Raw genomic sequence first — 57,671 nt, 5'->3', positions numbered from 1 at the left:
GCTCGCGGCGGTCAGCGCCTCCCTCGCGGCCGCGATGCTCGTTCAGCGCCTCTCGGGTGTTGCCGCCGCGCCCGCAGGGGCCAGCCACTGGCAGCTCGCCGGGGCGGCAGCCTATCTTGTGCTCATCGGGTTGCTCTCGCACGCCATCGCTACGATCGCGCGCAGGCTCACCCCGGCGCTCGTCAGCGCGCTCGTCGTCGTGTTCATCGTGCCGCCGCTCCTCGCCGTCTCCGAACACGCCCGCTGGCTCCCGACACGCGCAGGCGGTCTGCTCTACACCGCTGGCAGCGACGGCGCGCTCACGGCAGGCACCGGGGCGCTCGTGCTCGCCGGGTGGATCATTGCGGCCGGTGCCGCGGCGTTCCTCGCGCTGCGGGCGCGGGACGCGTGACGGCGCGCTCGGGCGATCGTCAGCGCCCGCGCTCGCCCAGCCTGGCGGCGAGTGCGGGCGGCGCAAACCGAGCGACCGCGACAATCGCTTTGTACTTGCGTGACGGGATCGACACCGCTGAGCCCCGATCCACATCGCGGAGCGACTCCGCTACCACTTTTGCCGCATCGAGCCACATCCACCCTGGGATCCCTTCCTCGCCAGGCGGCAACCCTAGCCGCTCATGGAAGTTCGTGTGCGTGTACCCGGGGCAGACCGCGGTGACCGAGACACCCTGCATTGCGTAGCGGCCGTTCGCCCAGCGGGAGAACGTCACGAGCCACTGCTTCACGGCCGAGTAGGTGGAGCGCGGAATGAACGCGGCGACCGACGCGATGTTCACGATCCGGCCGCTGCCGCGCGCGAGCATCGTCCGCAGGGCAGCGTGCATGAGCCGCATCGGCACCTCGTTGTGCAGCCGCTGGAGCCGCACCTCCGCTTCGATGTCGTTCTCTTCGAACTCGAGTGGGAGCCCGAAGCCAGCGTTGTTGATGAGCGTGCCAACCGGGCGCTCCGAGCTACGCAACCGGCCGACCACCCGGTCGAGCCCTGCAGCGTCGAGCAGGTCCGCCGGCAACACTTCCACCGGGACGCCGTGCTGCTCGCGCAACTGAGCTGCGAGCGATTCGAGCGATTGCTCATCGCGGGCAACCAGCACGAGGGCGTCACCCCGCGCCGCAACCTGTCGAGCGTACTCGGCGCCGAGCCCCGAGCTGGCGCCGGTAATGAGCGTCGTCGGCGGCAGAACGCCCGCGCCGGTGGTCTGGGAAGTCTTCGCTGACATGCCTCGATGGTAACTCGCCGGCCGCGCCGAAGCACCCCCTGGCAGGTAACAGTCACACACAGACGATGCTGGACAGCGCAACACTACGGTGCAAAAATGGGCGTGCGGCCACAGTTTCGGCGCTGCGCTCGGAATCGGAGCGTGGCGGCTGGCCCTGGCGAACGAACACACGCAGACACGCAAAGAGGCTGGTGCACAATGTTCAACCTTCCCACCTTCACGGTCGTCTCCATCGTGAGCGTGATCGGGTTCTGGATCATCTACACGCTCGCATTCCTCTGGGTCTCGAGATCCCGGGCGCGCGAGGATAGCGAGGTCGGCGATGACGCTTGAGCTGTGGTTTCTGCTCATCTACTTCGCCGCCATGGGCGGCATCGGGGTGTGGGCGATGCGACGCGGCTCCCGCACAGCCGAGGGCTTTCTCCTCGCCAACCGCAGCCTCGGCCCCGGCGTCACGGCACTGCGCTTACAGAGCTCGTCAATGTCGGGCTACATGTTCCTCGGGGCCGGTTCGCTCGGGTACACGCAGGGATATTTCGGCATGTGGTACGCGCTCGGCGACATCGGCGGGGGCGTCCTGAACCTGTCCGTCCTTGGCAGGCGCATGCGCAAGCTCTCGCAGATCCTCGGATCCATCACCTCCATCGAGTACCTTGAGCACCGCTACCCGTCGAAATGGGTGCGGCTGATCGCGGCCCCCGTCGCACTGTTCTGCATGTTCTTCTACGTGATGGCGCAGTTCATCGCAGGTGGTCGCGGGCTCGAGATGGTCTCCGGTGTCAGCTACCCGATCGCGCTTGCCGTCGCCATCGGCGTGATCGTGCTCTACACGTTTCTCGGCGGCTACCTCGCCGTCGCGTACACGGACTTCGTGCAGGCACTCGTGATGCTTGTCGGGATGGTGTGGATCCTCGTCGGCACGCTTATCGCGATCGGCGGGTTCTCGGAGGGCAATGCGCGGGTCGGCGGCGTCGACGAAACACTCCTCGGAATGTTCGGTCGCGGGGGCGTATATGACGGCCAGTGGGGCATCATCCTCGGGGCGCTGCTCATCTTCTCGATCGGCTACATGGGTTGGCCGCACGTCGTCGTCAGCCACATGGCCATGAAACGGCCGAGTGTTGCGCGTCGCGCCGGGCTGTACTCCACACTGTTCAATCTGCTCTTCATACCCGCGCCATACATCGTCGGCATCTTCGCAGTTGTGCTCCTCCCCAACCTCGTCAACCCGGAACTCGCGATCTTCGAAATGGCCTCGAGCGTGTTGCCGTCGTTCGCCGTTGGGATCGTCATGGCGGCGATCATGGCGGCGATCATGTCCACGGCCGATGCGCTGCTGTTGCAGTCGGGCACCGTCGCAAGCCAGGACATCTACGCGCGCTTCTTCAACCAGAAGATGACGGACAAGCAGCGTGTGCTCGTATCCCGATCGATCGTGCTGGCACTCGCGGTGATCGGCTACCTCGTCGCGGTGGTCGAGCCGCCCGCTGTCGCCGCGATCGTGATCTTCTCCACGACGGTGCTTGGCAGCGCATTCGTGCCAGCGTACGTGTGCGCGGTCTGGTGGAAGAAGGCGAACACTGTCGGGGCGATCAGCTCAATGATCACCGGCACGGTGCTTGCCGTCGGGTGGGAGGTCGCCGGCTTTGCGGACTCCACAGGCCTCGACCCGATGGTCGTCGGAATCGTTGGTTCAACACTCGCGATGATCATCGGGAGCCTCGCGACGCAGCGCAGCAGCCCCGTGCCCGACCACATCAGGCGCGCACTCGACGAGACGAAAAAGGTGGGTCCGATTCCCGCGAAGCTGCTGCTTGGCCAGGACGCGAAGCTCTCTGCGCAAGCGGAGATCGCGGGACAGTGAAGTGGCCGACCACACGCGGACCCGGTTGGCGCTTCCGCCGCAGCTCACTGGGGAGGACGCGTGGCGGGTGGTTCGCTCACGAGCGGGGGACCTCACGCAGGTGAGCGAACGTCTGCGGTGGCACCCGTTTTCTGGCTTCGAATACCGGCTCACGCATCCGCTCACCCCGGGAGGCGCACCGCAACGGGTGTACGCGATCGTCGACCGGCTCACCGGCCAAGCAACGCTCACCGATCCTTGGCCGGAGTTGCACGAGTTCACATCAGAGCACGAGCGAGACTGCGTCGCCGACCCCGGCTGGAACACCACGGGGTTCGCGGAAGCGGCGCGGCGTGCGCGCAGGCTCGTCGCCACCGCCGCCATGCGCAGGCACCGACTCGCGGTGACATCCACGGTGTCCGAGGTGCGAGCAGTCGAGTCGCTGTGGAAGCCCAACTGGCTCCTCGAGTCCAGGCTGCGCGGGCACCGGCTGCAAATCCTCGTCGACGCAATCACCGGCGGATACTACGTCGTCGGCACGTAGCCCACGCCGATCGGGCGCGACGCAGCTTGAGCGCGACGCTATATTTAAATCGTTTTAAATACTACACTCATAGCTGCAAGCTCGTCCGTTTCACATGATCAAAGGAGTTCCAAGTGCACACCTACCCGAGCTACGTCGCCCCGTCAGGAGAAGCGATCGTAGAGTTCGTCAGGGCAAATCCGTTCGCGGTCGTGGCGACTTCGACAGCAGGCGCACCGGTTGCCACCCATGTTCCCGTGGTGCTCCCCCCGACGCTCTCCCCCGCCGGAACATTCGTTGGCGAAACGCTCTGGGGGCACATGGGCCGAGCGAACCCGCACTGGGAGCTGTTCGCCCAACAGCCCGAGATACTCCTGGCGTTCGGGACCTCGCACGCGTATGTCTCCCCGGGGGCATACGGGTATTCACCAGCCGTCCCAACGCTCGACTACGCAACGGTCCACCTCACCGGGCGCGTGAGGGTCATCGAGGACCCCGCGATGAGCCTCGATGTCGTCAAGCAGACCGTCACCCAGTTTGAGAGCATGCGTGCCGAGCCATGGGAGCAGGAGTCCTCGTTCGACGTCTACGAGCGAATCCTCGACGGCATCGTCGCGTTCACAATCGAAGTCTCCGCCGAGAACGCGATGTTTAAACTCAGCCAAGACATGCCGGCCGACGTCCACGCCAGGGTCATGAATGACCTCACGCATGGCGACCGGGAACACCCCGACGTGGTTTCGCTCATGCACTGCGTAGGGACAGCGTCGGGTTCAGCTACCGCCGAACCCGACGCTTAGACTACAGCGTTCTCACACCGTTTCCGAGCGGGCGTCAAGCACCCTCCAAGGCTTGTCGTCCGCCTCGGACGGCATTCCGTCAAGCACCATGATCGAGCGGCGTTCGGGGTCAGTGACTACGGTACTGAGGGTTGCCCACCGCTCCCCAAATGGTCGACTCATGTCTGGCACGCAGCACAGTGGGGGCTCCCCCGGACCGCTCACGAGCGCGTCGATGAGCTGCTCACGGCTCGCCGGGGCCCGATCAGCCAATCGCTGCGTCAACAGGTCAAAGCGCTCACTCGAGTCCGGTTCGTACAGTGCATGCTTTTGCTCGGTTACAAGCCCCGCGTCGATGAAGTGATTCGTCCGCACCACCGAACCAGCTCCGCCGTGGATCTCTCGAACACCCCGCGGACTCATCTCAAGCGAAACCGAGCGAGCAGAATCGATCAGAGTGAACGCGGATGACGAGGTCACGGGCGCCTCTCGGACGAGTGCCACCGCCTCGTCGACGCTTGCGCACTCCGCGAGCACGAGCGCTGAGAGCATGTGCATAGGCACGCCCCCAGCACGATCGTCGCCATGCCCGAGGATGTTGAAATGGAGCGCCAGCCCAGCGGAGTTCACGCCGATCTTACTCACGATACCGCTCTCGGTGAGCCCAACGTAGCGGTACCCAACACCCGAAACCTCTTGGGTATGCCAGAAGTCAGCGAGCTCGACGTGCCAGTCCCATGTCTGCGCACCGTACTGTCGGCCCCCGATAGTCGCGGCCACGGTCGAACACTCCCGCGCCGCGAACGTCGGTGACCCTGAAAGCACTTCGGTGCGGGCGTTGAGCGCAGCGACCTGCAGCAGGGTGAGCCCGGTCGCAGTTGCGATCGCCGCAAGCTCATCTACGAGCTCAGGCCGCCAGGCGAGCAACCCCTCGACGGTACGCGCAGCGGCCTCCCGTTCGGCCTCCTCACTCACGCCCACCCCGCGAAACAGCTCAGAGTACGCTTCGTAGGCAACCAGCAGCTTCTCACCGAGCTGTCGCCCTCGACTCTCCCCGAGAGCAGTGCGCGAAGCACCCGTAATGACAAGGTGTGGACGTTGTGGCGAGCCAATCATCGGGGAATTCCTTTTCTTCGGGAGGTCAATTCAGCAGTCAAGCGACGAGTTCGCGCCACGGGCCGCAGTCGGCGTCTGCCGGCGTACCATCGAGGACGCTGGCAGAGCGGGTCTGTGGGTCAAGGATCACCGTGGCAAGGCTCGCCCACCGCTGCCCGAACGGGCCACTCAGGTCAGGCAGACGCGTGACCGGCGCTTCCCCGGGCGCTGTGACCATCATGGGCAGCAGTTCAGCCGCAGTCGGCGGGAGCGGAGCTGCGCTCAGGCGACGAGTGAGAAGGGCAAAGCGGTCTCCTGACCCAGGTTGATAGTGAGTCTTCTCTTCGGCGGTGAAGCCTTCCGCGAGGAAATGATTCGTCCGCAGCAGGAAGCCACCGTCGGGGTGATGCTCGACGATTCCCCGCGGGGTAATGTCGAGGAGCGTGGCCGCACCGTCTGCGTCAAACAGCGCGAATGAGCCAGACGAGGTGATAGGGAGCGACCGGATCAGCTCGAGGGCGGCCGCAACGTTCGATGCGTTTGAGAGCACCACGAATGCGAGAATGTGCATCGGGATCCCCTCCGCACGGTCCAGCCTGTGCCCCAGCACGTTGTAGTGCAGCGCGAGACCCGCATCGTTGACGCCGATCTTCCCTAGGATGCCGTGCTCCGTGATCCCAACGAAGTCGCGAGCGGCTCCCCGCGCTTCGATCGTGTGCCAGAACTCGCTGAGCTCTACATGCCAGTCCCACGTCTGGATCCCGGTGACATTCCCGTCTGCTGGCACCCGGATGATCGTCGAGCATTCGCCGGGTGGCACAGTCGAGCTGCGAGCAAGAATCTCAGTTCGGGCATTCAGCGCAGCCACCTGCCACAGCGGTACGCCTGCACCAGCTGCGACACCGGCCAGCTCCGCGTACACCTCCGGCAAATGCGCCGCAATGGCTTCTAGGGTCTTCTCCGCGTCGCCGCGAACGGTGTCCATCGAGAGCCCGCCGCTGCGAAACAGCTCAAAATACACTCGAATCCCTGCGGCGATCTCGGCGGCGATCGCCTCTCCACGCGCTCTGCCCCGCAGGCTCGGGTCGGACTGCGAGTAGGCCACATGGCCCCTGTGGGCCGGCCTTGGGATTGTTCCTGCGTTCATTGCCATTCCTTCGTTTCGACTCGGACACCATCGATGTAGCGTGCCAATACTCTGTTGTGCGGTTGCGCCTCGGGAGAGAGCTCGAGCGGGTTGGCTTCGAAGACGACAAGGTCCGCAGCGGCACCCACTGCGATTTCGCCCGAGCGTCCCGTACGCCCCTCGGCTGCCGCAGGCGCTGAGGTCATCGCCGCGTAGGCTTGCTCAACCGACAGCGCCTGGCCAATGTTCATTGGGGCGTTCGAAGGCGCGTCAACTGCTCGACGCAGCTGCGCGTCGGCCAATCCAATGCGCGGGTCACCGACACCAATCGGCCAGTCCGAACTCACGACGAGTGTTGCCCCGTGGGCGAGGAGATCGGCGGCCCGCCACCCATCAGCTCGGCGCACATGCCCGATGCGCCGAGTCCAGGCGTCTGCACCGTTTGGTTCCATGAGCCGCGTTGCGTGCGTCGGCTGCATCCCCGCGACAACGCCCGTTTCCGCGAAACGCGCAAGCAGCGCATCAGGAATGGATTCGATGTGCTCAATCCGGTGAGGCGCGCCCGGAGCATGGCCGATCTCTGCAACGAGGTCGAGCACCCACGCAACCGCGCCATCACCGATGGCATGGGTGACTGTCTGGATACCTCGCTCGGTGAAGAACCGCATAGCCGCCCGGTATTGGGCGAGATCGCGCCAGAGCGGACGGTGATTTTCGCCCTCCGAGTCTGGCTCGGAAAACCACGCCGTTCCGTTCTCCCCTGTCCCGTCGAGCATGAACTTCACCCCGGCGACACACCACCGTCGGCCGCCGATACCCTGCAGTGCGGCCGCTTCCTCCCACGCTTCGATGCCTGAGTCAGCTGGGATAAGAGGGAAGACCCGCACTTTGAGGGGAAGATCCCCCACCCGCTCGAGTTCTTCGTAGAGAGCTTGGGAGGGGTCGTGGAAATCCAACGCGTGAATGGCCGTCAGTCCGCCCGCGGCGAGTTCTTCGAGCCCTGCTTGCAGGTGCCGCGCACGCTCCGTCAATGGAAGCTGCGGGCTCGTATCTGAATCCAGCACGAGATCCATGGCGCTGAGCTCCACGACCCATCCTGTTGGCCCGGCTGCATCCACCGCGATGCGTGAAGCATCGGGGAACGTCCGCTCTCCAGTGATACCCAAGTCGGCCAGCAGTGACGGGCTGACGACGAGCGAGTGCGCATCTCGCGCCATCAGCACGAGCGGCACACCTGGGAACCAGTGCTCAAGCATGCGGCCAGATGGATCCCCCGCAAAGATGTCGAGATCCAAGTCGTGGCCGTGCAACCACCTTCCTCGCTCGGTCGGCAGCTCTCCCGACAGTACAGCGCGAAGCTCCTCGAGCGAGCTCGCCGCCGCGAGCGAAACGCTGCTTCCTCGCTGCAATGAGCCCCACACCGGATGAACGTGTGTGTCGACGAGCCCAGGCAGTACGGTCGCGCCCGCGAAGTCATGAACAGCGGTGTGCTCATCGCACCACTCGGCGGCAACTTCGTCGCCGCCGAGTGCGACGATCTCCCCGCCAGCGATGGCGACGTGGGTCACACCCCGGTGATCCTCCGCAGTACCGGGGCTAACAAAAGCCGCTGCGCAAAGAATGGTCTCTGCTGGCGCACTCGCCTGCGGCTGTCTGGACGAGGTCATCAACGGCCGCTCACTTTGCTGCTTCGAGCAGCGCGTCCCACATCACTTCGGAGGCGATGGTGCCCAGCGCCGTCGCGTTTACGGACAGTGCACCGACCGAGGTGGCAGGCGACGCGGGAAGCGAGATCTCGTCGGTTGTCAGAGCGAAGAGGGTGTCCCCGTCCATGTCGGTGTGGAACGGCTGGATTCCTCTGTGCATTGAGCTGTGGATCTGCTTCGCAAACTGGTTCAGCTCGACATCGGTCATCTTCACATTGGTGATGATGGCGCTGATCGTCGTGTTCCCCGATTGTGTGACGGCAGGCACGCCCTTTGCCATGGCGTCGGCGTATTCGTAGACCGGGTGCCGCCGCGTTCCCGAAGCCTCGTCGTAATTTCCGCGAACGATGTTTCCCGCTCGATCCACGATAACTCCGACCGGATTCGGGATCACAACGGCGAGTACCCGGATGTCACCGATCTTTCGGAATGCCGCTCCCTGACCGGTCAGCTCCGCCCGCGACCAATCGACCTTGCCAGCGGAGGCAGTCATGCCCGCCCCCGCACGCCCCAGTGCGAACGCCCCCTCTGTGGCGGACTCAAGCGCCGCACGCCCGAGCGTAGCGTCCGGATACACCGCGGTATCCCGAGCTGAGAAGTCGTAAATAATGGCGGAGGAGACGAGCTGCAGTTGCGCAAAGCCCGTTGCGTGCTGCTGAGCCTCGAGCAGGGCCGCGCTGACGCCCGCGCCAGCCTCAAGCCCGTACACCGAGCCCCCGGCGAGGCAGATCGCGTGGTTCCAGCCGTAGCCTCCCGACAGTCCTACGGCACCACCTCGCGCATCTACTGCTGTTCGGGCCCCGGCAGGCACGTGGATGACCGTAGCCCCCGTCGGGCCTTCGTCGTAGTGAGCCGAGCCGATACGCACGCCGGGGAAGTCAAAGTGCAGGGTGTCACGCCCCTCACTCGTGCGCGGCGTCAGGCTCTCGAAATCAGCATTCCCAGGTCCCCCGAAAGCGGGCTTTCCCGCTAGCCGGGGTGCCGGATCCACAACGGTCTGCTGGCCTGCTTCGGTGAATGCGTAACTCATAATCTCTCCGTTCATAGCGCGGCAAGCAGCCGCTGCGAGTATTCGTGTTGTGGGGCGCGGAAGAATTCCGCAGTTTCCGCTGTCTCGACCAGATCGCCGCGGAACAGCACGGCCACCCGATCTGCAACCTGTTTCACCGCGCCAAGGTCGTGTGAAATGAAGAGCGCACCAAACTGGTGGTCGGCTTGCAACGTACGAATGAGCTGCAGGATCTGCGCTTGCACGGCAACATCGAGCGCGCTCACCGCCTCGTCAAACACGATGAACTGGGGCTCGGTGATCAGTGCTCGGGCGACTGACACTCGTTGCCGTTGCCCCCCGGACAGTTCATGCGGGTAGCGTTCGGCAAGGGCAGGGTCGAGCCCGACACGGTCGAGCAGATCCCGCACCCTGGCATGCTGCGCTTCTCGAGTGAGGCTCCGTCGCGAGACCGTAAGCGGCTCGCGAACCGACTCACCGATCTTGCGCCGCGGGTTCAATGACCATGCGGGGTGTTGCAATACGGCTTGGAGCTTTCCGGCCAACTGCCGTCTCCGCCGAGGGAAGGGGTTTCCGAGGATCTTCACCTCACCCGAGTCGGGTTTCTGCAAGCCGAGCGCAACGTTGGCACTCGTACTCTTACCCGACCCGGACTCGCCAACCAGGCCAAGGGTTTCTCCTGGTGCCACAGCCAACGTGATGTCGTTCATCGCGCGGATTGTACGGCGCGAGGCCCCGGCACCGGATTTGAAGGTAACGCTCACATTATTGATTTCCAGCACGTGTGCTGGCCGCACGTCAGTCATGCGTCGTTCTCACTTTCTTGGGGCGCCTCGGTGTTCGTGCCCGCCTGCTGTCGCTCCGCAGCCTGCACCTGTGGGATCGCTGCCACGAGCGCCCGCGTGTAGGCAGCGCTTGGCCGGCCCAGTACTTGCTCGGTCGGCCCCATCTCGACGATCTTGCCGAGCTGCATAACCATGACGCGCTCGCACCATCGACGCACAGCACCAAGGTCATGGCTGATCCAGATGAGGCTGGCGCCGCTCCGCTGCACCATTTCGACAAGGAGGGTGAGGATCTCGTCTCGCACCTGAGCGTCGAGTGACGCGGTGGGCTCGTCGGCGATGAGGATCCGAGGCTCCCTCGCCATCGCCATGGCGATGGCGACGCGCTGTGCCATGCCGCCAGAGAGCTCGTGCGGGAAGAGCCGGAGAACACGCTCCGGCTCGAGGATCTTGACGCTCTCCAGTAGGGCGATGAGTTCGACGGCGGTCGACGGCTTGTCCAGCTCGCGGAGGACAAGCTCAAGCTGACGTTTCACGCGCATTGTCGGGTTCAACGAAGCGATGGGGTCTTGCGGGATGAACCCCATGGATTCCTTCCGCAGTGCGCGGATGTCGGGTGCTGCTAGGGCGGCAACGTCCTTGCCGAGAACCGTGACTGTTCCCTGCGTGAGGTGGCAGACTCGGGGCAGCATTCTGCCGATCGCATTCGCCACCGTCGATTTTCCGGATCCGGACTCGCCGACAATCGCAAACAGTTCGCCAGGCATTACTTCGAAGGAGATGTCTTCGAGGGCCCGAGAAACTCCGAGTCTCGTGCGATACTCCGCCCACACACTTTCGAATTTCACAGCGGCGGTCTGCTTCATTCCGTTCATACCAGGCTCCTTGGTTCACGCGGGTCGAGTCGATCGCGAAGCGTGTCACCGATCACGTTGATCGCGAGGATCGCGAGGACAAGCACAGCTCCGGGCGCGAACAGCAGCCAGGGCGCCTGCGTCATGTATGCGCTTCCCTCCTGGATAAGGAGACCCAGCGAGGAGTGAGGAGGCTGGACTCCGTACCCCAGGAAGCTCAGCCCTCCCTCGACGAGAATTCCAACAGACAACGCGTACGTACCCTGCACTGCGATCGTTCCACTGATATTCGGCAGGAGGTGCCGGACGAGAATCATCGGTGCGGACACTCCGCTGATCTTGGCTGTCGTCACGAAGTCTCGCTGGCCTACCGCCGCGGCCGCCGTGCTCACCATTCGCGTCATCAGCGGAACGGTCACCAGGATGATGCTGGCGAGCGCAGCCGCCTGACCCGGCCCAAGCATGGCTGCGACGAGGATCGCCAACACGATCGAGGGGAAGGAGTAGAGCACGTCGACGACACGCATGATGATTTCGCGCGCTGCCCCACCCGCGTATCCGGCGATGAGTCCGAGCATCACGCTGATGGTAGCGGTCAAGAGAACTGCGATTGCAGAAACGACGAGGGTTGTGCCGATGCCCTCCAACAGTCTCGCGGCGAGCGATCGGCCAAGCGCGTCGCTTCCGAGAGGCAATGCTAGCGAGGGAGGTTGAAGCCTGCCCGCCACCATCTTCGAGGGGTCTCCGGCGAACGGAACGACAGCGGCAACCACTGCGGCGAGCGCGATGAGACCAAGAACTCCCACCGCCGCGTCGAACAGCCAGTCGCGTGGCGGCCGATGCTTCCGCGCACGCTTCTTCAGCGGAAGAGTAAACGAGTAGGTCGTCATGCGCTTGCCTTTCCTCGGAACTTCACCCGCGGGTCAATGGTGCTCGTCACTAGGTCTAGAACAAGGCTGACGGTGATGAACAGGGCAGCGTTGAACAGCACCGTGGCTTGGACGACTGCGAAGTCACGTCTTCCGAGACCCTGGACCATGTAGGACCCAAGGCCCGGCAGGTTAAAGATCCACTCAACGATGACGGAGCCGCCAAGGAGGTACGCGGTGATCGTTGCGAGCAGCGTCAATATGGGCACCCCCGCGTTTCGGAGAATGTGGTGCCGAATAATATGCCTTGGGGACTCGCCCCTCGCAACAGCCGCACCAATATGAGGTTCGACCAGCACGTTCAGCACCGCGTCCCGAGTTGTGCGGGCCGTGGCCGCGATGGTGAACACGGAAAGCACCATGGCTGGAAGGAGCAACGCACTCAGGGTACTTCCGAAACTCATACCGATATCCGAGAACCCTCCGACCTGTAGTCCGACGGTGAGCCGAGACACCACGAACAGCACCACCGTGCCGAGGACGAATTCGGGGAGGCTGATGCCCAGGCCAGAGATCAGGCGACCGAACGCGCCTGCCTTCGTTCCGCTCGAACGCACTCCGGCCCAGATGCCAAGCGGGATACCGATGAGGAGGGTGAACAGGAGCGCCAGTCCGGAGAGCAGCGCCGTGAGCGGGATCCGCTGCGCAATCTCTGTAAGGACAGGCGCCTTGCTGGCGACGGAGATCCCCAGATCGCCCTGCAGTACCTTGCCGATCCAGGCCAAGTACTGCACCATGATCGGCTGATCGAGGCCGTACTCCGCTGCAAGCTGGGCCTTTTGTTCTGGTGAAGCGAGCGGCCCGAGCAGAATGTCCTCGATGCTACCTGGCATCAGTCGCATTGCCGCGAAGATGAGAATTGAGACGCCGAGGAGGGTGAGCAGCGAGCTTGCCACCCTCCCGGCGGACCAACGTAGGGTCTGGAGCATCCTACTTACTTCCCGGTGAGGCGATAGTCGGTGATGTTACGGAGCAGGTCACCGTATCCCTCGTTGGATTGGATTGTCGGGTCCACGGACCCGCTATTGAATCCGATGATGGATGGGCGGTGCACAAGTGGCACCATTTCGGAGTACTCATCAGCGGTGGCGCACAACCGTGTAAAGATCTCGGCTCGCTCACTCGGTTCCTGTGCTGCGGCTCCCGCGGCGATGAGCTCGTTCAAATCGTCGTGGCTCCCCGCGAACCCGTCGCTAAACCGCGAGATTGAGGGGTTCCACCACTGCGTAACCGAGGAAGTGTCGACATAGCCCGCGAACCACCCAATGGCGAGATCGAAGTTGCCTGGCTTCGTCGTGAACACGCGGTTGTTGTATGTCGCGCCGTCATACTGCTCAATTTCGGTGGTGACCCCGATTTCCGCAAGCTGTTGCTGGATCAGCTGAGCAATCTGTGTCAGAACGGGCTCGTCGGTGTAGACGAGCATCTTGAGCGGCTCACTTCCCAACTCTGCAGCCTCGATCACAGACTTTGCCTTCGACACATCGGTCGTTGCAGAGGGCAGCCCTGTCGGGTCGCAGGCGCCGGGTAGCGTCGATGGGGTGACGCCTGTTGGGGACGTCGTTCCCGCGAACACGATGTCAGCGATCGCCTGCCTGTCAATTGCTGCGTTGATCGCGAACCGCACATCCTGCTGCTCGAGCGGCGAACCCGGTCGTTGGGAGTTCAGCAGCACGTAGTAGTAGTCGCTCTGCAGCTGGTTGACCACGGAAACACCCGCGGCTCCCTGCATCTGTGTGAGCGAATCGACGCTCACAAAGTTGGTGAGACCCGCGCTCCCCTCGCGAAGGGACGCCTGGCGGGTCGTTTCCTGCTTCACGATTTGGAGCTCGAGCTCCTTCACATCGAAGTTGTCTCCGCCGCGCCAGTTCGTGTTGCTCGTAAAGAGCCACTTCGTGTCTTGCTTGTGTTCTTCGACCACGAAGGGGCCAGTGCCGAGCATCTCCTTGGTCACGTCAACGCTGCCATCTTCAATCTCTGCCATCGGCAGAATCGCCGCCGGAGTGTTCGCCAGTGCGGCGAGGAACGGCGCATGAGGGGAGGCGAGTCGCACGGTCACCTCGTTGGGTGCGGTCTCTTCGACGCTCTCGACGGGTCCCAGCTGCCCGGTCCAGATACTTGGGGTTTTGAGGAGCCGGTTGATACTGCCAACGACGTCCGCCGGAGTGAGGGCGCGTCCGTTCGAAAACTTGGCGTCGGTGTCCAGTGTGAACACGTAGGTTGTCGGGTCGGGCTGGCTCCAGGCCGTCGCGAGCTCGGGCTGGATCTCAAAGTTCTCGTCAACGGTGACGAGGGTCTCGTAGACCAAACCCATGATCATCCACGAGCGTGCCGCCTCAGCAGGTTGCGGATCGAGACCCTGAACCTCCGCGGTGTCGTAGTCCAGCTGCACCGTGAGCTTGCCAGGATTTTCGGCATCGCCTCCCGCCTTGGCGAGGAAGCCTGGCGCGACTTCGGCCTGAGGCCCCGAGCTGACGTCACCGCTGGCGGCAGCACAGGATGAAAGCGCAAGCGAAGCGACCACGGCGGCGGCTATCGCGACACCACGGAGTCGCCTGAAGTTATTTGGCACCATTTGTATCTCCTTTGACATTCACTGGGCGTTCCTACCGTCACTCCACCGAGGAACAGTGCACGGCTACTGAAGTAGATTATAGATTTAAAACGTTTTAAACAAACGGGGAATGTAACGATATTATTACGGAGCCTGTCCGTCTCCGGTTCCCTGCGCCCCGCGTCGGAGTGCAACGCACGAGTGAACCACCCGCGTGCACCGGCGACGCTAAACGGCCTATGCTGAGAACGTGCTCCCGGGAAATAAGCGACCTACGATCAAGGACGTTGCGGCCGCAGCAAAGGTATCCCCCGCCACGGTGTCCCTCGCCCTCAACAGCAAGGGTGGCGTCAGCGAGACAACGGCCGAGCGCGTCCGCGAGATCGCGCGCGACATCGGGTACACCCCCAACGCACTTGCTCGAGGCCTGCAGCGTTCAAGCATTGGCATGATCGGCCTCGTTATTCGCCCACTCGACACGCTCGAGAGCTTTCTCCCGGCTGGCGTGGATTTCTTCCTACGCCTGACCGGCGCTGCATCACTCGCGGCGCTGGAGCGTGGCTACACGCTCATGCTCGTCACGGATCCGTCAAAGCCAGACTCACCGTTGAGCGCACTGGCCGCTGATGCCTACATCGTGACAGAACCGCACGAGAACGACCCCGTGCTCACCATGTTGGCCGGAGAGAGAATTCCGTTCGTCACCATCGACCATGACCCGGCCCGACCCGACGCGTTCCCCGCCTTTCGAGCACGCGCCACAAACCAGGTGCAGACCATGCTGGCGCATCTCGTGGAAGCCGGCGCACAGCGGGTGGCGCTCGTTACCGGCACTGACCCCAACGCTTGGAATATTGAGTCGCGTGATGAGTATCTCAAGTGGTGCGCAGCCTCGGGACGCTCACCCCAACTTCTCTCCTACCCCGAGACGGCTGGCTCGGCTGTCGGAGATGACGTCATCGATGCCCTCTTCGGCGCGTCCCCAACGCTGCCGCTAAGCAGCCCGGCGCCAGACGCGATCTTCTGTCTCACCGGCCGCCATGCCGCAGGCGTAACCGAGGCCGCCATCGCCAGGGGAATCCGAGTGCCAGAAGACCTGCTCGTTGCTGGTGGCTCCGGGGCCATCATCAATCAGACTTCAAAACCGACTGTCACCACATTCGACCTGCAGCCAGAGGCAGTGGGTGCGCTCGCGGTCGATGCCGCAGTGAAGCTAGCCGAACGCAAGCCGCTAGAGGGACCACTTGAGTCTCCCCCGGCCCTCATTCAAGTCCGTGAATCGACGACGCGCAGCCAACACTAGGGGCCAAGAAACACAGGAGGGGGCCGGTGCGTGAAGCACCGACCCCCTCCTGTTCGCTCAGCAATCGAGCGCTGTCACCTTAGGCGAGGCGAGCCTGCAGGTTCTCGTCGATCGACGCGAGGAATTCCTCGGTCGTCTGGTAGCCCTGCTCAGGACCAACGAGAAGCGCGAGATCCTTCGTCATCTTGCCCGACTCAACGGTCTTGATGACGACGTCCTCAAGCGTGTGCGAGAACTCGATGAGCGCCTGGTTGTTGTCGAGCTTGCCGCGGTGCGCGAGCCCACGGGTCCACGCGAAGATCGACGCAATCGGGTTCGTCGAGGTCGGCTTGCCCTGCTGGTGCTGACGGTAGTGGCGGGTCACGGTGCCGTGAGCTGCCTCTGCCTCAACGACCTTCCCGTCTGGCGTTGCCAGCACGGAGGTCATGAGGCCGAGCGAGCCGAAGCCCTGAGCCACGGTGTCCGACTGGACGTCACCGTCGTAGTTCTTGCATGCCCAGACGTAGCCGCCCTCCCACTTCATGGCCGATGCGACCATGTCGTCGATGAGGCGGTGCTCGTAGGTGAGGCCAGCAGCCTCGAACTGCTCCTTGAACTCCGTGTCGAAGATCTCCTGGAAGATGTCCTTGAAGCGGCCGTCGTACGCCTTGAGGATGGTGTTCTTCGTCGAGAGGTAGACGGGGTAGTTGCGCGAGAGGCCGTAGTTCAGCGAAGCGCGAGCGAAGTCAACGATCGACGCGTCGAGGTTGTACTGCACCTGTGCGATGCCGTCGCCAGGCGACTGGTAGACCTCGAACTTCTGCGGCTCGCCACCGTCCTTCGGAGCGAACTCGACGGTGAGGGTGCCCTCGCCTGCGAAGCGGAAGTCGGTTGCGCGGTACTGATCGCCAAACGCGTGACGGCCAATGATGATCGGCTTGTTCCAGCCGGGCACGAGGCGCGGGATGTTCGAGATGATGATTGGCTCGCGGAAGATCACGCCACCGAGGATGTTGCGGATCGTGCCGTTGGGGCTCTTCCACATCTTCTTCAGGCCGAATTCTTCGACGCGCGCCTCGTCAGGGGTGATGGTCGCGCACTTCACGCCAACACCGTGCTTCTGGATCGCGTGCGCCGCGTCGATCGTGACCTGATCGTCGGTGGCGTCACGGTGTTCCATGCCGAGGTCGTAGTACTCGAGTGTGAGGTCGAGATAGGGGTGGATCAAACGATCCTTGATGAACTGCCAGATGATGCGTGTCATCTCGTCGCCGTCGAGCTCAACGACGGTGCCTTCAACCTTGATCTTCGCCAACGTAACTCCCTGTTTCAACGATCAGATTTCCGCGTTCCAGTCTAGCCGATCCCTGATGTTTATCTCGACGTCAAGATAACATCAGGGGTGAGAAGCCTGAAAATCTCGGAGACTACTGGGGTTACGCCTAGAGGCGGCCGCCGCTCGCGGTGTCGAAGACATGCAGGTGGTCGGTGTTCGGAACGAGCGTGACGGTCGCGCCCGCCTGCGGGTGATTGCGCCCGTCGACGCGCGCGACGATCTGCGACCGCGCCTCATCGGTGGTGTGACCGTAGAGGTAGCCGTCAGCACCGAGCTCCTCGACGAGGTCGATCTGCACCTCGATCCCAGCCTCGCCCGCGGCAGCAATCACGAGATCCTCCGGGCGGATCCCGACCGTGACCGCGCTTGGGCCCGCACCCTGCGCGGCGACGGGGACGACGAGTGAGCCGAACTGCACCCCGTTCGCGGTGAGCGTCGTCGGGAGCAGATTCATTGCCGGCGATCCGATGAAGCCAGCAACAAACACGTTCACCGGAGTTTCGTACAGCTCGCTTGGGGTGCCAACCTGCTGCAGGATGCCGTCCTTGAGCACCGCGATCCGGTCGCCCATGGTGAGCGCCTCCGTCTGATCGTGCGTGACGTAGACGGTTGTGACGCCGAGGCGCCGCTGCAGCGAGGCGATCTGCGTGCGGGTCTGCACACGCAGCTTCGCGTCAAGGTTTGACAGCGGCTCGTCCATGAGAAATACGCGCGGCTGGCGCACGATCGCACGGCCCATCGCGACGCGCTGACGCTGGCCTCCGGAGAGCGCCTTCGGCTTGCGGTCGAGGTAGTCCTGCAGGTCGAGCAGCTTTGCTGCCTCGAGCACACGGGCCGCGCGCTCGTCTTTCGAGACACCGGCGATCTTCAGAGCGAAGCCCATGTTCTCTGCGACGGTCATGTGCGGATACAGCGCATAGTTCTGGAACACCATCGCGATATCGCGATCCTTCGGCGCAACGTCGGTAACGTCTGCGTCACCGATGAGGATCCGGCCGTCGTCAACCTCTTCGAGGCCGGCGAGCATGCGCAGCGTGGTCGATTTCCCGCAACCGGACGGGCCGACGAGCACAAGAAACTCGCCGTCTTCGATGTCGAGGCTGAGCTGGTCTACTGATGGCCGGTCAGTGCCGGGGTAGACGCGAGTAATGCCTTCAAACGTGACTGATGCCATGATTTCCTCCACCGGCAGGTACGTGCCGGACGATCCGTAGTGGAATGACGGCAGATTCCTCCACCGCTGCCCGTCATTGGGCATCGCCAGGCTAGCACAGCGCATCTCGGCCTCCGGCTGGCGTCCGCAGCCTGTCCAGCGCCGTGAAACGGCGGATCGCCCGCCGCCTCCGTGATGGAGGCGACGGGCGATCCGCACGCGGAAGTGGCGCAGTCGGGCAGCACTGGAGTGCCACAGCGACTGAGCGCCTCACTCACTCCGCTGGCTGCGCCTCCCGGCGCCGCGCAACGAGGAGGAGTCCGGCGCCGAGTGCGAGCAGCGCAATCGTTGCCGCTGCCAGCCAGGCGATCTCAGCGCCCGTCTCAGCGATACCGCCCTGATGTCCGCTGTCGCCGAGCCCACTGCCCGGGCCTGTACCCGTGCCGGGTCCGCCTGTCTCAGGCGTCTCGGTACCCGGTCCACCGGTCTCGGGGTTCTCCGTTCCGGGCTCACCAGTCTCCGGCGTCTCACCCGAGCCGTCGGCAACCGTGATCGGGAGTGATGTGCGCGTGAACCCGTCGCTCGTCACGATCTCGATGTGCGTCACACCGCTCAGGCCAGCCGGAATCTTGAACGTGAGGGTTGCACGCCCGGCCTCATCCCAAGCATCCACGACGGCCGGGTCGACTGGCGCGCTCGCGACGCTCGTGTCGCCGATCATCGCCGCGACCGTTTCCGGTGCGCGCTCTCCCGCGGAGAACGCGAGCGAGCTGAGCTCGATGGTGACCTCGTCACCCTCGGCATACTCGCTGCCACTCTTGGCAACTGCCGCCCGAGCCGCGGTGTCGGCCGAAGCCCCTGCCGCCGGCGGCGCGCTGAGCTGCACGCCAACCGCGCGCTTCGCAACGTCAGGCGTCGCCTCCTTGTTGATCGCAAACCACTCGACCATCGACTGCAGGTCGGAGCGGCCTGAATCCTTGCGATCCGTCCCGTCCCTGAACGTCAAGAAGTTGTCGCCGCCACCGGCAAGGAAGCCGTTCGCCGCAACCGTGTAGGAGGCTTCGAGATCGAGCGGCTTTCCGTTCAGCGTGATCGCCGTGATGTGTGAGCCGCGCGCAGCCTTCGGGTCGTAGTGGTAGCTAAGCCCCTCGGAGAGGCCGAGCTTGAGGAACGGCCTCGCCGATCCCTCAGGCTGCCACTGCTCCTCGAGCACACGCTTCACCTGCGCGCCAGTCAGCGATACGGTGACGAGCGGGTTCGCGAACGGCTGCACGGTTGCCGCCTCGCGGTAGGTGACGTTGCCGTTCGGGTCGCCCTCGCCACTCGACGCGTACGTGAGGTTGGCGCGGATCCCGCCCGGGTTCATGAGCGCGATGTCTGCACCGGTCGACCACATGTGCACGTCCGCGACAAAGTTGCCGATGGTCGACTCACCGCCACGGTTCTCAGTTTTGCCGTCGCTCTGCAGCGCACGGTTAAAGTCTCCCGTGATCGCTCCAACAGAGACGCCACCGAGCACATCTGCCTCAGCTTTCGCTGCGTCGACGACGGCCTGCACCTCGGTGTCGGCCGGGTAGCGCGGCTTGCCATCGACGACGAGCGGCTTGATCTCGTTCTTGATTGACAGCAGCTGCTTCGTTTCCCGGTCGACCTGCAGGTTCATGAGGCCAAGGTTCTCCCCATACTGCCCTGCTGAGACGACGGGCCGGCCGTCAATGACGTGGTTGTATGCGAGGTGGGTGTGGGCCGAAACAATCGCATCGACGTCGTCCCCAACCCCGTACACGATCTTGCCGAGCTGCGACGCTGGTGTGATGCTCGCGACCTCAGTCGTCGATGCGCCCTCATGCACGAGGAGGATGATCACGTCCGCCTCGCCGTTCTTGGGGTCGCCGTCCTTGAGCGCCGCGGCCGCAGTGTTGACGGACTCGGCGACGCTGCGCACCTCAAGATCCTTGATGCCCTCGGGGGACACGAGCGAATCAAGATCCTCGGTGACCGCGCCGACGAAGCCGACCCGCACACCGTCAACCTCACGCACCCATGACGGTGCGAGCGCGGGCTCGCCCGTCTCGGTCAGGAACACGTTGGACGAGATGTACTCCCAGTCCGCGCGGTCCTGCACGCGGTCACGCAGGTCTTCCCATCCCTCATCGAACTCGTGGTTGCCCGCAGCGCTCACGTCAAGCCCAGCAAGGTTGAGCGCGTCGATCGTTGGCTCGTCCTTCTGGATAAATGAGGTGAACGTCGACGCGCCAATGAGGTCGCCAGCGCCGGCAAAGATGAGGTTCGGGTTGCTCTTCCTGAACTCTGCGACCGCACCAGCGATCACCGCGGCTCCCGCGGCCTTTCCGTCGGCTTCGATGCGGCCGTGGAAGTCGTTGATCGTTGCAACGTCGATGCTCACCGGCTGCGACTCAGCGGTCACTCCGACAATGATCGGGTCGTGATCGCTCGCGCGGAACGGGGTCCCTGGCTCTGCGGCACGGAACGCATAGCCACGGTCGCCCCACTCTGCAGCATTCGCTCCCCAAATCGCTGCGCCAGCAACTGATCCGGCCAGCGACGGCGAAGCAATGACGTGGTCGAGCGAGCCGAGCTCGCCGTTGAAGCCGTAGCTGTACTGACCAGCTGCGTGTGCGGCGGCCGTGTCGACCCAGCCGCGGGATGTGAACTCGAAAATCGGGTCTTCCTGGCTGTACGCGTTGAAGTCGCCGACGAGGAGCATGTCCGTGCTGCCCGAGCGCTCCTCGAGCGTCTGCGTGAACTGCAGCAGCGACTTCGCCTGCGCAACGCGATCCGCGTTGAAGTGCCCCTGACCGTCCGCCGGCTCGGCGCCGGAACCCGACTTCGACTTGAAGTGGTTCGCGACGACCGTGACAGTGCGCCCGCCGATGTCGAAGGCCTGAGCGATCGGCTCGCGTGCGTTCCCCCACACGGCCTCGTCGATGATGGTGGCGCTCTCCTTCTTCGGCGTCACCTCATCCTTCTTGTAAATAATCGCGTTGGTGATGAAGTCGGTCTTGGCCGGGTCGTGCAGCACCTTGGGCGTAGGCACGTACGCCCACACCGCGCTGCCAGCGTCTGCGTTGAGGCCGTCGACGAGGTCCGCAAGCGCGGAGTCGACAGGCGCCCCGAACTTCACCGAGTTCTCGACCTCCATGAGGCCGACGATGTCTGCGTCGAGCTGGTTGATCGCCGAAACGATCTTCGACTTCTGCGTCGCGAACTGCTGTGCGTCGACCGCGCCGCGCGCATCCTTGTTGTCGTTCTTCAGCGTGGTGAAGTAGTTGTAAACGTTGAACGCTGCGACGGTTGCGTCTCCCGCAACCTTCGGAGCGGCCTGGCGGGAGTTCTTCTCGTTGAACGTCACCCGCTCCGAGCTCGGCGCGGTGCTATCGAGAGGACGCACCGGCTGCAGCCGCCACTCATCGAAGCCGTACTGGAGCACAAAGCTGCGGTCCGTGAAGTTCACGGTGTCGCCGGTGCGCACGACCGTGTCCGCGGTGAAGTACGGCTGATCCCCTGGGTGCGCCGCATTGCTCACCTGGATTGAGTAGCCATCGTCGAGCAGGATCCGGCTCTCGCGGTTCGCCTGTGCGATCTTTGTCGCTTCGGCCCCCGGGCGGGCGAGTTCGGTGTTCTTCACCTGTGGGGCGCCGGGGCTCAGCCACAGCGCTCCGAAGTTGTGGAGCTGGTGGCTCGACGCGACGAAATAGTCACCCGTTGGCGCCACGAGCATGTTCTCGTATGGCTCACGATCCGCTCCGACAATCGAGTCTGGAAGCGGGGTTGCCTTCGGCAGGCCTACCTCCTGCTCGACAAGCTCCACGTCGCCCACCTGAGCCGGGGCGATCTGGGTCTGGCCGAAGTACTCGCTCACGACGCCCGTCACGGAGACAAGGTCGCCGATTTCGCCAGGTACGTTCTTGCCGGCAAGGTGGACAAAGATTCCGTCTGACGCGGTACGCGGCTCGGCAGACTCGCCCCCGCTGCCCGGTGTCTGGATGACGATTCCTGCGTACCCACCCGTGCGGTGGTCGGCGGTGATGACGCCCTCGACCTGTACCGTCTGACCGACGAACGGCGAGACGTCTGTGGTGCCCTGCACTTCGGCGATGCTGCGCTGCCCGGCCTGCTGCGCGGCAGCACGCTGGCCTGCGGCATCGGCGGCGTCACCCTCTGGGGACTGCGTGGCTCCGCTGCCGGGTTCGGCGTCGCTGCCAGGCTCAGTTTCCTGCGCAGCGCCCAGGTCAGTTTGTGGCGCCGCTCCGGGTTCGGCGCCGTCGGCACCGGATCCGTCAACGTTGGCACCGTCAACGTCAGCGCCGAGCTGCTGTTCGCCCGCTGTGGCGCCGCTGCCGCCTGCATTGCCCTCGATGACGACCGCAGCGCTGCTGTCTGGTGTGGCAATGGCCGGGCCGGTCCCTGCTGCGCCGAGGCCGAGCGCGACGAGGGCGGTTACGGCTACTGTCTTCGCGCGGGTACTTCTTCGGAAGAAGGATTCACCCGTTCGCTTGCCAGGGTCTGACTTCATGAATGCTGCGCTCCTCGGTGGTGAGACATCGGTGGTGAGACATCGGTGTGTCTGGCGTTCCAGACCATTCCGGTTGCGCGCGCGACAGTGAGCCGCGCGGGCATCCTCAGAAAGTTTAGGGAGCGTGAGCGCGGCGCTCTAGTCGCTTTACCGAAGCGACACCTTGTCGTAACTGCTTCCGGTGCCGCGGCGTGCGCGCGCTCGCGGCGCGCCGCGTGTGCCAGCCTCACTCGGCACCTCGTTTCAGTTCGTTCGCGCGTTACCCCCTGTTCACCGCGGGAAAACCGGCGGCCTTGGCGTGTTGCCCGAGTATTTGTGTGAAAAAAGTTCGCCGTTGGGCTTGCGTTTATTTAGTTCATTAGCTTTACTAACCAATATGAAGCACGTAACGACGCGTTCCGCGGATACGACCGCATGGTCGATTAACCCGCGTCGTGCCCGCGATCTGCGCGTCGCGGCGAAAGCAACACCAGGGGACACCAAGCAGCACAACCGGACCCTCGTGCTTCAGACGCTGTACATTTCCGGGCCACTGAGCCGCGCTGACATCGCACGCGCGACCGAGCTGACAAAGGTCACCGTTTCCGGCCTCGTCGCTGAGCTCATCGTCGAGGGCCTCATCCACGAGCTCGGCCAGCAAGAGTCGCACCGCCCAGGGAAGCCCGCGACACTCGTTGACCTCGCTCGATCCGCTCACGCCGTCATAGCGCTCGACCTCTCTGACGACCAGTTGCTCCGCGGAGCCGTGATCGACCTCGCTGGCCACACGCTCGCGCGGGCAGAGACCCCGCGCGCGGACCAGGAGGGGCTTGCGGTCACCGGAGACGCAGCGTGCGAACTCGTTGCCGAGCTCGCGCTGACCCTCCTCGCGGCAAGCCCCCTCCCCCTGCTTGGCCTCGGCGTCGGCACCCCCGGCGTCGTTGACGATGAGGGGATCGTGCGCGTGGCCCCGAACTTCGAATGGGAGGGATTGCCGCTCAGGAGGATCCTCACCGAACGAACCGGCCTGCCAACGACCGTCGGCAACGACGCAAACGTCGCAGCCCTCGCCGAATACAGCTTCGGTGACACCAGCGAGGACTTCGTGCTCGTACGGATCGGCTACGGCGTCGGCGCCGGGCTCATCCTCGGCGGGCGAAGCGTTCAGGGCAGCAAGTTTGCCTCTGGCGAGATTGGCCAGGTCATGGTGGGCACCGATCTCGGCATCGACGCCCCCTACGCGCGCCAGCAGGTGCTCGAGCACTGGCTCTCCGTCCCCACCCTCTCGCGCGCGCTCGCGAACGCGGGACCTGGGCACCGTGAAGACGTGCTTCGCGAGGCAGGCAACCGCCTCGGGGTCGCGCTCGCCCCGGTCATCGGCATGCTCAACCTCGCAGAGATCGTCCTTTCCGGCCCGCCTGACCTGGTCAACGGGACGCTCGCAGACGCCGCACTGGAGATCCTCCAGCGTCGCACCATGCCGGACTCCCACGACACGCTTGTCATCCGCGCAAGCAGTCAGGGCGAGGACCTCATCCTCCGCGGGGCAACCGCCGCGGTGCTGCGCGATCGGCTAGGCGTCGGCTAGCCCGTAACGCACACCCCACCACCAGACCAACTGACCACCACACGTATCGATGAAGACACGAAACAGCGACTCGGCCCAGGCCGGTTCGCACACCGAAAGGAAAGCAACCATGAAGAGAAAGCTCGTAGGCCTCGCGGCCGCAGCGATGGCTTCGACGCTCGTCCTCGCAGGCTGCGGCTCGGCTGCGCCGGGAGGCGACGGCGGAGACAACTCCGATAAGACCCTCACGATGTGGGTCATCGGCGGCGACACCCCACCAGAGCTCCGTGACTACCTCACTACCGAGTTCAAGGAGGAGACGGGTGCGACCCTGAAGATCCAGGAGCAGGGCTGGGGAGACATCATCACCAACCTCACGACCAAGCTCCCCGATGAGAAGAACACCCCGGACGTCACCGAGATCGGCAACACGCAGTCGCCCGCGTTCACGAACGCTGGCGCATTCCTCGATATCAGCGACATGTACGAGGAGCTCGGCGGCAGTGACCTGCTCCAGTCCTTCGTCGAGGTGGGTGCCGTCGACGGCGCGAACTTCACACTCCCCTACTACTTCGGCTCGCGCTACACCTTCCTCCGCAAGGACGTCTGGGACGCAGCAGGCCAGAGCATCACGCCCGCAACGCTCGACGAGTTCAACGCGTCGGTGAAGGCGATCACTGAGGCGAACCCGAAGGGGATCGACAACTTCTCAGGATTCTTCCTTGGCGGCCAGGACTGGCGCGATGGCATCTCCTGGATCTTCGCCAACGGCGGCGAGATCGCCGAGTTCAAGGACGGAAAGTGGGTCGCGACCCTCGATTCGCCCGAGGCACTCAAGGGCCTCGAGCAGCTGCAGGATCTCTACAAGAACGTGTCGTTCGCACCGAATGACATGAAGGACGCGAATCAGTACCAGTTCCTCAACGACTCGGATGAGGTCAAGGACGAGGACGGGAACGTCACCGACGACCTGTCGCTCGCGGCCGCAACGATCATGGCTCCGGGCTGGGCACACTGGTCAATTGGTGACCTCGTGAAGGATGACAAGGGCGAGCCCGTCCGCGAGTGGAACGACGACACCTTCGCGACACTGGTTCTCCCCGGTAACGACGGCAAGCCAGCTCCCGTATTCGCTGGCGGCTCGAACATTGGCATCTCAGCGAAGACGCAGAACCCCGAGCTCGCCAAGGATCTCCTCCGCATCATCTACTCCAAGGAGTACCAGACGATGCTCGGCGAGAAGGGCCTCGGCCCGGCAAACTCGAAGTACGCTGATTCGCTCGGCGACGACCAGTTCGCGAAGGCGCTCATCGAGTCGGCATCGAACTCGAAGCTCACCCCCGCAGCACCGGGCTGGGCCGCCATCGAGTCGAAGAACATCATGGAAGAGTTCTTCGCGCAGATCCGTGACGCAAGCGACCTCAAGGCACTCGCCGTTGAGACCAACGCAAAGCTCGACGGCCTGCTCAACCAGCAGTAACGTCTGAACTGGGGCCCGCGCACCGCGTCAGTCGGAGCGCGGGCCCCACCCAGGCCCCCTACCACCCGCAAAGGAGAGCCGTGATGAGCGCCCTAACGTCACCAGCTGGCACGCAACATGCCGCGCGCAAGCGACCACGACGCGTCGCCCCCTATCTGTTGCTCATCCCGGCAAGCGTCGTCGTGCTCGTCGCGATGGCCTACCCCGTCTTCTGGCAGCTCATCACGTCGATGCAGCACTTCGGCCTTGCGCAGCAGTTCGGTGCCGCACCCGAATGGGTGTGGTTCGACAACTACATCACGCTCTTCAGCAACCCGGCGACGTGGCTCGTCGTCGCCCGCTCGGTCGCGTTCTGTCTCGCCGCCGCGTCGGTCACCATGGCAATTGGTGTTGGGCTCGCGCTGCTCATGCAGGCAGCCTCAAAGGGTGTTCGGATCACCCTGCAGATCGCGCTGCTGCTCGCGTGGGCGACCCCGGTGGTCGCGGCGATGACCATCTGGAACTGGATCTTCGACTGGCGGCGCGGCCTCGTCAACTGGCTGCTCACGAACCTCGGCCTCCCGTTCAACGGCCACAACTGGCTGCAGGAGCCACTGAGCTTCTTCCTCGTCGCGCTCATCATCGTCGTCTGGATGAGTGTCCCGTTCGTCGCGTTCTCGATTTACGCCGGCCTCACCCAGGTTCCGGGTGAGGTGCTCGAGGCAGCACAGATGGACGGGGCGACCCCCTGGCAGCGCCTCAGGCTCATCACCATCCCCATCATCAAGCCGATCCTCGGCATCGTGATGCTGCTCCAGATCATCTGGGATCTTCGCGTCTTCACACAGATCAAACTGCTCCAAGATCGCGGATCGATTGCGTCGAAGACCGACGTGCTCGGCACCTACATCTACCAGCTCGGCGTCGGCTCGAGCGACTTCGCGATGGCGAGTGCGATGTCCATCTTCGTGCTCCTGCTCACGATCGTGCTGAGCTGGGCATACGTGCGTAACCTCATCAAGGAGGACGACGAGTCATGAGTCAGTCAGCTCTTGCGGGCAACGGCCCCCGCACCACCACGATGACCGCACCGGTCAGCGTCATCAGCGCCCGCGGCCGCGTGCGCGCGGGGCGAGGCGTGAGAATCGCGCTGAATACGCTCGGGATCGTGCTCGCACTCATCTGGGCGTTCCCCGTCTACTGGATGGTGAACTCCGCGCTCCTACCGAACGTTGTGCTCGAGAAGACCACGCCAACGCTCGTGCCGTTTGGCGGCTCGTTCAGAAACTTCCAGGCTGTGGTGTCTGACGGCTCGTTCTTCCGCGCACTCGGCATCAGCCTCTCCATCGCGGCCATCGTTGTCGTGGTGTGCCTCATCTTCGCGTTCCTCGCCGCGCTCGCGATCAGCCGCTTCCGGTTCAAGGGCCGCCGCAGCTTCGTGCTCGCCGTGCTGTTCATTCAGATGCTCCCGGCCGAGGGCATGTTCATCGCCCAGTACAAGCTCATGAGCAACCTCGGGCTGCTGAACTCGATCATCGGCGTGAGCATCATCTACATTGCTGCCGTTGTTCCGTTCACCATCTGGATGCTCCGCGGCTTTGTCGCTGGCATTCCCGCCGACCTTGAAGAGGCCGCGATGGTCGATGGGCTGAGCCGCACGCAGGCATTCTTGCGGATCACGTTCCCGCTCCTCGCTCCCGGACTCGTCGCGAGCGGCATCTATGCGTTCCTCCAGGCGTGGAACGAGTTCACCGTCGCGCTTGTGCTGCTCGACGCCGACAATAAGACGCTCCCGCTGTGGCTGCGCGGCTTCATCCAGCAGTCGGCGAGCTCGTCGATTGACTGGGGCCAGGTCATGGCGGCTTCGACGCTCGTCGCCGTTCCTGTGATCATCTTCTTCATGTTCGTTCAAGGACGCATGACGAGTGGTCTCGTGAGCGGGGCGGTCAAGGGATGACCGCGTCGGAGCAGGGCTCGCTGCAGCGCGACATCCTTGCGACGCTCATGCCGGGATTCGTCGGGTTCGAGGCGCCGGCATGGCTCACTGAAGCATTCGACGCCGGCCTATTGTCTGCCTGCGTGTACGGCAGCAATATCCGTGACAGGCAACAGCTGCGCGATCTGGGCATCGGGCTGCGCGCGGCTGCACCGCACGCGCTCCTCGCGATCGATGAGGAGGGCGGCGAGGTGACCCGGCTGAGCTACCTCGAGGGGTCGCCCTACCCCGGGGCTGCCGTCATGGGCCGCATCGACGACGAAGCCTACTCTGAGGAGATCGGCCGTCGCGTCGCTGCGGAGATTCTCGGCGCCGGCTTTAACCTTGCGCTCGGCCCGGTTGCAGATGTGAACAGCAACCCGATGAACCCGGTGATCGGCACCAGGAGCTTTGGGGCTACCCCGGAGCTCGCCTCACGCCACGTAGCTGCTTGGGTTCGCGGGCTTGAGGGCGCTGGGGCGATCGCCTGCCCAAAGCACTTCCCTGGCCACGGCGACACCGGCCAGGATTCCCACCACGAACTACCGACTGTTACGGCGCCACGCGAACTCCTGTCGCGCCGGGACCTTCCACCGTTCCACGCGGCGTTCGACGCGGGCGCGCGCTCAGTGATGACCTCACACATTGTGCTCACTGACCTTGACCCGAGCGTTCCGGCGACCTTCTCTCCCCGCATCCTGCAGGGAATGCTTCGCGGGGAACTCGGGTTCACCGGGGTCATTGTCTCTGATGCGCTCGACATGCAGGGCGCAAGCGGCGGGATCGGGATCCCCGAGGCCGCGGTGCGCGCCATTGCCGCGGGGTGCGACCTCCTCTGCATCGGCGTGGACACGACCGCCGAGCAGCTCGCCGAGATCACCACACACGTCGCGGCTGCGGTTGCGGACGGGCGCCTTGACCGCGCTCGTGTGGCTGACGCAGCCGGTCGCGTCCGCGCGCTCAGCGCAGGCTTCGAGTGCCCGACAGCTGGCGCCGGTGAGGCTGGTACTAGCGCCGGTGACGCTGCTCCCCGCGCGGCGGTCACTGCGACGGAACTCGACCGGATCGCGGCATCGTTCGAGGGGCTCGACGACGCCAAGCGGTGGCTGCGCGAGCACCCGAACGCGGCGGTTGCACGCGTCGACACGCAGGCAAACATGGCAGTCGGGTTCGTGCCTTGGGGGCCGTTCGCAGCAGCCGAGCACCCGTTTCCCGCCCAGGAAGCGCGCGCCGCGGCGTTCGCCTCGCGCACGCTCGTTGAGCTGTCGCCAGCCACACCGAACGCAGCGGCGATCCCGCGCCTGGACGCAGACGGCACACCGGCCGGTGTCATCGTGATCGGCCGTGAGATCCACCGCCACGAGTTCGCCACTCGCGCACTGGACGAGCTTATGCGTGACGGGGTGCCCGTGCTCCTCGTCGATATGGGCTGGCCTGCCGACGCTGCCCAAGACCCCGCCACGAATCGCTACGCTGGTCTCTTCACCTACGGTTCGTCGGCGCTTGTCGGCGCCGCGCTCCTCACCCTCCTTGAAAGTGCTCACTCATGATCATTTCCCCGCGCATCGGTCTCGACATTGGCGGCACGAAGATCGAGGGTATTGCGCTCGGCCCGACGGGTGAGATCACCGTCCGCAAGGTCGTCGCAACGGTGCCAGGGCCTGAGGCCGTGCTGGCGTCCACCGCAGAGCTCGTCGCCGCCCTCGCTGCGGAGGCAGGCCACCCGGTCGCCGCGTTCGCCGGCGTTGGCATCGGGATCCCAGGCCAGGTCGACAGGGCCGGTGGGATCGTACGCAACGCATACAACATGGGGCTCTCAACGCTCGCCCTCGCTGATGAGCTCTCGGCAAGGGTCGGGATCCCTGTATCGCTCGACAACGACGTGACTGCCGCAGCCATTGGTGCGGCATACATTATGCAGCTCGACGGCACGGTCGCCTATCTGAACCTCGGCACGGGGCTCGCCGCCGGCATCACGATCGACGGCGCCCCCATCCGCGGCACCGACGGCTACGCCGGCGAGATCGGGCACCTCGCGATCGACCCGAGGCAGCGTCCCTGCCCGTGCGGGCAGTTTGGCTGCCTGGAGACCGTGGCGAGTGGCTCCGCGCTGAAAACGCACTGGCCGGCAGGCGGGGATCATCCCGGGCGCAGCATCATCGCGGCGATCGCGGCGGGCGATACGGAGGCGGAACTCGCGCTCGAATACCTCATTGACGGCGCAGCGGCTGCGATCCGCGTGCTCGGACTCACGGTGAACCCCGGCGCAGTGGTCATCGGCGGCGGTCTGCGACTGCTCGGCGATCCCCTATTCGATGGAATCCGCGAGAAGCTCGCTGGCTGGGCGGACGCCTCCGAATTTATTGCGGAATTGCGCCTCCCCGAGCGGGTTGTGTTGTTGCCTGACGGCTCTCCTGCCGCCGCTATCGGCGCAGCAATTGCCGTAAATGACTAGTCACAGTTGCGCAGAGCGGTTCTCAGGGTAGCCTGTTCGTATGAGTGAACTGCGACTTGAAGAACTCTCTGCAGCGACGATCGTTGCGGTGAACACCCTTGGCCTGAAGCCCGGCCAGGAACAGTTCATCACGCCCGTTTCGTACGCCGCTGCTGCGGCGGTGACGCCGGCAGAGAGCGCGTGGCAGCGCGTCGTACTGCTCGACGGCAAAGTGGTGGGGTTTGTTCACGGTAACTTCGACCCCGACGCCTCACAGGAAGAGTTCCGTGCGGCGCTGTGGCGCATCAACGTCGACGCTCGCGTGCAGGGCAGCGGCGTCGGCACGTTCGCGGTCAACGCGCTCATTGACGAGGCCCGCCGCCGCGCGGTGAGCCGTCTCACCGTGCTGTGGGAGCGAGGCGCTGAGGGGCCAGAAGAGTTCTTCCTGCACATCGGGTTCACGCCGGTCGGCGAGACACCTTACGGAGAGGTCATTGGGGCAATCGACCTCTAAGCCTTCACCCCCCAGGTCATCGGCTGACCGGGGAATTCTCGCCTCGGTTGTAGCATCGTTCCTCTTTGCTGGCGTGTATTTTGTCACACCCATGCTCGCGCCAGCATCCGCCGAGTCGCTGTGGGGCGTGCGAAACCTTGTCACGATTCCGCTGATTATTGTGACCCTGGCTGCCCTGCGCCAGCTGCGGCTGTTTCGGGAGATCGCCCAGCGGATCAAAGCCAAGCCCGTGCTCCTGCTCCCGATCGTCGCGTGCGGGTTCATCGTCTCTGCGCAGCTGTGGCTGTTCACTTGGGCGCCACTCAACGGGCGGGGCCTGCAGGTCGCGCTCGGCTACTTCCTGCTCCCACTCGTGCTCGTGCTCGTCGGTCGCATCCTCTACCGCGACCAGCTGCTCTGGTGGCACTGGCTTGCGGCCACCGTGGCTGCCATTGGCGTTGTGTTTGAGCTGTTCAGGGTTGGTTCTGTGTCGTGGGAGACGATGCTCGTAGCGCTCGGCTACCCCGTCTACTTCGTGCTCAGGCGAGCCATCGGCACGAACCACCTCGGAGGGATGCTCTGGGAGTTTCTCGCGCTCTCCCCCATCGCGCTCCTCTTCGTCGCGCGGGAACTCGTGCAGGGCGACGCGTTGCAGGCGAACCCGAGCCTCCTGTGGTTCGCACCGCTCTTCGGCCTCTGGAGCGGGGTCGCACTCATCTGCTACCTGCTTGCTTCCCGGTTCCTGAGCATCAGCGTATTCGGCCTCATGAGCTACCTTGAGCCCGCGCTGCTCGTGGTCGCGTCCATCCTCATCGGCGAGCGCATCACGCGAGGCGAGTGGCCAATGTACATCGCCGTGTGGGGCGCCGTCGCGCTCCTCGCGATCGGGGGAACAGCGCAGCTCATCCACGCGGCGCGATCCCGGCACCTCCCGGGGACCGCCAGTGACGATTCGCCCCCCGCAGCAGGGTAAGGTGCTCGTATGGGAGAGCAGACGGAACACGCGCCTGAGAGCCACGAGCAGGCGCACGGCTACATCGAGCACAAGGAGGACCTGCTCAAGCGACTCCGCCGTGCCGAGGGGCAGGTGCGGGGCGTGCAGCGCATGGTCGAAGAGGACACGTACTGCATCGATATCCTCACCCAGGTCTCCGCTGCCACCAAAGCGCTCGAGCGCGTCGCGCTTTCCCTCCTCGACGACCATCTCAGGCACTGCGTTGCCGCAGCGGCAGCTGAGGGTGGCGAAGTCGCCCAGGAAAAACTTCGCGAAGCTACGCAGGCCATATCACGCTTCGTGGGATGATTGACGCGCCACGTCCGTAAGGCAAGGAGCGCGATGACTCAGGAATCCCCGAACTCGACACCCCCGTTTGACATGGCCGAGCCAGGCCAGGTCGACATCACGCCGGAGATCGATGAGCTCGGTGAGCTCCTCGGATCAGACGACGACGACACCGCAACAGACGCCCCATGGCGCCAGGGCTACCCCTACACCGAGAAGCTCGGCCGCAAGGAGTACGAGAAGACGAAGCGCAAGCTCCAGATCGAACTCCTCAAGCTGCAGGCGTGGGTGAAGGAGTCTGGCGAGAAGATCGTCATCGTCTTCGAGGGACGCGACGCGGCCGGCAAGGGCGGTGCGATCAAACGATTCACCGAGTACATGAACCCCCGCGGTGCGCGGGTGGTCGCGCTCGAGATCCCCACCGAGCGCGAGCAGACGCAGTGGTATTTCCAGCGCTACGTCACGCACCTGCCGGCTGCGGGCGAAATCGTGATGTTCGACCGCTCCTGGTACAACCGCGCTGGCGTCGAGCGCGTCATGGGCTACTGCACCCCGCAGCAGTACCTCGAGTTCACCCGCTCTGCCCCAGACTTCGAGGAGTTGCTGGTGAACTCCGGCATCCACCTCATCAAGTTCTGGTTCTCGGTCGGCAAGGCCGAGCAGCGCGCACGCTTTGCCTCGCGCTCGCAGGACAGGGTGAAGCAGTGGAAGCTCTCTCCGACCGACCTCGCAAGCCTCGACAAGTGGGAAGACTACACTCGGGCGAAGGAGGCGATGTTCTTCTACACGGACACCCCTCATGCCCCGTGGACGGTCGTGAAGTCGAACGACAAGAAGCGCGCACGGCTCGAGGCCATGCGGTGGGTACTCTCCCGCTTTGACTACCCGAATAAGGATCACGACGTGGTTGGCACCCCCGACCAGAACATCATTGGTTCACCGCAGGACGTGTACGACGATGGGGAGACGCCAACGGGCTCGTTCCCCGTCGTGAACGGCAACTAACGAGAAGCGGGAGCCGGCGCCATTGTGGCACCGGCTCCCGCTCTCATTTCGGCTGCGCCGCGCGCAGCTTAGAGGCCCGAGTATGCGTGCAGGCCCTTGAAGAACACGTTCACGACCGAGAAGTTGAAGATCACAGCGGCGTAGGCGACGATGTTCAGCCACGCGGAGCGCGTTCCACGCCAGCCGCGCGTTGCACGGGCGTGGATGAAGCCGGCGTAGAGCACCCAGATGATGAACGTCCACACTTCCTTGACGTCCCATCCCCAGTAGCGGCTCCAGGCAGCCTCGGCCCAAATCGATCCGGCGATGAGGGTGAAGGTCCAGAACGCGAAGCCGATGATCGCGAGTCGGTACGCGAGGTCCTCGAGCCGAACCTGGTTCGGGAAGCTCGTCATGAACGCCATCGACTTCGTGTCGCCGATCTTCACCTTTGTCGTGCGCCTAGCCTGCAGCAGTTGCAGGAGCGACAGCCCAAAGGAGAGCGTAAAGAAGCCAACGGCGAGCACCGCCACAATAATGTGGATGACCAGCCAGTACGAGTCGAGCGCAGGCACGAGAGGCACAATGTCGACGTAGTACTTGACCTTTGCGACGCCGAGGAACATCACGGTCATGCCCGTAACGAGGGCGCCGAGGAATCGGAGGTCGATGAAGAACTGCACGATGAGGAAGATGCCGACGATCGACACGGTCGCGGTGAGCGCGAACTCGTACATGTTCGCCCACGGGACTCGCTCAGCGGCGATGCCGCGCATCACCGTTGCAGCGAGGTGCAGGAGGAAGCCGAGCACCGTGAGCGCGAAGCCAGCGCGAAGCCAGCGCGAGCGAGGGAGCTTCTTCTGGGCTGCGGCACGCTGCTTGACCATCGTGGCGGTGCCACCCCCAGCTGCGCCAGCGGCTGCTTGGCCGGTTGCGGGCGCTGCCGCGGCGAGGTGCGCGTCGCCGCTGCGGTTCGCAAGATCAACAACATAGAAGACAAAGGCGATCGCGTACACGATCATGCCCGAGTACAGGGCGATCGTTGAATAGGGTTCTAGCTCGGTCAGCACAATTCCTCAGACTACCCGGTGAAGCGGGCTACTCGCTGAGAGTCCGTTGCGGGCCTGAGCCTCGGCGGGTTGCGGCCCGCGGTGGCCACCGCGGGCCGCAGGCTTCCGTGCGTCTCGTACTAGGCGTCGGGGCCCGCGACGTCGGCTGCAGCGGCGGGATCAGCGGACTCAGCCCCCACCTGATCGGCGTTCGCACCCAGCTTGCGCTTCGCACGAGCATGCCGGAATGCCCGAACAACCTCGATGAGGATCGGGATGCCGGGGATCAGTACGAGCACGATGATGAAGACTTCGCTGTACTGCTGCACGAACGGGATCTGGCCGAGGAAGTACCCGATGAGCGTCACCCCGACGCCCCAGAGCAGCGCGCCAACGGCGTTGTACGCCACAAAGCGGCGGTACGTCATGTTGCCCACGCCGGCGGCCGCCGGAACGAATGCGCGGAAGATCGGGAGGAATCGAGCGATGATGATCGCCTTGGGTCCGTGCTTCTCGAAGAACTCGTGGGTGCGAGCAATGTTCTCAGGGTTAAAGAACCGGCTCTTTGGCCGGTTGAAGATTGATGGGCCGATTCTCCGGCCGATCATGAACCCCATTTGATCGCCAGCGAACGCGCAAATAAACAGCAGCACACAGGTCACCCAGATCGGCACGTTGATGGTGCCCGTAGCGCTCAGCAGCCCGACAGTGAACAGTAACGAGTCACCTGGGAGGAACGCGAGGACGAGCACCCCCGTCTCGAGGAAGACAAACGCGCACGCGAGGATGAGCGCAGCCCAGCCGCCCACTTCGAGCAGCTTTTCGGGATCGAGCCAGTCGATGCCGAACAGCGCCGGGGTCGTTGTGAGCGCGGACGGGTCGATCTGGGAGAGAAGCGAAATCACTTCTTCACGCTACCGCAGTGAGCTTAAAGGCCGCCGCCGCGACCGAAACTTCCACGCGCTTTCGTCAGGCACCGCACTAGGCTGGTGCACAGAGAACACCGTGGCCGCAGCTTCGCGACCCACACGCACGCACGCACCCTACGGAATCGAGCACCCGTGCCAGTCTCAGCAGACTACGTCATCCACAGCGTCGAGCTTGTCTCAGCTGGGGTGCGCACTCCGAATGCCTGGGTACGATTTTCAGGCGGCACCATTGCAGCGACCGGCACCGGCGACAGCTGGATGCCGGCTGGCGCGGCCGGGCGGGCGAGCGCTGAGGCAGCGGAACCCGTCACCATAGTGGACGGCACCGGGCAAATCCTCACCCCAGGCTTCATCGACATCCACGTGCACGGCGGCGGCGGGGCTGCCGCAGAGGAGGGCGCAGCCGCGATCCACCGCATGCTCGAGACACACCGTGAGCACGGCACGACGCGCGCCGTAATCTCCCTGGTGACGGGCAAGCCAGCCGACCTGCTCGCGCATCTCACGACGGTCGCCGAGCTCACGGAGTCGATGCCCGGGGTGCTCGGCAGCCACCTCGAGGGCCCGTTCCTCGCCGACGAATTTCGCGGTGCGCACGACCCGGCGATGCTGCGCTCCCCGCTCCCCGCGGAGACGGCCGCGATGCTCGCTGCAGCGAAGGGCACGCTCCGTCAGATCACGCTCGCGCCCGAGCTTGAAGGTGCGGCGGATGCGATCCGCGCGTTTGTCGACGCCGGGGTCGCCGTCGCCGTCGGGCACACGAGCGCGACCTTCGAGCAGGCGCTGCAGGCCTTCGATGCTGGCGCGAGCATTCTCACGCACACCTTCAACGGCATGCCCGGTTTGCATCACCGTACCCCAGGGCCCATCGCTGCGGCGTTCCAGTCGCCGCACGTCACGCTCGAGCTCATCAACGATGGCGTGCACGTGCACCCAGCCCTCGTCGAGCTCGTCTTCGCGCAGGCGCCCGGTCGCGTCGCGCTCATCACCGACGCGATGGTCGCCGCGTGCGCACATGACGGCGACTACATGCTCGGATCGCTCCCCGTTCGCGTTAGCGACGGCGTCGCCAGACTCGTCGATGGCGGCGCAATCGCCGGCTCAACGCTCACGCTCGACGCCGCCCTGCGGCAGGCCGTGAACGCGTGCGGGATCGAGCTCGCGGCCGCGGTCCGCGCGCTCACGGAGACACCCGCTCGCGCTGTCGGGCGCGGAGGGGATCTCGGATCCCTCGTTCCCGGTTACGTCGCCGACGCAGTGCTGCTCGACGCTTCGTTGCACGTGAAACAGGTCTGGGTCGGCGGCGCGGCCGCCCTGCCAGCCTAGATCAGGGAAGCTCGGAACCGCTCCACGGCGCGCTCCGGGGTCGCGAGCAGGTTCCGCTCCTCCGGATGGTCCCGATAGAAGTGAATCAGCGCCGCAACAACCATCGGGTCAGAACAATGGAACCTAGGCGGGATCCCGACCGTCCGCCCGTCGCGGCCATGGAGCAGCAATTGTGGCCCCCTCCGTGTATCGGGCATGATCGTGGCGCGGAAAAGCATGTCCCATCCGATCCGGCCGATGTCGCCGTCACCTGCGGCGACAACGCCCCACTCCGACAGCTCAATCCCGCTCCCTGCGCGCCGCTCCTGAATGAGGACCCGCACCATGAATACCGAAAGGGCTACTGCCACGGCCATTCCAACCCGAGCGCGCACGGGCAACGAGAAGAACGAGAAAGCTGCAGGATCGCGGACATACACCTGCACCGCGAGCGCTGCGGCCGCGCTCCCCACCACCAACGTGCCGAGCATAGCCGCCACCGCGACGATACGCCCACCGCGGAACGGCACAAGCCGGAGCGGCGTGCTCGCCTGTGACACCCGCAAGATACCTGGCAAAAACACCCGCGGATTCCAGAGCTTCTGCAGGAATACGGTCATCACGGCCGCTCCCGCGAGTGCATACATGAGCCGAAGCCAGTCGCTTGTCTGCGGGAGGCTCATAAGCACTAGCGAGCCGATGATCAGCACGACCGCGATCACCCGGTTGATGCGCTGATCCCGCAGGCTCGGAAATGCCTCGGAGCGCAGCCCGGTCTCTCCCGCGCGGTCGAGCTGAACAATAACGGTCTTCACGGATCACCTCCGCAACAAGCTACCGCTTCTTGCGCGGCGGCGCGAACAGCAGCCAGGCCACAGCGCCAGATCCGCCGACGAACCAGACCGCCCACCACGGGAACCCGAGGCCGACCCCGTCGCCGCCGAGCGTCTCGTTCTGCGGCGCCTCCGAATCCGGGAGCCGCACGGCGTGCACCATAAACCGGTGACTGTTCACGCCGATCGGGGTGCAGGTGAAGAGAGTCACCCAGTCCTCACCCTCGCGAATCTCCAGCGACTCGGTGTCGTCTGGGAGGATCGTCTCGGTCTCCTCGACGCGGTAGTGGTGGTCCTCCCCGAGCACGCTGATCCAGAACGTGTCGCCGACCTTTGCCTTCGGCAGCTCCGTGAAGAGTTTCGAGTGCGGCAGCCCCGAGTGCGCGGTGAGCACCGAGTGGGTCGAGGGCCCGCCGATGGGCAGCGACGTGCCGTACATGTGGCCGGCGCCCTTCGAGATCACCTCGTCCGACGTGCCGTGGTAGGCGGGGAGGCCGATGTCGAGCCGCGGGTAGTTGATCGTGCCGATCGCGTCGGTGCCGCTCACGCGGAGCATCTCCTCGTATGCGAGGTAGAGGTCGCTGCGTTCGGCCTCGTCTTCGTTCACCGAGGTGTAGGGGTCGGTGAGCGGGCCAGGCTCGAGCTGATCGTTGTAGGCGTATGCCGCATCAAGAATGCGTTGGCGTTCCGCCGGCGCCGTCGCATCGACCTGATTCACGTAGCCGGAGATCTCGGAGTTGTGCCCGATACGGGCCACCCACGTCGCCGCCTCTGGGTACACGAGCAGGCCGATTGCCACCATCGCAACGAGTTGCAGCACAACGTTCAAGCCGAGCTGGCCGCGCGTACGCCGCGCGCGCTTGGCAGCGCCGGGCGCCCCGTCTGGCGCGACCGTCGCCTCGGTGTCCGCTGCGGGCACCTCGCTCCCGCGCACTATGTGCCCCGCTGCTCGCGACGCCTGCGCGCGGCGACGAGCGCGCCAGCACCGATGAGCACCCCGCCGAGCAGCAGGGCCGCAGTGATCCTGCCGCCCGTCTCGCTGAGCACAGGGATCGGCGGGATCACCGACGCGTTCTTCCAGACTACGGCCCGCAGGGTCTCGGGCTCCGTCGCTGAGGTAACCCCGCCGCGCAGGATCACGTCTTCGCCAGTCCACCCGGCCGGGTACGACACCGGCTTCGCGAAGTAGTCGCGGTAGAGCTCACTGCCCGGCGCCCGGTCAAGGCCGTCGGCGTGGTTCGAGTATCGCAGGCACTCAACGGTAATGAGGCCGTCTGCGTCGGTGCGCAAGTCGGCGCCGGCAGCGAACCCGACGGCGCCATTGCCGCCGCGTGCAGCTGCCTCGCTCGTGTACAGCCGAAACTCCGCATCCTCAATGAGGTTGTTGGGGTGCCCCTTCTCGTGCACGAGGATACGCAGCGGCCCAAACTTTGTCGTAGCCGTATCGGTGACGACGCCGGCGTCGCCCGCGAAAAGCCGCACCTCGTTAACGAACTCGCCTGGGGCACTCACCGCGCTCTCAAACGAGATCCGCACCTCCGCGCCCGTGTCCACGAGGAGCTTGGTGATGCCAGCCTCGGTGAATTGGGTTTCGATCGCGACCCTGCCGTCGACCCTGGTCTCCTCGACCGTATAGTCGGCTCCGGCTCGCAGCGCTGGTTGGCCAGTGATCTCAACGCTCGTATCCGCGGCGGTGCCACGAAGCGTGACACCGACGGCGAGGAGGTGTTGCACGCGGTAGCTCGAAAGCTGATCCACCTCGGGGATCGCGCTCAGCGAGGTCCACGAGACGGGGTCGCCGCACGTCACAGCGGCCGCGTCGCGCACTCCGAGCCCGACTAAGACTGAGGCGGTCTTCGGGTAAACGTGCACGGTAGTCAGCCAGGCTTCAGCATTCGCCGGGTCCGGGAGCGGGAGGGCGACGAGGAACGGTTTCGCGCGGATCGCGCCGGCCGGGGCAGCGGTCTCGGTGATGAGGTAGAGGCCGTCGGCGAGGCCCTCAAACACGATGCTCTCGTCGGGGCTCGTCGCCCCCGTTTCCGCGGGCTGATCAGCGACGAGCGGAGCGGCCTCAGCCGGGGTCATCTCGACAGCGCGGTTCCAGTCGACCGTCTTTTCGAGCCTGAGACCGGGAACGCGCTTCACCTCGTAGGCGTGCCCCGCGATCCCGGCTGGCTCCCCCGCAGCCGGGGGAAGGCCCGTGCCACGCGTGTTCGCTGGACCCGCCTCGATGCCTGGGTGGATCACGAGCGTCTTCGGCCCGCCAGGGAACACCGCGTCGGCGGCACTCGCGGTCGTGCCGCCCACGAGCAAGAGCAGGAACGCGAAGAGGGTGACGAGCGCGAGAATCGAGCCGGCCCGGGGCGCATCCATCGCGCCGCTTGTTCGCATCGCCGTCATGGCTTCCTCTTCTCGTTCGTGTCACTTAGGTCTGGTGTTGCGCCCGCGGGCCGGGCGCGTGGCGCGGCTTTGGCCCTGCGGGGCGCGAAGAGCAGATAGGCAACGGCGCCAGATCCGCCAACAAATATGAGTGCCCACCACGGGAAACCGGCCGTGCGCCCGTCGCCGGCGAGCTCGTGATCGTCTGCCCCTGGCGGCGGCGGAACTCGCACGCCGTGAACCAGGTAGCGGTGGCTGTTTACCCCGATGGGCGTGCAGGTGAACAGGGTGACGCGGTCCTCCCCCGCAACAACGTCGAGGGAATCGGTCACAAACGGCTCGACTGTTTCGAGACCGTCAACTTCGTAATACTTCGATTCCCCCAGCACGCGCACCTCGAAGACGTCGCCGATCTTCGCCTGCGGGAGCTTCGTGAACAGTGAGGCGTGCACGAGGCCCGAGTGCGAGGTCAGCACCGAGTGCGTCGATGGCCCGCCGACGGGGAGCGAGGAGCCGTAAAGGTGACCGACGCCACGCGTGATCGCTTCCTCGCCGGCACCGTGGTAGAGCGGGAGGCCGATATTCAGCCGCGGGTACACCACCTCACCGATGACACCGCTGTCGCTCACGCGCAGCACGTCTTCATAGGCCTGGTATGCGGCAGCGTCCGCTGCCTCGGCTGCTGTGTCGCCTGCGGCGGAGTAGGGGTCAACGAGCGCGCCGCCTGGCAGGTGCTCGTTGTAGGCGCGCGCCGCTTCGAGGCCCGCGCTGCGTTCTGCCGGGCTGAAGCTCTCAACCTGGCGGACATACCCTGACCGCTCGGCATTGTGGCTGAGCGACGCGACCCAGTCGGCTGCGGCAGGGTAGACGAGCGCGCCGATCCCGAGCATTGCGACAAGCTGCAGCACGAGAGGAACCCCGAACCTCCGGACGGCTGGCCGCGTGCGCGAGCGGGGTGGTCGGGAGGTGCCCGGCGCTTCATGCACGTGTGCGTGACTCATCGGACACCTCCTTTCCCATCTACCTATCGTTTTCCTGCCGGAGGGAAGGGGTTACTCCGCAGCGTGCCGACGGCGGCGTGCCACGATAAGCACGACTGCGAGCAGCGCGATACCAGCGACGGTGAGCATGAGCGTGCCAGTGCCACCGGTGAGTGGGAGCACGAAGCCGCCGCGATCGTACTGGTTGACGATCTCCTGCGACGTCTGCGTCTGCGCCTTCACGTCGCCGCTGATCAAGAACGAAACTGGCTCAGCGAGCAACTGGTGGTTCTCAAGTGCCTTGGTCTCAACAAGCCAGTAGGTCTGGATCTTGTCGGTGTCGGTGATGACGCTGCCGTCAGCGAATGCGCTGTAGCGCAGCCCCGTGATGTCGACGCGACCCTCAGCATTGGTCGTCCAGACGCCGGTCTTCTGGTTGTAGCCGGGAACGGTGACGACGGGCTTCAGTGCGGCCTTCAGCGCTGCCTGGTCGCCCTTCACCGCTGCGCGAGCGTCCGCTTCGCTGCCGAAGACCATGAACTCTGCGCCAGCAAGGTTGACCTTCGCGTCCTTCGGTGCACCCTCACTCTTCTTGATGAGCGAGAAGTCGCCGTACTTGACCTCGGCACCGGGGATCTCCTTCGGCGTCGTCTGCGCCCTCGAGGAGAAGAAGCGTGCCGAGTTCTCGACGACGCCCGACTGCACGATGACGGTGTCGAGGGTCAGCGTGACCTGCGCCGCAGCGTTGCCCGCGATCTTCGCAAGGCCCGGTGCCTTGAAGTCGATGGTGACGGTCGTCTTGTTATCGGCGCCGGGAGCGACGGTGACGCTGTAGTCGGTGTCCTTCACGAAACCCGGGATCTTCACGCCCGAGCCATCAGCTGCGGTGGTGAGGAAGTGGCCGTCGAGCTCATCGATGATCTGGAGCATGTCGGCCGGAACGTGCGCGCCGGTAGCCGGGTCACGGGGGCTCGGGTTGTCGACCGAGATCGTCCAGGTTACGGTGTCGCCGACAACGAAGTCCTCGGCGTTCTTCACCGTCTTGGTGCCCGTGACCGTGTGGTTCTTCGGGTAGACGTACACGGTGTCGAGCCACTGGTCGAGGTTCGTCGGGTTCGTCAGCGGCAGTGCGACAAGGAAGTCGCCCGCTGCGACGACGCCAGCGGGGGTGCCGGTCTCACGGATGAGCCACAGGCCGGCGGGGAGGTTGCCGCTGCTCGAGCTCGAGTCCCAGTGGATCTCGCCCGCAGCATCGGTCTTTCCCGAGCGGCTAGCGGCCTTCTCTGCGACGAGCGCCTTCGCACCGGCGAGCGTGATGTCAGCGATCTCCTGCTGGCCGTCGTTCGAGCGCGGGTTGTGCACGAGGGGCACCTGGTACGCCTCGAAGGTGACGCCTGCGATGGGAGTGCCAGCGAGTCCGGTCTGCTTGAGGCCGGTCGTGTCGGCCCCCTGACCCGACTGCTCGAGCTTCGTGATGACGAGGCCCGAGCTGTCAGGCATTGCGTCGACGGGAGCCGCCTGTGCGGTTGCTGCGCCGCCGAGTGCGAGCGCGACAGCCGTCACGAGCGCACCGGCACTCGCGAGGAGGCCTCGCTTCTTGTTGTTCAACATGGTTTCCCCTTCTTGAAAACGATGGTGTGAAATGCTTCGATGATGTGAAGAATGATGGGGGCGCGATGCCCCGAGTGTGCGTGGGCTAGGCCGCGTGCCTCGGCGTCACAGGGCGGCGCACGCGCCACCAAACGGTGCCAACGGCGGCGACGAGGAGCGCGAGACCGCCGCCACCCCAGAGCAGCCAGGGCCCGGCTCCGCCCGTGAGCGGGAGCGGCACGGGGGCCGGATCCTTCACGAGCATGAGGTACCCGGTGGGGTTCACGCAGGCGGTCGGCCGCTCGGCGACAGTGCCCCCTGGCAGGAACTCGCCCGTCTTGGGGTCTTGCTGGCCGGGGTTGCAGCGATCGAGGTAGCTGCCAGAGCCGTTCCCGACGTCGAGCTGGCCGCGCCCCCGCATTGACTGCCCCGATGCTGGGCCGTCAGCTTCTGGCCAGATCGAGAACTGCATCGGCCGCGACAGCCGCTGCACTCCACTGATGTCACGCACGTGCTTGCCGTCCGTGCTCCGTTGCTGGTTCGGGGCCCGTGTCTCCACCAGCCAGAAGTTCCCTGCGCTGAGGTTCTCCGACCGCCAGCGGCCGGCCTGCCCACCTTCCGAAATCGGGTAGAGCGTGCCGCAGAGCGGCTTCTGGTTGTCGGGGTTCATCGTGTTCCAGTCGATGAGCTTCTGGAGCGTCTTGGAGTTCTGCCCGAAGTCCCAGGCGCCCGCATCCGCTGCGCGGGTGCTGGACACCCACGCTCCTGTCCAGCCGTCGGCGGCGTAGTCCGTGCGGCAGAGCTCCACCGCAGGGTACGCGCTCGGCTTCCCGGCGACGTCGTTGCGCACCTCAAACTTGTGGCCGACCATGTTCCACAGCCCCGTCGAGTCTGGGTCCCACTTCTCGGTGGTTCCCGGGATCAGGTCGTCCGCGTAGCGCTCGAGGCCGGCTCCGGCTGCGTCCTTGCGAATTGTGAAGTAGTTCTGGCTGAGCTCGTGCCTGACCTGGCACTGCGCAGGGAACTGCGCGTCAGCAGGAGTCGTCGACTTCGGATCGAGCGCGGTGTTCGGCACGTTCCCGCCCGTGACACAGGCGTTCGGCGCAAAGCCAGCGCCCCGCGATCCTTTCGCCATGCCCGTCGCGTAGTTCACGAAGGTCCAACCCGTGGTCGGCGCGTTGCCCGCACCCTGCCAAATCGAGGGGTCAGGAATACCGGCTGGGCTCTCGGCGGCCTGCACAGCGAACCACATTTCGGCGCTGACGGCCTGCGGTGGCAGCTTCAGCGCAGGGCCTGAGGTGACGAGCCAACGCCCATTGACCTGCTTGGGTGCGGCGACGTCTTGCACGGGCGCGAAGGTGTCGGCGTTCGAGGTGTTCGGCTGACCGTCGAGACCGACGCTGCGACCATCAGCGTTAAAGAGGTAGACGCCGTGCTTCCGGGCGCCGCTCGGCACCGCAGCGCCAGGGGCCCAACCAGCGGTCTTGAACACGTGTGTCACGTCGTCAGTCAGCACAAGGTCATTCAGCGTCGTCGTGCCAGTGAGCTTCGTCGCTGTGATCTTGTAGTGCGCGTTGCCCCCCTTGTGCAGGCGCGCCCCGCTCGCAGGCAGCGAGCTCTTCGTGACGGTCCACGCGTTGATCGGGTTTTCGACGCACAAGCCTGGCACGCAGTCGGTTGGCGGCTGTGGGTTGGTTCCGCGCGCTAGCTTGTTACGGAGGAAGAACCCCTGCGGCGAAGTCGCGCCCTGCCGCTCGGCAGCTGCGTCGGTGTTCTCCTTGACCTTCACGTACACGGTCAGGGTGAGCATCTGCTTCGCCGGCACTGTGCCGCCGATCGTGAGCCACTTGTCGGCGGCAGACCACGTGTGCGTCAGGCCTGCTCCGCTGAGTGCGATCACCGGGGTCGCCACCCGCTGTCCGGTCGATGTGTTGTAAAACGTCGCGTCATCAAGCACGTCCGCGAGGTAGTCGCGGTAGTTCACCGCTGCGGGGTTTGCGCCGGCGCGGTTGTCGAAGGCCAGCTTGTATCCGACCACACCGTTCTCATCCACGGGCGTCCCGGAGGGGAGATCCTTGCCATCCGCACCGATGGCCGTCTTTGACACGTCCATGAGGGAGTTCTTAATTGTGCAAAGGATCTCCTTGCCTGCCGCTTCGGCGGGCATGGTGAAGCTCGTTCCGAGGCTCTTGTCTCCCCAGAGCACCTTGCCGTCGAGCAGGCATTCCCAGCTCGTGACATAGTTCTTGAGGTCGGTGGACGAGTTCCCCGCAACCTCTGTGAACGACATCGATGCACCGATTGCTACGGGCACCGGCCCAACATTCTCAGTCTGGATACCCGAGCCATTGCCCGTGGTCGTCGCCTCACCGAGCACTGTGCTGCCGGATTTCAGCTGCAGCTTGAACTGGTCGTTCGCGAATGCGCGGCCGTCAGGCAGATCCTTCTGGATCTTCACGGTTGGGGGGAAGCTGCAGGTCGCGAGGTCGGTGCTGCTCAACGTCGCTGGAGTGCCGCTCAGTGTTACCTCGGTCGGGCTTGCCGACTGGCTCTGCACAGGCAGCGGCAAGTAAGCGACCCGGCTCGCGTTGCCGAGGAACAGTTTGCCCTCGGAGTCGTACGCAATACCGTTGATGTTCGTGATGGGGTCGTCCCCCATTGTCTGACTCTGCGACACCAGTGCCGCGACCTTGATCGCTCCCGCGCCTGTTCCGCGGCTGAGGTCGGCTGCATCGACGCGGAACACCGACACCGTCTTCCCGACACCGCGCACGAGGAACAGGTTGCCGAGCGTGTCAAACGCGAAGTCACCGTTCCCGTTGCTCGCGTGCCAGCCCCGCGTAACGAGATCGAGCTGCCCTCGCCGCTCCATTGCGGTCCCGGCATCGTTCATCGCCCACAACTGGAAGTTGCCGTTGACGCCCTTGGCCGTGGTAAACCCGCCAGCCCAGTACTTCCCTGAAGGGTCGACGGCACCGCCGACAAGACTGGAGACCCCCGTATTTGCGGTGTCGATTCGCGCTGGGGTGCTGTTCCAGCGCCCAGCGGCGGGGTCAAAGCGGTAGACGGTGTTGGCGTTGGACGGTGTGTTCGGACGAGCAGTATTCGAACGGTTGTAGGCGTATACCGCCGTTCCACCGCTGCCGATTCCCAGGCCGTTGAACTCTCCGCTGCCAAAGCTCGCGCCAACGTTCGTGACCGTGCCGCGGTTGCCGTTGGTTGTGATCTGTTGCAGCTGCCCGGCGCCCGAGACGCCGAATACGTTGCCAGGCAGGCAAGTGAGAGCATTCTGAGCAGCCGCACGAGGAGCGGCTGGCGCGCGCGGCGTCACGGGCGCTTTCGGCTTCGCTGGTTGGTCGCCTGGCTGAACTGGTTCAGCGTCCGGATCCTGCTGCGCGGGTTCTTCCTCCGGCAGCACCGTTGTCTCCCCGTCGCGCAGGTCGCCCGGCTCACCGCTCGTCCCCGGCGTCACGGCAGTTTCGTCAGGCGTGGCCTGCGTCTGCTCAGCGGCATGTGCCGAGGCGATAGCTGTGTCGCCGATTGGCATGACCATTCCGATGAGCGCGCTCAGTGCGAGCGCGCTCAACAGAATCCCCCCCATTGCGAGGCTTCCCCACGTATTCCCCCAAATTAACTTTGCGCGCACACGTGTGCCACGCGAGCAGCAGGGCTTCCCCAAGACCAGCTGCGTGTGAGAAATCAGCCGCGGAAACCGTGTTCCCGGCGGTTAGACTTCGTGCGGCGCGGATGCGGCAACTGCTTTTCAGAGAATCAACAGTTCCTTCGCGCCGTCGTTCAGCATAGGCTTGGGATCGGGCGTGCATGCCGGATTCATGGCTACATTCCCTCCTGTTCTTCCCCCCTCCGCCTGAACGGCAACCGACCGGGTAGCCCCCGAATGCCCCTCCGGCCGAGCAACCCGCTGCGAGAAAGGTACTCATGCTGCGCTACACAGACGCCCCGGGTGCCCGTGTCCACAGTCCGCGGCCCGTCGTAGACGGCGCCCGCGTAACGTTGCCGAGCAGGTGCAGGCTCATTGAGCGGCTCGTGGAAGAGACGGCTGGCTCCGCAGGCATGCAGCGGCTCACCCTTGTGTGCGCCCCGACGGGGTTCGGCAAGACCACTACGATCGCTGATTGGCTCGGCGACGACGCCGACGGCACATTCCCCGTTCGCTGGCTGCACTGCACCCAGCGAGACCCAGTCGCCCTGTGGGACGCGATCGCGGCCGTGCTGCGTCCGATGTCTGGCGCACCGCAGGCCGAGGCTCTCGAGCCCGCCGCGCGCGTGCTGCAGCTCGCTCGCGGACTCGAGCAGAGCCTCACCCTGGTGATCGACAATTACGAGCTTGCAACCGCAGCCTCAACGGATATGGCCCTCGCCGAACTCTCCTCCGTATCGCCTCGGCTCACACTCGTAGTCATCGGCCGCCGTGTGACACTCCTCGACGGCCCCCTGGTGACCGCGACGACGCGCGTCCGACTGATCGGCGCCGATGACCTCCGGCTTACTCCCGCTGAGGCAGTCGAGCTTGCTGAGTCACTCCGCATCCCGAGCAGCCCGAGTCTCACAGCCGCCCTTGAACGCTCCGACGGCTGGCCCCTCGTCGTCCGTGCAGCCCTCAACCTCGGCTCCGATGTGCTGTACAACGACTCAGCTGACGGCCGCGTCTGGGCTGACGGGCAGGGGGCTGCGCTCTTCGATCCGCTCGCGAACCTCAACGCGTTTGCGATGGCCTCGCTGGAAATCATGGGCGAAGACGCAAAGAAGATCGTCCTCGCCGCGTCCCACATTGACTCGCTGAGCCTCACCCACATCAGGGACGTGCTCGAAAGCGACGACGCCACCGCCCTCGCCACCGTGCAGCAGCTCACCGAGCAGGGCTACCTCGTGCCAGTGCCCGGCCCCGGAGCGCCAGAGTACCGGTGCCACCGCGCGATGCGCACGGCATTCGCCGAATTTGCGACGGGATCCGTCGCCCACGCTGACCGGAAACGTCTCTACCGAGGCCGCGCGGTGGAGGTCGCAGCAACCGCGCCATTCACCGCGTTCCGGCTGTTCTGCGCAGCGGAGGATTTCGCCGCTGCCGAGGCGGTGCTCGCGCACAACTTTGCCACCATCACCGACGAGGTCGATGGGTGCCTGCCGATCCTCCGTGCCGTCCCAGAGGAGGCGCTACACGCGCACCCGACCCTCACCGCGGCGCTCCTGTTCGAAGAGTACTCACTCCCGGGCATCGCGCCGTCACGGCTCGGGTACCTGCTCAGCCTCTGGCAGAGCGGCCTCCAGCGGCGCCTGCCAGATGGTCTGACGACGTCCCAAGGCCACATGCACCTCCAACTGCTGTGCGAGGCGATGGTGATGCACCGCGTGCTCGGCAACCTCGAAGAGGCCAAGCAGATCATGCACCATCTTGAGGCGCGACTCTCCCCCGCATCGGTGGCAGCAACACCGTTCAGCCCAGGCGCTCCCGTCCCTGCGGAGACCAGCCGTGTCGCGCTCACCGGAAGCGGCTCGGCACCGGTCTTCTACCGAGAGATCGCTGCAACCGCGCTCTCCGTTGGCGACTTCGGGCGCGCGCGGCGCAACCTCAAACGCCTCAAACGACACTCCGAGCAAAAGATCGCTGCCCCATGGCACGGGTTCCCGCACGCATCAACGCGAACGGTGACCGACGCTGAGGCTGGAACCAACTGGCTCGTCGCTGCCCTTGCTGAGCTCGCGTTCGCCGACATGATCGACGGACACGTGCGAAGAGCCGGCGAAATCCTCTTCGAACTCGATGAGGTTGTCGCCGCCACCGGAGCGAAGGCGCCTGGAATCGCATGGGTCGGCGCAGAGGTGGCCCGCGCGCATCTCGCGCAAGAGAGTGGCGACGTCGATCTCCTCACCGTCGCGTCTGATCGACTCGCTCTCGTCGGTGACCGTCTCGAGCCGTGGCCATTGCTCGTGATCGCCGAGGCTGCTTCGGTCAGACGCACCCGCGGCACCGAACTCGCACTCGCCCACCTGGTATCGGGGATCAACGATGGCTCACGGCTCGCCCCGATCTCGAAATCTTGGTGGCACTACGTTGTGAATTTCGAGGCCATGCTCAACAGCTCAATCGGAAATCTCACGCGCGCCGCTGAACTCCTCAATGCTGATCAGCAAGACTCCCCACCGTTTCGTCTTGAGCGCGCTCGCCTCGCACTCTTTTCCGGCAACGATGTTGAAGCGCTGCTGCTCGCACAGAGCGTCGGCGACCCTGGCGCCACCAAGCGCCAGCGCGTCGACCGCAGACTCATCACTGCCGTCGCGGCGTGGGGATGCGGGCGCAAGACTGAGGCGATCGCCGCGCTGAACGCAGCGGGAGAACTCGTCGACAAGTACTTTCTGCCAGCGATGCTGGTGAGTCAGCCGTTCGAGGAGCTCCGCGAGGTGGCCGTCGCCACCCGTGACGCCGGCGGCCGAGACATTGTCGAAGCGATCGATGACATCCCAGAAAAGTCGCGGGCGCACCGCTACGATCGCCTCACCGAGATGGAACTGCGCACACTCGTCGCCATCACCGAACACCGCAACGCGAACCTCGCGGCCGCGAGCCTGTTCGTTACGGCAGGGACCGTGAAGAAACACCTTGCTTCCGTGTACCGAAAGCTCGGGGTGCGCGACAGGGACGCCGCGATCCTCCGCGCCGGGCGCATGGGTCTCCTCGAACACGCCGAGCTCCCACGAGGCTGACCGCACCCGCCAGCCGCAGCACTCTGGGTCAGACTCTCCGCTTCCGCGGCTTCACGGGCGCAAACAGCAGCAGCGCCGTCGCCGCCGACCCGCCAACGAACCACAGCGCCCACCACGGCACGCCCAGCTTCACCCCGTCTCCGCCGAGTTCAAGCGTCTCCGGAGCGGCTGCGTTGTCGATCCGCACTGCGTGCACGAGGAACCGGTGACTGTTGACACCCACCGGGGTGCAGGTGAACAGCGTGACCCAGTCCTCGCCCTCGATGATCTCAAACGACTCGGTCTCTGAGGGGAGCACGACCTCCGTCTTCTCTACCCGGTAGTAGTGATCCTCACCGAGCACGCTGATCCAGAACAGGTCGCCGACCTGAGCTTTGGGCAGCTCGGTGAACAGCTTCGCATGCGAGAGGCCCGAGTGTGCGGTGAGCACAGACCTCGTCGAGGGGCCTCCGATCGGCAACGACGTGCCATACATGTGCCCAATGCCCTTGGAGATCACCTCGTCTGAGGTGCCGTGGTACGCGGGGAGTCCGATATCGAGACGCGGATAGTAAATGGTCCCGATCGCGTCGGTCCCGCTCACCCGCAGCATCTCCTCGTACGCGAGATACTTGTCATTGCGGAGCGCCTCGTCCTCGTCGATGGAGATGTAGGGATCGGTGAGCGGCCCCGGCTCGAGCAATTCGTTGTATGCGTAGCCAGCGTCGAGGATGCGAGACCGCTCTTCACTGACGGTGGCTTCGACCTGCCGCACATAGCCTGAGATCTCGGCGTTGTGGCCGATTCGGGAAATCCAGGAAGCAGCGTCGGGGTAGACGAGCATTCCGATCGCGGTCATAGCTGCAAGCTGGAGGAGCCCGGTGAGTATGAGCTGGCGGCGCGAGCGCCTGGCCGGCTGTTTGGAAACAGTGGAAGCCTGGGCCAGCTCATCTCCCCCGTCAAGTATGGCCAACGTCGCAACTGAATCCTCCGCGCTCTGCGGCACACCGTCCGCACTGCTCCGGCCATCTCGCTGTCCGTTCGGCGGGCTCACAGTAGTCCTTTCTCAACCGAAGCAGCGCGCTGGTCGCTGGGCAGTCCGAGCCGGTTTCCCCGTTTCGGAGCAAATAACAAATAGGCGGTTGCGGCAGATCCGCCGAGAAACAGTGGCACCCACCAGGGGAATCCGACCCCAACGCCGTCTCCCGCAATAGCTCGACCCTCTCCGGCGGGAGCCGCAACACGCACGCCGGACACCAAAAGCCTGTGACTGTTCACCCCAATCGGCGTGCAGGTAAAGAGCGTGACCCGATCTTCTCCTTCAACGGCACGGAGCGAATCCGTCACAAATGGCTCAACGGTCTCAATGCGGTCAACGCGGTAGTAGAGAGATTCCCCAAGCACCCGGATTTGAAATGTGTCGCCAACCACGGCTTGGGGGAGCCGGGTAAACAGAGAGGCGTTCACTAGCCCGGAGTGCGACGTCAGGACTGCATGAGTAGATTCGCCACCGACCGGCATCGACGAACCGTACAGGTGACCTACGCCGCGGGAAATGGCCTCTTCACCCGCACCGTGGTAGAGCGGTAGACCGATTCTGAGCTTCGGGTACAGCACTTCACCAATAACTCCGCTGCCATTCAACCGGAGGATCTCCGAATACGCGTCGTACGCGTTGTCGCTGTCTTGGGGGTCCACCCCGGTGTTGTTCTCATAGGGGTCAAGCAAGAGCCCCTCGGGGAGGAGGACGTTGTACTCACGTGCGGCCGCTAACTGCTCGCTCAGTTCACTTGCTGTCGTCGCAGACACCGCGCGAACGTACCCTGATCGCTCTGCGTTGTGGCCCAGACTCGAGACCCAATCCGCTGCGAATGGATACAGCAGCGCCACGAGTCCCGCCATTGCGAGTACCTGGAGCAGCAAAGAGACTCCAAGCTTGCGCCGGCGGGAGGCACCCAGGGCATCACCGATAATCGATTGAGGCACTGGGCACCTCCCTCTCCGTTTATTCCAAAGCAGCAGACCGTCTTCTAGGTTCTGCTAGCCCTCAATCGATGGCGCAGCGACACTGTTCTGCCTGCGGCGCGCAATGATGAGTACCGTGGTGAGCAGCAGCAGGCCACCGATAGTGAGCCACAGCGTTCCAGCCCCACCAGTGAGCGGGAGGACGAAGGGACCACGGTTGTATTGGTTGACAATCGACTCGGAAGTCTGTGTCGCCGAGTCCTCGTCGATCGTGAACGGCACCGGCTCCGCAAGTAGCTGGTGCCCCTCAAGGGCGACCGTCTCGAGCAGCCAGTATGTGATGTAGCGGGGGTCTGCAGGGCCGAAGGACTCTCCGTCGGCGAAGCCGCTGTAGCGCAGGCCGGTAACCTGCACACGGCCGTTCGCGTCGGTCGTCCAGACCCCGGTCGTCTGGTCGTAGCCAGGTACGGTGACGTCGGGTTTCAGCGCACGGTCCAGTGCAGCCTGATCTCCTGCCCTTGCAGCAAGCGCGTCCTCCTCACTCAAGAACACCATGAACTCTGCTCCCTGAAGAGACGGTGTCTCACCGCTGGGGGCGCCCTCGCTGAGCTTCACGAGTGCGTAATCTCCGTACTTCATGCTCGTTCCCGTGTCGCCCGGGGTGGTCTGCGCCTCCGAGGTATAGAAATGGGCCGAGTTCTCGATAACGCCTGTCTGCATGATTCGCGTTGCGAGCGTCATAACGACCGACTCGGTCGGCGTCTCGACGAGTTTCGCGAGCCCCGAGCTGGTGAAGTCGACAGTCAGGGTCGTCTTTCCCGCGTCAGCAACAACGTCAACGGTGTAATGCTCACCCTTCACGAACCCCGGAGGTGCCGTGACAACCATGTCGGAACCGTCACTGGCGGTCGTCAGGTACGCGTCGTCGAGCACATCGACGACCCTCAACGTGTCGGCGGGGAAGTACTGACCGGTGCCGGTGTCACGAGGTGTCGGGTTGTCGATCTTGATCGTCCACGTTACCGTGTCTCCGACGACAAACTGATCGCTGTTTTCAACGGTCTTCGTCCCACTAACGGTGTGGTTCTTCGGATAGACGAAGATCGTTTCAAGCCAGGCATTTCGCTCAGTCGGGTGTGTCAGCGGGATCGCGACAAGGAAGTCCCCGGCTGGAACAACCCCAGCAGGCGCGCTGCTTTCGCGAACCAGCCAAAGGCCGGCCTCAAGGTCCAACCCGTCGCGCTGGTCATCAGATGCCGAAGTCTGCCAGTGAATCTGCCCGTTGTCATCGGTGGTCCCGGTCCGGGCAGGGGCGGCGCCAGCAACCGATGCCTGGGCCTGCGCGAGCGTGGTATTTGCGATTTCTGCTTGCCCGTCGTTACTCAGCGGATCGTTGACGAGCGGCACTTGGTAGGCGTCAAACGTGACTCCGGGGATCACCGGCAAGTCAGTCGTCTGCTGGAGCCCCGATGCCGGAGCACCAGCGTCGTCCGGCTGCTCCAGTTTGGTGATCACTAGCCCAGACTGCGTCGGCATTTGCTGCGACGTCGTGGCCTGGGCAGCGACAGCACCGCCAAAGGCAAGCGCTGTAATCGTAACGAGCGCGCCAGCACTTGTGAGCAGCCCTCGCTTCCTAGTGTTGAACATGGTGTTCCTTTCTCGAAAAATCGGTTCGGGTTGTCAGAGAAGTTCACGTGGGGGATCTGGTCCGGCTGAGTGGCGCATAGTCACGCCCCGGGCTGTAGGGCCAGGTTGCGGCGACGCCAAGCAGCAGCGCTCAAAGCGGCGGCGAGCACGAGCGCACCGATCCCAGTGAGCACCGGGAGCCATAGGCCTCCGGTCATCGGCATCGGAGTCGGCACCGGATCCTTCACGACCATGAAGAGCCCACCCTCGTTGATACATGCTGTTGGCCGGTCCGCGACTGGGCTACTCGGTTCGCACCTGTCTTCGTAGGCGGAGGATTGATGTCCAATTTCAAGCTGTCCATGACCCTGCATCGACTCCCCAGCTGCGGGCCCCGCAGCGTCCGGCCACACCTGAAAAGGAATAGCTGCGGCTAGTCGTTGCACGCCGGAAACCGCTCGAGATTCAAGCCCCGTTGGGCTGAGCTGGGAGTCCGGCGCCTTCGTTTCGACAAGCCAATAGGCTCCTTCTCCGAGCCCTTCCGAACGCCACTGACCCTGTTGCGGGCCTGAGGTTGCCTCAGCGAAGGTGCCACACACTGGGCGGACGTCACGCGGGTTTTCGTTGTTCCAATCGAGGATCGCCTGTTGTGTAGCCGATGACGCTGCCGCAAAGTCCCAGCGCGCGGTGCCAGAGGCCTCCGCAGCGCTCACCCAGGCACCGTCCCAACCAGCGTTGGGGTCGTAGTCCGTTCTGCACAGCTGCACGGACGGATATGCGCTTGGCGCCCCATTGACGGAGTCACGCACTTCGAAGGCGTGTCCCGTCATGTTCCAGAGTCCGGTCGAATCAGTCCCCCACTTGGGGTCGCCCAAGAGTTCTGAGACGCCCAGCCCCCCCAGCATCCTTCCGAATGCTGAAGAAGTTTCGGGTGAGCGTGTTCTCCGTTTGACACCTCGCGGGGAATGCTGCATCAGCGGGCTGCGGGCCATTCGGGGCCAGTGCGGTGTTGGGGATGTCAACGCCGGTGACGCACTCGTTCGGGGCAAGCGCCACCGACCCGCTCTGTGCCATGCCCGTGGCGTAGCTCACAAACGTCCACCCTGTCGAAGGGGTCTGTCCGTCTGCTGCCCACGCCTCAGGGCTGGGAATACCCGCTGGGGTTTCAGCGGCCTGCACCGCGAACCACATTTCTGCGCGCACGGCCTCGGCCGGAAGTGTTATGGGATCACCGGAGCGAACGATCCAACGCGACTCGGCTGCTCTTCCCTCGGACGAGTCATCCCGTTCCTCGGGGGGCTGGATGTCCTGCACCGGCAGGTATTCATTTTCGCCAGGAGTGTTGGGCACCCCGTCTAGCCCGATCGATCGGCCTGCCGCGTTGAAGAGGTAAACTCCCCGCGCGAGGGCCCCATTCGCGGCAATCGCATCGGGCGCCCACCCGGCGGTTTTCAGCACCTGAGTAATATCAGCCTGCAGCGTGAGCCCCTCGAGCGAGGTTTCGGGGTTCACCTTCTCCGCAGAAATCCCGTAGTGCACGTTGCCGCCTCTGTACACGGTCGAGCTCGCCCCTGGCACAGACGTCTTGGATACCGTCCACGCGTTTACGGGGTGCACGGTGCACTGACCTGGCTCACAGGTTTCCGGGAGCTTGGGCGGAATGTCACCGCCTTCGCCGCGAACGAGCTTGTTTCGCAGAAAGTACCCCTGTGGTGAGTCAGATGCTTCACGTCCTGCTGCGTCATCCGAGTTTGAGCGCACCTTCACGGCGAAAGTCATTCGTCCGACTTCTCCCGCTGCAACGGTTCCGCGCATTCTCAGCCACTGCCCGTCAGCATCCCAGTCCCGCGAAGACGAGTAGTTGATGCCGCCAGACGTTGTCACCGCGGGATCGTTCGCCGGCGTCGGATTCCCCTCAGGATCCACAAATATCGCGTCGTCAAGCACGTCTGACAGCGAGTCCCAGAAGTCTGCCACTGCCGGGCCCTCCCCGGTCGAGTTGTCGAGAGTGAGCGAGTAACGCACGATGCTCTCGGGATTCACAGACGTACCAGAGGCAGGGGCCGCAGTTTTCTCCGCTTGCACAATGGAATTCTTGAAGCCACACAAAATCTCGCCGCCCTGGCGCATGAACGGAACCACGAAGCTCCCTCTTGCCCCTTCCCCTGAGGCGATCGGTTCGCCCTCGACAGAACACAGCCAGCTCGACGAGTAGTTCCCTGGCAGTGTGCTCCCTCGCGGCGCTTCACGGAGAGTGATCTCTGTGCCGGATGTCGCTGGTATCGGCCCGACAGTCTCAGCTTGCACGCCAGGCTCGTTGCCGGTGGTGCCGTTTGAGCCGAGCACCAGATCCTCGCTCAGGAGCTCGAGCGTGAACTGATCAGCCTCGGCGACTCGTCCGTCCGGGAGATCCTTTTCAAGCTTCACTGTTGGCGGAAAACTGCATGACGCAAGGTCGGTGGTTTGCCAGGTGTCCCCGCTCAGGGCCAAGGAAACCGGTGCCTCCGTAGACGCAGGCAGGTTGACGTATCCGAGGCCGCCCGTGCCGCCGAAGTAAAGCACCCCGCGCGAGTCGTAGGCAATCCCGTTGATGCTGGCAATAGAGCCCTGCGACGTCGGCAGTTTTGCGGAGGCGCTCACCCATTCAGTTCCAGTGCCTTCGGCGAGGTCCGCAGCGTCAACACGGAATACCTCGAGATCGGTCCGATTCTGCAGGCCGCGGACAATGTAGAGGTTGCCCAGACTGTCGAAGGCGATGTCGCCATTTGCGTTCGGTGATGGCCAGTTGCGGAGGTCGACGCGGCCCTTGCGTGTCGCCGGGCGGCCTTCCTCATCCATCGCCCACATTTCGAAGGCGTTGCTACTTGCGAAGCCTCCGACCCAATAGGTCCCGTCTGGGTCGGTTGCGCCACCGATGAGCGTCACGCCATCACCCTGGGCAATAGTCGCGCGAGTGTCGACCCATGTTCCCGAGGCGACGTTAAATCGGTAGATTCGTGTGGGCGTGGCGTTGCGGTTGTATGCGTATGCCACCTCACCGCTTGGCGCAATTGCAAGGCCGTTGTAGTTGGGGTTTCCCGGGCCTGGGCCGGGTGAGCCAACATTCCTCACCCTTGCCGATAGCCGGTTCTCAGCGACCTGGATGTGTTTCAGCTGCCCAGTGGTTGAGACCGAGTAGATGTTGTCGGCCTCGCACACCAGCTTCGGCACGTCTGACTCCGGTGCGACACCGAGTTCGGGGGGAGTCTCTGGAGTCGAATCCCGCTCGCCCAAAGGTTCTCCTTGTTCGGATGCCTCGGCCGGGGTCTCCGGGCCATTGCTCTCCGGCGCTTGTGCTGTCGCTTCACGTAGAGAAGCCGCTGTAGCGTTCGCGCGCGCCGCTCCAGATTCTCCCAGCGGTAGCATCAAGCCCATCAGTGCGCTGAGTGCCAAAGCGGCCACGATCGTCCCGCGCCTGCGTAGCTTTCTCACATGTCCTCCAAAGAATGTTCCTGCGTTCCACTTGGGTGGCCAGGCCTACTGCAGGACCGGCTCGTACTGCGATGTCCGCGCTGCCAGGTCAACCCCCTGCGACGGATCTCCCGAAACACGCTCGCTAGCTAACAGTTGTTGCGCAGATAGCTTGCCGTCGATTAGTTTAAGCTCATCGTGCGGCATCGAACGTGCGCAAGTGAGCCATTCACCCGAATCTTCCCCCTGCAGGTCCAGGCCAATACCCCGCCCGAACAACGAGATGAGGAACTAGTGTTGCGGCTAGAGAACACCCCAGATAGCGGTTCCAAAAGCGCAACCAGACCGACTGCGCAAGAGCGGCCACCGCACCCCGCAGAAGTGAGCATCCCCGACCGGTTGCTCCACGACCCACAGCCTCACCACGGGCTCACCCTGGTCTGCGCCCCCACCGGATACGCAAAGACCGCAATCGTCAGGACCTGGCTAGAGAACGACAACTCCGAGCGCACTTCGGTCCGTTGGGTCCGCTGCTCTCCTACGCGGGACCCTGTCTTGTGGGATGAGCTCGAACGGGTTCTCGCGCCGCTCTCGGGAGTTTCGAGCACTCGCGCTGGGACCCCTGAAGCCGCGGTGCTGGCCATTGCACGCCAACTGCCAAAGCACGTAACGCTGGTCATCGACGACTATCACTTTGAAACGTCGGTGCGGTCCGATCTTGCCCTCGCAAATCTGGCGAGGACGACGCACCACCTCCGCATCATCGTCATCGGCCGACGTGTTGAGATTCTCAACAGCACGGTAGTCACCGCCCGCACGCGGATCACAGCTCTGGGGCCCGCAGATCTCAGTCTCACCGCGGACGAAAGCGCTGACCTCGCCGCGAGACTTGGAATCCCCATGGACGAGCAGTTGACTGCAGCGCTCCGCAAGGCCGGCGGATGGCCGCTCGCGATCCGCGCGGCTCTCGACCTGGGCAACGGGGCTCAGTACGTAGACACTCCGGACGGCCAAAAATGGACGGCCGGAGCGTCGCAGCCCCTGTTCAATCCAATGGCCAATCTCGAAGCGTTCGCGAGAGGCGCCCTGTCGCTTGTCGAAAGCGGGGCCAGGCAAATCATGCTCGCTGCTGCGGAACTCGATGCCGTTACCCTCCCGCTCGGCAGACACCTACTCCGCTGCGACGAGCATTCAGCACAAAACGCCCTTCGGCACCTCACCGAACTCGGGCTCCTCGTGCCGGTTCAGGCAGAGTTTGGCCCTGAGTATCATTGCCATCCCTCCATCCGCTCCGCACTCGCGTTGCTCGCTAGCTCCTGGCTCGCTGACGGAAGCAGAAGGCGAGCCTACATTGGCCGGGCTGCGGAAGTGGTTGTCCAGTCGCCATTGAGAGCATTTCGCCTGCTCTGCGCTGCGGGGGATCTTGCCGCTGCGGAAACAGTCTTGGCTGCGAACTTTTCGAGGATCCTCGACGACGCCGACCGCACGCTTGCGCTACTTCGCCCCCTTTCAGAAGCGGCGCTAGTCGCCTATCCGACCTTCACTGCAGCGCTGCTGGCCCTGGAAAACCCGCGGCCCGAGGTGCCAGCTTCACGTCTCTGCTACCTCGTTAGGCTGTGGCGGCGCGGACTCGACGCCCGCCTTCCGCAGGGGCCCGCGACCCCGTTCGGATCGCTTCAAGTCGCAACGATAGGGCAAGCGATGGTCGCGAGTCGAGTCTCAGGGGAGTTGGAGAACGCGCGGGCGTATATGAGTGCACTGGAGCGGAGCCTCACTCCACACAACACCGACCCGGCTATGACAGGAACGAGCTTCGATGAAGCCCGCCACATGACGCCGCAGCTGCGGCAGACATCCGATGACGAGCTCGCAATTTTTTACCTCGAGATCGCTGCGACTTCGCTCTCGCTTGGAGATACTCGCCGCGCGCGTCGTACGCTCACCCAGCTGCGGACGAGCCTCTCC

Annotated in this window: 45 protein-coding genes (1 of these 45 running past the window's edge); 19 read left to right on the top strand and 26 right to left on the bottom strand. The window is 64.5% G+C overall.

From position 1 onward, the window contains the following. Positions 1 to 391, top strand: partial view of an ABC transporter permease gene (locus tag SD72_RS11265; RefSeq protein WP_052492627.1) — the 3' portion only. 344 nt of this gene lie to the left of the window's left edge; 391 of the gene's 735 nt are visible here — the last part of the coding sequence; its start codon lies beyond the left edge, outside the window; it ends in the stop codon at positions 389 to 391. Between the two features lie 19 nt (positions 392 to 410). On the opposite strand, the gene SD72_RS11260 is transcribed toward SD72_RS11265, so the two are convergent. Further along, entirely contained in the window at positions 411 to 1,214 is an 804-nt protein-coding gene (locus SD72_RS11260) for an SDR family NAD(P)-dependent oxidoreductase (RefSeq protein ID WP_042544558.1), read from the bottom strand. Between the two features lie 198 nt (positions 1,215 to 1,412). Here SD72_RS11260 and SD72_RS18480 point away from each other — a divergent pair, with 198 nt between their 5' ends. The 4 genes from SD72_RS18480 (at position 1,413) to SD72_RS11245 (ending at position 4,380) form a co-directional block, all read left to right on the top strand. Next, a complete protein-coding gene (locus SD72_RS18480) occupies positions 1,413 to 1,547 on the top strand; it encodes a hypothetical protein (protein WP_269745582.1) in 135 nt (44 codons plus the stop codon). Then, entirely contained in the window at positions 1,537 to 3,078 is a 1,542-nt protein-coding gene (locus tag SD72_RS11255; RefSeq protein ID WP_042544557.1) for a sodium/proline symporter, read from the top strand. The genes SD72_RS18480 and SD72_RS11255 overlap by 11 nt, the downstream gene beginning before the upstream one ends. A 67-nt stretch (positions 3,079 to 3,145) precedes the next feature. Beyond that, entirely contained in the window at positions 3,146 to 3,601 is a 456-nt protein-coding gene (locus SD72_RS11250) for a hypothetical protein (protein WP_157000557.1), read from the top strand. A 113-nt stretch (positions 3,602 to 3,714) separates the two neighbouring features. Then, the gene (locus SD72_RS11245) at positions 3,715 to 4,380 is read left to right on the top strand and encodes an FMN-binding negative transcriptional regulator (protein WP_042544555.1); all 666 of its coding nucleotides are present in this window, start codon (positions 3,715 to 3,717) and stop codon (positions 4,378 to 4,380) included. A 12-nt stretch (positions 4,381 to 4,392) separates the two neighbouring features. Here SD72_RS11245 and SD72_RS11240 read toward each other — a convergent pair whose 3' ends face one another. From SD72_RS11240 to SD72_RS11200, 9 genes are all read right to left on the bottom strand, one after another. After that, positions 4,393 to 5,475: a C45 family autoproteolytic acyltransferase/hydolase gene (locus SD72_RS11240; RefSeq protein WP_042544554.1), complete on the bottom strand. Its 1,083-nt coding sequence runs from the start codon at positions 5,473 to 5,475 to the stop codon at positions 4,393 to 4,395. A 37-nt stretch (positions 5,476 to 5,512) separates the two neighbouring features. After that, entirely contained in the window at positions 5,513 to 6,601 is a 1,089-nt protein-coding gene (locus tag SD72_RS11235) for a C45 family autoproteolytic acyltransferase/hydolase (RefSeq protein WP_042544553.1), read from the bottom strand. Continuing rightward, positions 6,598 to 8,148, bottom strand: a complete 1,551-nt coding sequence (locus SD72_RS11230) for an amidohydrolase (protein WP_198141945.1) — start codon at positions 8,146 to 8,148, stop codon at positions 6,598 to 6,600. Before SD72_RS11230 ends, SD72_RS11235 begins: the two co-directional genes overlap by 4 nt. Before the next feature lie 109 nt (positions 8,149 to 8,257). Next, on the bottom strand, positions 8,258 to 9,316 hold the full coding sequence (locus SD72_RS11225; protein ID WP_052492631.1) for an endo-type 6-aminohexanoate oligomer hydrolase: 1,059 nt from the start codon (positions 9,314 to 9,316) through the stop codon (positions 8,258 to 8,260). Positions 9,317 to 9,327: 11 nt separating this feature from the next. Beyond that, a complete protein-coding gene (locus tag SD72_RS11220; protein WP_232299734.1) occupies positions 9,328 to 10,005 on the bottom strand; it encodes an ABC transporter ATP-binding protein in 678 nt (225 codons plus the stop codon). Between the two features lie 92 nt (positions 10,006 to 10,097). Beyond that, a complete protein-coding gene (locus SD72_RS11215) occupies positions 10,098 to 10,955 on the bottom strand; it encodes an ABC transporter ATP-binding protein (RefSeq protein WP_042544551.1) in 858 nt (285 codons plus the stop codon). Beyond that, on the bottom strand, positions 10,952 to 11,824 hold the full coding sequence (locus SD72_RS11210) for an ABC transporter permease (RefSeq protein ID WP_042544550.1): 873 nt from the start codon (positions 11,822 to 11,824) through the stop codon (positions 10,952 to 10,954). Before SD72_RS11210 ends, SD72_RS11215 begins: the two co-directional genes overlap by 4 nt. After that, positions 11,821 to 12,792, bottom strand: coding sequence for an ABC transporter permease (locus SD72_RS11205; protein WP_042544549.1), 972 nt, complete (start codon positions 12,790 to 12,792; stop codon positions 11,821 to 11,823). Before SD72_RS11205 ends, SD72_RS11210 begins: the two co-directional genes overlap by 4 nt. 5 nt (positions 12,793 to 12,797) lie before the next feature. Continuing rightward, complete coding sequence (locus SD72_RS11200; protein ID WP_042544548.1) at positions 12,798 to 14,438, bottom strand: ABC transporter substrate-binding protein; 1,641 nt, start codon at positions 14,436 to 14,438, stop codon at positions 12,798 to 12,800. A 229-nt stretch (positions 14,439 to 14,667) separates the two neighbouring features. Here SD72_RS11200 and SD72_RS11195 point away from each other — a divergent pair, with 229 nt between their 5' ends. Further along, a complete protein-coding gene (locus SD72_RS11195; protein WP_052492626.1) occupies positions 14,668 to 15,720 on the top strand; it encodes a LacI family DNA-binding transcriptional regulator in 1,053 nt (350 codons plus the stop codon). Between the two features lie 79 nt (positions 15,721 to 15,799). Here the strand turns inward: SD72_RS11195 and SD72_RS11190 are convergent, their stop codons facing one another. The 3 genes from SD72_RS11190 to SD72_RS11180 all read right to left on the bottom strand — a co-directional run bounded on the left by SD72_RS11190 (position 15,800) and on the right by SD72_RS11180 (position 22,725). Further along, a complete protein-coding gene (locus SD72_RS11190) occupies positions 15,800 to 17,014 on the bottom strand; it encodes an NADP-dependent isocitrate dehydrogenase (RefSeq protein WP_042544547.1) in 1,215 nt (404 codons plus the stop codon). Positions 17,015 to 17,141: 127 nt separating this feature from the next. Next, positions 17,142 to 18,209 (bottom strand): ABC transporter ATP-binding protein, encoded by a 1,068-nt coding sequence (locus SD72_RS11185; RefSeq protein WP_042544546.1) that lies wholly within the window; start codon positions 18,207 to 18,209, stop codon positions 17,142 to 17,144. Between the two features lie 253 nt (positions 18,210 to 18,462). Then, positions 18,463 to 22,725 carry an ExeM/NucH family extracellular endonuclease gene (locus SD72_RS11180; protein ID WP_052492625.1) on the bottom strand — a complete coding sequence of 1,421 codons (4,263 nt, stop codon included), beginning with the start codon at positions 22,723 to 22,725 and terminating at the stop codon, positions 18,463 to 18,465. A gap of 376 nt (positions 22,726 to 23,101) precedes the next feature. On the opposite strand from SD72_RS11180, the gene SD72_RS11175 reads away from it, so the two are divergent. The 10 genes from SD72_RS11175 (at position 23,102) to ppk2 (ending at position 32,919) form a co-directional block, all read left to right on the top strand. Continuing rightward, positions 23,102 to 24,292 (top strand): ROK family transcriptional regulator, encoded by a 1,191-nt coding sequence (locus tag SD72_RS11175; protein WP_084767162.1) that lies wholly within the window; start codon positions 23,102 to 23,104, stop codon positions 24,290 to 24,292. Between the two features lie 109 nt (positions 24,293 to 24,401). Continuing rightward, entirely contained in the window at positions 24,402 to 25,751 is a 1,350-nt protein-coding gene (locus tag SD72_RS11170; RefSeq protein ID WP_042544545.1) for an extracellular solute-binding protein, read from the top strand. A gap of 83 nt (positions 25,752 to 25,834) precedes the next feature. Continuing rightward, on the top strand, positions 25,835 to 26,770 hold the full coding sequence (locus SD72_RS11165; protein ID WP_042544544.1) for a carbohydrate ABC transporter permease: 936 nt from the start codon (positions 25,835 to 25,837) through the stop codon (positions 26,768 to 26,770). Then, on the top strand, positions 26,767 to 27,687 hold the full coding sequence (locus SD72_RS11160; protein ID WP_042544543.1) for a carbohydrate ABC transporter permease: 921 nt from the start codon (positions 26,767 to 26,769) through the stop codon (positions 27,685 to 27,687). The genes SD72_RS11165 and SD72_RS11160 overlap by 4 nt, the downstream gene beginning before the upstream one ends. After that, entirely contained in the window at positions 27,684 to 29,255 is a 1,572-nt protein-coding gene (locus SD72_RS11155; RefSeq protein WP_042544542.1) for a glycoside hydrolase family 3 protein, read from the top strand. The genes SD72_RS11160 and SD72_RS11155 overlap by 4 nt, the downstream gene beginning before the upstream one ends. After that, the gene (locus tag SD72_RS11150; protein ID WP_042544541.1) at positions 29,252 to 30,160 is read left to right on the top strand and encodes an ROK family protein; all 909 of its coding nucleotides are present in this window, start codon (positions 29,252 to 29,254) and stop codon (positions 30,158 to 30,160) included. The genes SD72_RS11155 and SD72_RS11150 overlap by 4 nt, the downstream gene beginning before the upstream one ends. A 40-nt stretch (positions 30,161 to 30,200) precedes the next feature. Continuing rightward, positions 30,201 to 30,653: a GNAT family N-acetyltransferase gene (locus SD72_RS11145; protein WP_042544540.1), complete on the top strand. Its 453-nt coding sequence runs from the start codon at positions 30,201 to 30,203 to the stop codon at positions 30,651 to 30,653. Further along, positions 30,634 to 31,605, top strand: a complete 972-nt coding sequence (gene rarD / locus SD72_RS11140) for an EamA family transporter RarD (RefSeq protein WP_042544539.1) — start codon at positions 30,634 to 30,636, stop codon at positions 31,603 to 31,605. Before SD72_RS11145 ends, rarD begins: the two co-directional genes overlap by 20 nt. 9 nt (positions 31,606 to 31,614) lie before the next feature. Next, positions 31,615 to 31,935: a metal-sensitive transcriptional regulator gene (locus tag SD72_RS11135; protein WP_042544538.1), complete on the top strand. Its 321-nt coding sequence runs from the start codon at positions 31,615 to 31,617 to the stop codon at positions 31,933 to 31,935. 33 nt (positions 31,936 to 31,968) lie between these two features. Beyond that, the gene (gene ppk2, locus SD72_RS11130) at positions 31,969 to 32,919 is read left to right on the top strand and encodes a polyphosphate kinase 2 (RefSeq protein WP_042544537.1); all 951 of its coding nucleotides are present in this window, start codon (positions 31,969 to 31,971) and stop codon (positions 32,917 to 32,919) included. A gap of 68 nt (positions 32,920 to 32,987) precedes the next feature. Here ppk2 and ccsB read toward each other — a convergent pair whose 3' ends face one another. Together ccsB and SD72_RS11120 are read right to left on the bottom strand one after the other, a co-directional pair. Beyond that, entirely contained in the window at positions 32,988 to 33,920 is a 933-nt protein-coding gene (gene ccsB, locus SD72_RS11125; RefSeq protein WP_084767166.1) for a c-type cytochrome biogenesis protein CcsB, read from the bottom strand. Positions 33,921 to 34,087: 167 nt separating this feature from the next. After that, the gene (locus SD72_RS11120; protein WP_232299733.1) at positions 34,088 to 34,852 is read right to left on the bottom strand and encodes a DedA family protein; all 765 of its coding nucleotides are present in this window, start codon (positions 34,850 to 34,852) and stop codon (positions 34,088 to 34,090) included. 156 nt (positions 34,853 to 35,008) lie between these two features. Between SD72_RS11120 and nagA the strand changes: the two genes are divergently transcribed. Continuing rightward, positions 35,009 to 36,202, top strand: coding sequence for an N-acetylglucosamine-6-phosphate deacetylase (gene nagA, locus SD72_RS11115; RefSeq protein WP_042544536.1), 1,194 nt, complete (start codon positions 35,009 to 35,011; stop codon positions 36,200 to 36,202). Here nagA and SD72_RS11110 read toward each other — a convergent pair. The 6 genes from SD72_RS11110 to SD72_RS11085 form a co-directional block, all read right to left on the bottom strand. Continuing rightward, on the bottom strand, positions 36,199 to 36,996 hold the full coding sequence (locus SD72_RS11110) for a hypothetical protein (RefSeq protein WP_042544535.1): 798 nt from the start codon (positions 36,994 to 36,996) through the stop codon (positions 36,199 to 36,201). The two genes, nagA and SD72_RS11110, sit on opposite strands and share 4 nt — an antisense overlap. Before the next feature lie 19 nt (positions 36,997 to 37,015). Then, positions 37,016 to 37,933 carry a class C sortase gene (locus SD72_RS11105; RefSeq protein WP_042544571.1) on the bottom strand — a complete coding sequence of 306 codons (918 nt, stop codon included), beginning with the start codon at positions 37,931 to 37,933 and terminating at the stop codon, positions 37,016 to 37,018. Positions 37,934 to 37,947: 14 nt separating this feature from the next. After that, complete coding sequence (locus SD72_RS11100) at positions 37,948 to 39,414, bottom strand: SpaH/EbpB family LPXTG-anchored major pilin (RefSeq protein ID WP_042544534.1); 1,467 nt, start codon at positions 39,412 to 39,414, stop codon at positions 37,948 to 37,950. Continuing rightward, complete coding sequence (locus SD72_RS11095) at positions 39,411 to 40,394, bottom strand: class C sortase (RefSeq protein WP_232299732.1); 984 nt, start codon at positions 40,392 to 40,394, stop codon at positions 39,411 to 39,413. Before SD72_RS11095 ends, SD72_RS11100 begins: the two co-directional genes overlap by 4 nt. A gap of 51 nt (positions 40,395 to 40,445) precedes the next feature. Further along, the gene (locus SD72_RS11090; RefSeq protein ID WP_042544533.1) at positions 40,446 to 41,984 is read right to left on the bottom strand and encodes a SpaH/EbpB family LPXTG-anchored major pilin; all 1,539 of its coding nucleotides are present in this window, start codon (positions 41,982 to 41,984) and stop codon (positions 40,446 to 40,448) included. A gap of 85 nt (positions 41,985 to 42,069) precedes the next feature. Next, the gene (locus SD72_RS11085; RefSeq protein ID WP_042544532.1) at positions 42,070 to 45,564 is read right to left on the bottom strand and encodes a DUF7927 domain-containing protein; all 3,495 of its coding nucleotides are present in this window, start codon (positions 45,562 to 45,564) and stop codon (positions 42,070 to 42,072) included. Between the two features lie 338 nt (positions 45,565 to 45,902). On the opposite strand from SD72_RS11085, the gene SD72_RS11080 reads away from it, so the two are divergent. Then, complete coding sequence (locus SD72_RS11080; protein WP_157000555.1) at positions 45,903 to 48,686, top strand: LuxR C-terminal-related transcriptional regulator; 2,784 nt, start codon at positions 45,903 to 45,905, stop codon at positions 48,684 to 48,686. Between the two features lie 28 nt (positions 48,687 to 48,714). On the opposite strand, the gene SD72_RS11075 is transcribed toward SD72_RS11080, so the two are convergent. The 5 genes from SD72_RS11075 to SD72_RS11055 form a co-directional block, all read right to left on the bottom strand. After that, the gene (locus SD72_RS11075; RefSeq protein WP_052492624.1) at positions 48,715 to 49,524 is read right to left on the bottom strand and encodes a class C sortase; all 810 of its coding nucleotides are present in this window, start codon (positions 49,522 to 49,524) and stop codon (positions 48,715 to 48,717) included. A 191-nt stretch (positions 49,525 to 49,715) separates the two neighbouring features. Next, positions 49,716 to 50,651 carry a class C sortase gene (locus SD72_RS11070; RefSeq protein WP_232299731.1) on the bottom strand — a complete coding sequence of 312 codons (936 nt, stop codon included), beginning with the start codon at positions 50,649 to 50,651 and terminating at the stop codon, positions 49,716 to 49,718. Positions 50,652 to 50,705: 54 nt separating this feature from the next. Beyond that, positions 50,706 to 52,277, bottom strand: a complete 1,572-nt coding sequence (locus SD72_RS11065) for a SpaH/EbpB family LPXTG-anchored major pilin (RefSeq protein WP_042544530.1) — start codon at positions 52,275 to 52,277, stop codon at positions 50,706 to 50,708. A gap of 80 nt (positions 52,278 to 52,357) precedes the next feature. Continuing rightward, positions 52,358 to 53,086 carry a hypothetical protein gene (locus tag SD72_RS11060; protein WP_157000554.1) on the bottom strand — a complete coding sequence of 243 codons (729 nt, stop codon included), beginning with the start codon at positions 53,084 to 53,086 and terminating at the stop codon, positions 52,358 to 52,360. 19 nt (positions 53,087 to 53,105) lie between these two features. Further along, entirely contained in the window at positions 53,106 to 55,529 is a 2,424-nt protein-coding gene (locus SD72_RS11055) for a DUF7927 domain-containing protein (protein WP_042544528.1), read from the bottom strand. Positions 55,530 to 56,339: 810 nt separating this feature from the next. On the opposite strand from SD72_RS11055, the gene SD72_RS11050 reads away from it, so the two are divergent. Continuing rightward, positions 56,340 to 57,671 (top strand): hypothetical protein (locus SD72_RS11050; protein ID WP_157000553.1); only part of this gene is annotated, 1,332 nt, incomplete at its 3' end.

Source organism: Leucobacter komagatae (assembly GCF_000834055.1).
In the GTDB taxonomy this organism is placed as follows: domain Bacteria; phylum Actinomycetota; class Actinomycetes; order Actinomycetales; family Microbacteriaceae; genus Leucobacter; species Leucobacter komagatae_A.
Note: the sequence above shows the minus strand (reverse complement) of the source record. Positions and strands in the feature narration are given on the sequence as shown.

Bases quoted from the DNA above. Each gene is read 5' to 3' on its own strand.
- SD72_RS11145 (WP_042544540.1), top strand. From the start codon at position 30,201: ATGAGTGAACTGCGACTTGAAGAACTCTCTGCAGCGACGATCGTTGCG.
- SD72_RS11175 (WP_084767162.1), top strand. From the start codon at position 23,102: ATGAAGCACGTAACGACGCGTTCCGCGGATACGACCGCATGGTCGATT.
- SD72_RS11155 (WP_042544542.1), top strand. From the start codon at position 27,684: ATGACCGCGTCGGAGCAGGGCTCGCTGCAGCGCGACATCCTTGCGACG.
- SD72_RS18480 (WP_269745582.1), top strand. From the start codon at position 1,413: ATGTTCAACCTTCCCACCTTCACGGTCGTCTCCATCGTGAGCGTGATC.
- SD72_RS11220 (WP_232299734.1), bottom strand. From the start codon at position 10,005: ATGAACGACATCACGTTGGCTGTGGCACCAGGAGAAACCCTTGGCCTG.
- SD72_RS11135 (WP_042544538.1), top strand. From the start codon at position 31,615: ATGGGAGAGCAGACGGAACACGCGCCTGAGAGCCACGAGCAGGCGCAC.
- SD72_RS11150 (WP_042544541.1), top strand. From the start codon at position 29,252: ATGATCATTTCCCCGCGCATCGGTCTCGACATTGGCGGCACGAAGATC.
- ccsB (WP_084767166.1), bottom strand. From the start codon at position 33,920: ATGATCGTGTACGCGATCGCCTTTGTCTTCTATGTTGTTGATCTTGCG.
- SD72_RS11215 (WP_042544551.1), bottom strand. From the start codon at position 10,955: ATGAACGGAATGAAGCAGACCGCCGCTGTGAAATTCGAAAGTGTGTGG.
- SD72_RS11180 (WP_052492625.1), bottom strand. From the start codon at position 22,725: ATGAAGTCAGACCCTGGCAAGCGAACGGGTGAATCCTTCTTCCGAAGA.
- SD72_RS11205 (WP_042544549.1), bottom strand. From the start codon at position 12,792: ATGCTCCAGACCCTACGTTGGTCCGCCGGGAGGGTGGCAAGCTCGCTG.
- SD72_RS11240 (WP_042544554.1), bottom strand. From the start codon at position 5,475: ATGATTGGCTCGCCACAACGTCCACACCTTGTCATTACGGGTGCTTCG.
- SD72_RS11225 (WP_052492631.1), bottom strand. From the start codon at position 9,316: ATGAGTTACGCATTCACCGAAGCAGGCCAGCAGACCGTTGTGGATCCG.
- SD72_RS11085 (WP_042544532.1), bottom strand. From the start codon at position 45,564: ATGGGGGGGATTCTGTTGAGCGCGCTCGCACTGAGCGCGCTCATCGGA.
- SD72_RS11185 (WP_042544546.1), bottom strand. From the start codon at position 18,209: ATGGCATCAGTCACGTTTGAAGGCATTACTCGCGTCTACCCCGGCACT.
- ppk2 (WP_042544537.1), top strand. From the start codon at position 31,969: ATGACTCAGGAATCCCCGAACTCGACACCCCCGTTTGACATGGCCGAG.
- SD72_RS11060 (WP_157000554.1), bottom strand. From the start codon at position 53,086: ATGACGGGACACGCCTTCGAAGTGCGTGACTCCGTCAATGGGGCGCCA.
- SD72_RS11075 (WP_052492624.1), bottom strand. From the start codon at position 49,524: ATGACCGCGATCGGAATGCTCGTCTACCCCGACGCTGCTTCCTGGATT.
- SD72_RS11235 (WP_042544553.1), bottom strand. From the start codon at position 6,601: ATGAACGCAGGAACAATCCCAAGGCCGGCCCACAGGGGCCATGTGGCC.
- SD72_RS11090 (WP_042544533.1), bottom strand. From the start codon at position 41,984: ATGTTGAACAACAAGAAGCGAGGCCTCCTCGCGAGTGCCGGTGCGCTC.
- SD72_RS11065 (WP_042544530.1), bottom strand. From the start codon at position 52,277: ATGTTCAACACTAGGAAGCGAGGGCTGCTCACAAGTGCTGGCGCGCTC.
- SD72_RS11200 (WP_042544548.1), bottom strand. From the start codon at position 14,438: ATGGTGCCAAATAACTTCAGGCGACTCCGTGGTGTCGCGATAGCCGCC.
- SD72_RS11210 (WP_042544550.1), bottom strand. From the start codon at position 11,824: ATGACGACCTACTCGTTTACTCTTCCGCTGAAGAAGCGTGCGCGGAAG.
- SD72_RS11095 (WP_232299732.1), bottom strand. From the start codon at position 40,394: ATGAGTCACGCACACGTGCATGAAGCGCCGGGCACCTCCCGACCACCC.
- SD72_RS11100 (WP_042544534.1), bottom strand. From the start codon at position 39,414: ATGACGGCGATGCGAACAAGCGGCGCGATGGATGCGCCCCGGGCCGGC.
- SD72_RS11255 (WP_042544557.1), top strand. From the start codon at position 1,537: ATGACGCTTGAGCTGTGGTTTCTGCTCATCTACTTCGCCGCCATGGGC.
- SD72_RS11080 (WP_157000555.1), top strand. From the start codon at position 45,903: ATGCTGCGCTACACAGACGCCCCGGGTGCCCGTGTCCACAGTCCGCGG.
- SD72_RS11160 (WP_042544543.1), top strand. From the start codon at position 26,767: ATGAGTCAGTCAGCTCTTGCGGGCAACGGCCCCCGCACCACCACGATG.
- SD72_RS11170 (WP_042544545.1), top strand. From the start codon at position 24,402: ATGAAGAGAAAGCTCGTAGGCCTCGCGGCCGCAGCGATGGCTTCGACG.
- SD72_RS11165 (WP_042544544.1), top strand. From the start codon at position 25,835: ATGAGCGCCCTAACGTCACCAGCTGGCACGCAACATGCCGCGCGCAAG.
- SD72_RS11260 (WP_042544558.1), bottom strand. From the start codon at position 1,214: ATGTCAGCGAAGACTTCCCAGACCACCGGCGCGGGCGTTCTGCCGCCG.